This is a genomic window from Thiocapsa roseopersicina (assembly GCF_900106925.1).
Taxonomy (GTDB): domain Bacteria; phylum Pseudomonadota; class Gammaproteobacteria; order Chromatiales; family Chromatiaceae; genus Thiocapsa; species Thiocapsa roseopersicina.
In genome coordinates, this window is sequence record NZ_FNNZ01000024.1 from 1 (window position 1) to 56,413 (window position 56,413).

The following is a 56,413-nucleotide window of genomic DNA, read 5'->3' on the forward strand; positions in this document are numbered from 1 at the left end:
GCCCACACCCCGGCCGCGCGAGACCGGGGGAGCGCTTCGCCGACCCCTATCACGCAACTTGATCGCGAAACCATCAAAATCGCTGACCGCACTCACCCGCCGCAGATCCGCCGCGACGACGTGCAGCGCCGGGTGGTGATCGAGGCCAATGTCGTCGGGCGCGACATGGGTGGCCTGGTCGCCGAGATCGACCGGCGCATCGCCGAGGAGATCGACCTGCCGGCCGGCTACAGCGTCGTCTTCGGCGGCCAGTTCGAGAATCAGCAGCGCGCTCAGCAGCGGTTGATGATCGTGGTGCCGCTGTCGCTCGGGCTGATCTTCCTGTTGCTCTACTTTGCCTTCCACTCCGTCGGCCAGGCGCTGCTGATCATGCTCAACGTGCCGCTCGCGCTGATCGGCGGCGTCTTCGCGCTGTGGGTCTCCGGCATCTATCTCTCGGTGCCGGGCTCCATCGGTTTCATCGCCGTGTTCGGCATCGCCGTGCTCAACGGCGTGGTCATGGTCAATGCCATCAACCAGAACCGGGTCGGCGGCCAGGATCCGCGCACCGCCGTCCTGGACGGCGCCCGATCCCGGCTGCGCCCGGTGCTGATGACGGCGCTGACCACGGTGCTCGGACTGGCGCCGTTGCTCTACGCCACCGGGGTGGGCTCGGAGGTGCAGCGCCCGCTCGCGACCGTGGTGGTCGGCGGGCTCGCCTCTTCGACCCTGCTGACGTTGATCGTGGTGCCCACCATGTACGCCTTCTTTTCCCGCCGCGCCGATCTCGCCGTCGGCCGGCCTTCCGTCAACCAAGCCGAGAAGACCCAACCATAAGCCTCAAACCGACTGTGGCCGATGCTCGGCGGGGACTTGTCGGCGGCGTTGACACCTGCCGATGTCTGGCCTGCACTGGTTGTCGTCCTTGTGCCACTCGGCGCTGCCACCGTATTCGAACGCCGGATCGAAGCCCGCGTAGAACGGGTGGTGGTGCGCGCACGCCTGGCGTGGTGGCCGGTGCCGCTCCTGGCGTTGGTGGGGTTTCTGATCGCAGGCGCAGTGGCGCAGCCGGAATGGGGGAGCTGCACGATTCCGACCGACCCATCCGGAGCCGACCCATCCCGACCGACGAGGATCGCAAGCAGGGCGCGGAGCCCTGATGCGCGGATCGATGCGGTGAGCGTCGCCTGCGACGATCACCGCAGTCCTTAAGGCCGAGGCAAAAGCCCCGACGTCTTAGCGCCGGATCCGCTCGATGCGGAACAGGGTGGTCGTGCCGCTCACCTCGTTGGCGACGACCAACAAGGGCACCCCGCGGATCGGACTCTTCGACGCCTCGATCACCGTTAGCCCCTCGGCACCCAGATCGCCCGCCTGCGGCGTGCCCGGCTCGGCACCGAAGTCACGGTTGTTGAGATACTGAACGAAGCTCGGTGCATAGGGATTGGTCACATCGTAGACCATGACGCCGCCGATGCGCTCCAGGCCGATGAAGGCATAGGTGCGGCCCCAGAGCTTGGCGACGGTCACGCCCTCGGGCTCGGGGCCCTTGTTGTCGCTGCGGTTGTCGAGCTTGTTCTCCTCGTGGTCCGAGTTGAAGAATTCCGGATAGGCATCCGCAGTGATGCGCTCGAAGTCCGCACCGCTGTCGTAGACCTGCTTCAGATCCGCGCTCCAGATCGAGAAGGAACGACCTCCGAACGCGTAGATCTCATCGTGCAGCCCCGTATTCGGATCGACACCGCGTGTGGTCGTGACCGTCAATCGGCCGAGAGTCTCGTCCTCCTGCAGGAGAACCGCATCCGGAAAAACCGACGGATCAAGAGCGAGATCCTTGACTCGCGCCTCCTCGCTGAAGCCGTCATAGTCGCGCGCGTCGCCCTCGTTGGCGCTGACGATATAGGTCTGCCCGCGGTACTCGTAGCTCGCGATCGCGTCCGGGAGATACATCCCCTTGACCGGCCAGTTGAGGATGTTGATCCCGCCGTCGCGGTCGCTGGCGTCCAGCTCGTTCCCCGCCAGGCTGTGATCTTTGAAGCCGAGACCATGCAGCGCGGTAAAGTCACCGGCCTTGATGTCCAGGACGGCGACGGCGTTGTTCTCCTGCAGCGACACCCAGGCGATCTTCGAGTCCTTGTCGACCGTGATGTACTCGGGCTCGAAGTCCTGCGCCACGCTCGCGTTCGGACCGAACACCCGTACGCTCGGATCCAGCGTCGCGTCGTTGAATTTTCGGAAATCGGCCGTGCGCACGTCGGCCTGAGCGAGCTTTCGAATGTTTCGCGGCAGATCGATGATGCTGACCGAGCCCTCCGGATCGACGGTGTAATCGTCGTTGGGCTCGCCCTCGTTGGCCACCAGCACCCGCTTTCCGTCCGGCGTGAAGGTCACCATGTCAGGCAGCGCACCGACCTCCACGCTCGCGAGAATCCGACCGTCGACATGCATGAAGACCGCCCGACCCGGCTTGGTGCGATCGCTGTTCTCGACAACCGCGACGACCAGACCCTGGTGTACCGCAACGCTGTTGACGACCGCGCCAAAGTCGGTCAGGTCGATACTGAACAAGAAACGTGGGTTCCTTGGCCTGTGCACCCCGAGCACGTCGATCAGACCGCTTGCCGCGTTGACCACGAACAGACGCTGACTGCGGGGATCGTGGGCCACGATCTCGGCCGCAGACTCGCCGAACACACCGGTTGCGTAGGTGCCGAGCGGCGCGATGGCGATCGTGGATTGAGATCCGTGGGGACCCGCTAGGGCCTGAGTGCCGATGCCGAGCGCCAAGGCGCAGCCGGCGGAGAGTCGGGAGACGGTCGTAAACGACATGAGACGGAGATCCTCGTCGGGTGAAAATCGCCCATTATCGGGATCAGGTATGACCGTTCAGCGACAGCCCGATGACGATTCAGCGATACGCGCTGCATGCTGCGAGCCGGACGCCAATCACCGCAGGAGCACTCAGAGATAAAGCAGCGACGCCACCAGGAAGAACACCAGGACGGCGATGATGTCGTTGCCTGTGGTGATGAAGATCCCCGTGGCCATCGCCGGATCGATACGGAAATGATGCAGGATCAATGGCACGGCCGCGCCCATGGTCACGGCGAGCAGGGTCACGAGGGTCAGTGCAACGCCTGCCGTTAGCGCGAGACGCAGCGGGTCCGCGACACCCACCAGGGGGCCCGCGACAAAGACGATCGCGGCGAGGATCAGGGCCGCGATCGACCCGTTCAGCAGGGCCGCGAGCATCTCCTTGACGAGCCGCCAAGGCAGATCGCCGATCCAGAGGGTGCCGGCCGCGAGGCCCTGAATGGCAACGGTGGCCGCTTGGATACCGGCGTTCCCGGCCATCGACATCACAATCGGGATGAAGCTCGCCAGGATGGCCGCGGCGGCAATCTGCGCCTCGTAGGCGTTGATGACGCTGCCCGAGACGAGCGCACCGACCAGCCCCGCGAGCAGCCACGGCAAGCGGTTCTTCACGATGCCGAGCACCGGGTCGTCGGCTCGCGCATCGGGCGAGACGCCGCTGAGCAGACGCACGTCCTCCTCGGCCTCGTCGCGGACCACGCGTTGCAGCTCGTCGGCGGTGATGCGCCCGAGCAGCCGACCTTCGGCATCCACGACCGGCACCGTGATGAGGTCGTTCTCCGTGGTCACGCGCACGACCTCTTCCTGATCCATATCCGAGCTGACCGCGACGAGATCGGTGCGCATGACCTGCTCCACCGGGATGTCGCTCGGGCGCAGCAGCAGATCGCGCAACTTCAGATAGCCCAGGAGCTTGCGGTCCGCATCCACGACATAGACCGCCGAGAGTTTCTTGATCCAATCGGCACGACGACGCACCTCGGCGACGACCTGCCCGACGCTCCAGTCCGGCGGCACCGCGACCAGCTTGCGGGTCATGATGCTGCCGGCCGAATCCTCCTGATACGCCTTGAGCTCGCGGATGGCGTCGGCCTCGCGCAGGTACGGAATGAGCCGCTCCTGGACCTCGTCGGGAAGCTCGGTCAGGACCTGCACCACGTCCTCGGCGTCCCGACCGTCGAGGATCTCTGCGAGGCGCTCGATCGTGGCGTCTTCGAGCAGGGCGCCGCGAAAATCGTTGTTGAGCCCGGCGATCACCTTTGCGGCGGGTCCGGCCGGCAAGACCAAAAACAGTTTGCGCGCGCGCTTCAGTGGAAGCTGCACGAGCAGCTCGACGATGTCGCGCGGATGCCAGGTTCGCAGCAGGCGGCGAATCTCCTCGCGCTCACCCGCCTTGATCATGCGCCCGATCGCCTTGACCACCGGACGGTTAACGTCGAGTGTCTCGCCGGGTCGACCGCGGGTCCAACGCAGCCGCGGCGTTTCGGTGGTCTCTGTCATGGCTGAGGCAGTCCCGGAGAAAAGGGTTGCGGATCGACGTTTCGAGGGCTCGAAACCGGCCGGAGTGTGGCAACACCGGCGGATCAAATCAAATCCGACCGGGTTATCATGGGGTATCCAGGGCCTCGCCTCGGTCGGGCCACGCGATTGTCATGGCGGGACCGGTCCGACTCACGAGCGGCGGAACGAGGGTTTTCAATGTCCGAGCTGCAAATCGAGTGTCTTACGGGAGCGGATCTCGTCGCCGATCTGCCGGCGCTCGCGCGCCTGCGCATCCGCGTCTTTCGCGACTATCCCTATCTCTACGAGGGCGATGCGGAGTACGAAGAGCGCTATCTGCGGACCTACGCCGACGCGCCCGACGGGGTCATGGTTCTGGTGCGCGACGGCGATCGAGTGGTGGGTGCGTCGAGTGCGTTGCCGCTCGCGGCCGAGACCCCGAACGTGATCGAGCCCTTCAAGTCGCATGGCTATGCGCCCGAACGGATCTTCTACTACGGCGAATCGGTCCTGCTGCCGGAGTACCGAGGGCTGGGGCTCGGGCGGCGCTTCTTCGAGGAGCGCGAGGCGCATGCACGTGCGCTCGGCCGATTCGACGTCGCCTGTTTCTGCGCCGTGGAGCGGCCGGACGACCACCCGCGACGCCCGCCGGATTATTACCCGCTCGACGGCTTGTGGATGAAACAGGGCTTCGCGAGACAGCCACAGTTGCGCACGACCTTCTCCTGGCGGGATCTCGACGAGGCCGAGGAAACGCCGAAACCGATGGTGTTCTGGCTCAAGCACCTCGACTGAGACACAAGAAAGGCCCCATGTCCCAAACCACCGCACCGCGTCGGGATTGGATCCCCCAAGGCATCGCCCTGCTCCTGATCGCCCTGGTCGGGACCCTGCCTTTTTGGCTGACCGACCTGGACATCCGAGCCGCCGCGCTCTTTTATCATCCGGAGGCGGACGACCCTTGGTTCGAGGCCCAAGCGCCGCTTTGGTCCTTCCTCTATGTCGCCTCGCCGCTCCTGACCGGCTTCGTCATGCTCGGCGGCCTGCTCGTTCTGGGTGCCGGGGCGATCTGGCAGTCGTTCAGACGGCTGCGCTGTTACGCGATCCTGCTGATCGCCGCGACTATCCTGGGACCCGGACTCATCGTCAACGGCGTCTTCAAGGACAATTGGGGACGCCCGAGACCGCATCAGATCGAGCAGCTCGGCGGAACACGCGACTACGTCCCGCCGCTCGCCATCTCCGAGCACGGCGACGGCAAATCCTTCCCGTGCGGACACAGCTCGATCGGCTACATGCTCGGCGTCTTCTTCATCATCTGGCGCAGACGCAGGCCGCTGCTCGCCTGGACCGCGCTGGCGGGCTCGCTTGCCTTCGGCACCCTGCTCGGGATAGGACGCATGGCGGCGGGCGACCACTTCCTCTCGGACGTCATCTGGTCCGGAGTTATCGCCTACGGGATTGCCTGGGGGCTCTACTATTTCGTCCTGCGCATCCCGCGGCGCGAGGCCGCCGAGGCGGCGTCACCGCCCTCCCCGATGCCCGAGCTGCGACGTCCGAAGCTCACTGCGGCAATCTATGCGCTCGTCGCAGCCCTGATGATCGGGGCCGTCCTGATGGCGACGCCGCTGAAGAACGTGCAGATCCAATGGGTCCGCCCGGGCGACTTCGATCCGCCGCCCAAGGTCTTGCGCTTGGTCGCCGATCAGGCTTACGTGATCCTCTTCTGGCCGGGCGGCGCGCACCGCACGGCCGAGATGCGCTTGGAGGCGCGCGGTTTCGGGCTGCCCTGGAGCAAGGTCGAGCCGGAGTTGACCAGTGACCACCAAGTGCTGACCTATCGGGTCAGCCATGAGGGGGTCTTCACCGAGAAGGACACCAAGGTCGTGATGGGGATCGTCGCGAACGATTGGGATCGAGTCGAGGTCCGGATCGACTCGGGCGACATCCGGGTCCATCCATCGCAGGACCCGCTACCCGAGCTCGACCTGCAAACGGGCGACGGCGAGGTGATCCGTGTCGACCCCTGATCCGCAACGCGTCCGGACCGATCGACAACCGCCTGCGAGGACCGCAGTCTTGACCACAACCGGGGCGAAGCCGTGCCGCAATCCGAACCCTTGATCCGCTTTATCCGCACGACCACCGCGGACATCCCGGCGGACGTGACCCTCACGCTCAACCTGGAGCAACGCACCCGCTGCCGGCTGCGCGTGCTGCTCGACGACGGCCGGGAGGCTGGACTCTTCCTGCCCCGCGGCACCATCCTGCATCACGGGGACGGACTGATCGCCGAGGACGGACTGGTCGCACGCATCATCGCGGCACCGGAGCACCTCTCGCGTGTCGAGAGCGCGGATCCGCTGCTGCTCGCGCGCGCCTGTTATCACCTCGGCAACCGGCACGTGCCCCTGCAGATCGAGTCCGGGCGCCTCAGCTACCGACAGGATCAGGTCCTCGACGAGATGGTGCGTGGTCTCGGACTCGAGGTTAGGCTCGTGGACGCCGCCTTCGAGCCGGAGTCCGGTGCCTACGGCGGTCAGGGCGCCGATCATTCGGGTCATGCACACGAGCACTGACGGGGCGCTGCCACTATTGCGCCTGATGCACCTGGTCAGCCCCGGGCTTCCGGTCGGCGGCTTCACCTACTCGCAGGGCATCGAGTGGGCGGTCGAGACCGGTTGGATCCGAGATGCCGACGACTTGGAACGCTGGATGGCCGATCAGATCGGGAGCAGTCTTCGGTATCTGGACATCCCGCTCTTGGTGCGGATGCAGGCGGCGGCGCTCGATCGCGATCAAGCGGCGCTGGCCGGCTGGGTCGATCGCCTCTTGGCCGGACGGGAAACCGCCGAGCTGCGGCGCGAGGAGTCCGATCGTGGACGCGCGCTCGCCGATCTGCTGGTGGCCTGGGGGCTGGAGGATGCGCTCGGGTGGAAACCGCAACTCGCCCGGAGCCAGGCCGCCGGCTTCGCCTTCGCCGCGGCGTCCTGGCGGATCGAGCCGTCGGAGGCGGCGACGGGCTATGCCTGGAGCTGGCTCGAGAATCTCGTTCTGGCCGGGATCAAGCTCGTGCCCTTGGGCCAGACCCGCGGTCAACAAACGCTGGCACGCCTGGCGACCCTCATCCCGAGCACGGTGGCCGTGGCCCTGGGGGTCGCGGACGAGGAGATCGGCGCCTCCACCCCGGCCCTGGCGATCGCAAGCTCCGCCCACGAGACCCAATACACCCGCTTGTTTCGTTCCTGAAGGAGACACCATGGTCGATGCATCACCCCTGCGCGTCGGGGTCGGCGGTCCCGTCGGCTCCGGCAAGACGGCGCTGCTGGATGCGCTCTGCAAGGCGCTGCGAGACCGCTATCAGTTGGCGGTGGTCACCAACGACATCTACACCCGCGAAGACGCGGAGTTCCTGATCCGCTCCGAAGCCTTGCCCGCCGAGCGCATCGTCGGCGTAGAGACCGGCGGCTGTCCGCATACGGCCATCCGCGAGGACGCCTCGATGAACCTGGCCGCGGTGGAGGATCTACAGATCCGTTTCCCGGATCTCGATCTCGTCTTCATCGAGAGCGGCGGCGACAACCTCGCGGCCACCTTCAGCCCGGAGCTAGCCGACCTGACGATCTATGTCATCGACGTGGCCGAAGGCGAGAAGATCCCGCGCAAAGGCGGACCCGGCATCACCCGCTCGGACCTCCTGGTCATCAACAAGATCGATCTGGCGCCCTACGTGGGGGCTTCGCTGGAGGTCATGGAGCGCGACTCCAAACGCATGCGCGGGGAGCGGCCGTTCGTCTTCACGAATCTGCGCACCGGCGAGGGACTGGAGAGGATCCTCGACTTCATCGAGCATCAGGGGATGCTCGGGGCTTAAACCGCGTCCAGAGCGACATGCGCGATTTTCATTCTGCATTTGGCTTCGGGGATGCCCTCGATCTCGGTGAGAGGCGGTTTAAAATTTAATATTTTTAATACCTTAAACCGCGCCGGCTCCGACGACTGTCGGAGCCGGCGCGGCCAAGCCATTCCAACCCATGGCGCATATCGCGCCGGGCGCGGTTTAAGCGTCGGAGGATCCTCCCGCCCAGCGCCGTGCCGCATCATCGTCCGTCGAGCGTGCATCGACCCACCGCTCGCCCTGCGCGGTCTGCTCCTTCTTCCAGAAGGGTGCGCGGGTCTTGAGGTAGTCGATCAGAAACTCGCAGGCACGGAATGCCTCGCCCCGGTGTCGACTGCTGACACCAACAAAGACGATCGGATCCTGCGGCCTCAGCTCCCCCACGCGATGCAGGATGCTGATGTCCTCCAGATCCCAGCGTTGCGCGGCCTCCTCGGCGATGGCGCCGAGTGCCTTCTCGGTCATCCCCGGATAGTGCTCCAGGGTCATGGCGGCCACCTCGGCGCCTTCGTTGATGTCGCGCATCAGTCCGATGAAGGTGACCACGGCACCGACCTGCGGCTTGTCGCGGGAGAGAATTTTTTGCTCCTCCGCAATGTCGAACAGGTCGCGTTGAACTCGAATGCGTTGCATGTTCGGTTTCTCCGACGCTGGTGTCCGGGGTTCGACCCCGGTCTGCCCGGTCCACTCGGCAGAGGAATAAGGGGATCCTATACTTTCGAGTGCGAGCGTTTCGCCTTGGCTCCCGCCGGCTTTCTCTCGGATCCGGGCATCGAACCGCCCGCCGAAGGAGAACCGCTCGGGCTTGAATCATGCCCGATGTCGTGCTCCGGGTCCCTGTTTCGTTCGATCATCCACCAAGAGGAAACGACGATGAACTGGAAAGAACAACTCGACAAAGCGGTTGCTGCGGTCAGAGAGGCCGCCACCAGCGAGAACGCACGGGATATCGCGGGCAAGGCGAAAACGGCCGCGTTGGGTCTGGTCGAAAAGGTCAAAACCGGCGCGGTCGACGCCGCCGATGCCTTTGTCGAGGCCAATCGCGATCCCTCGGCGCTGACGGTGCGCTTCCTGAACGCTGACCTGACCATCGTCTCGCCTGCCGATGGCATCTCGGTCACTCGGCCGGATGCCGCGACCCTCGTGATCGAGGATGGCTCGGGCAATGGCCTCGTCGTCAACGCGGGGGCCGATCCCGCCTTTGTTGTCGACACGATCGGCACGGTCGCCAAGCTGGGCGACAACACCTTCGACCTGGGTCAGGAAGACGGCGTCAACGTCGTCGTGACCAAGTTCTGATCGGTGCGAATCGCGAGGCGCCGAAGCGCCTCGCGATGATCACTCGACGATGCCTCCGCTCATCTCGCAAATCGTCGGGTGGCCACAGCGCGTCATCCACTGGCTCTGTAGCGGTCGAGCCGACTACACCGACTTCCAGCGGCGCAAAGCCACCCCGGCCCACCGGGCGCGGCGCACCCTTTGTCTGTTCGTCTGGAGCGGTGCCGCCGTCCTGATGCTGCTCTGCCCAAGCCCCGGCTGTATCGCGACCCTCATCCTGATCGCCACCTTCGTGAGCTTTTCGCTTCTGGACGGACAGCCTTAAAACGCGCTCACCCGATCGGTGCAACGCCCATCAGGAGTTTGTGCAGCCAAAACATGAACAGCAGGTAGAGTCCGATACCGCCGACGATCGCGATGGCGTCGTTCACCTGGTTGGGCGGTGCCCCGTAGACGGTCGGGGTCGTGCGATGCTTCAGCGAGATCCGGTCGGCAACCGCCCAGGCAAGGAAGGTTCCGAACAGCAGGATGTCGGCAGCCGTGCCGTTGGCGAGCAGGTGCGCCGTTGCCCAGATCTTCACCGCAAGCAACATCGGATGCTTGGTCGCGGACTGGATCCGACCCGGCAGATAGGCGGCAAGCAGCAGCGGAAAGACCGGCAGCATCAAGAGCAGGCTGATATGCCGCAGCCAGACAGGCGGCTCGTAGATGACGACGGGCGACAGACGGGCGGCCCCGAATCCCGAGACGATCAAATAAAATCCGACCAGGGCGACGAGCCCATACACCGCTTTCCACGGGATCTCGCCAAATCGCACGACCAGATCGGTACGCCATTGGCTCTTGATGATGGAGACCGAGTGAATACCGAGAAACAGGATCAAACCGAGGACGAGTACTGCCATCCGAGGATTCCTCCAAGAGCATTGAAAAATCGGCTTCCCTTAAAGCGCGTCCGGAGCAACATCCGGTGTTTCCGAATGGATTCCACCTCGCACCGACTCAAGACGTCCGTGGCCGACGCGGTTTAGTTCGCGCAAGAATCGTGTCCAAGGCATTCGCGAACGCCTGCCGATCACGCGACCCGAACGCGGGCGGGCCGCCGGTGTTGATGCCGCTGCCGCGCAGGGTGTCCATGAAGTCGCGCATCGTCAGGCGCTCGCGGATGTTGTCCTTGGTGTAGAGCTCGCCGCGGGGGTTCAGGGCTTGGCCGCCCCCCTCGATTACCTCCGCCGCGAGCGGGATATCCGCGGTGATTACCAGATCGCCGGGGGCGAGTCGCTTCAGAATCTCGTTGTCGGCGACGTCGAACCCGGCGGAGACCCGAACGGAACGCACCAACGGCGAAGGCGGCGTGCTCACCGGCGCGTTCGCCACCAACGTGATCCGGACGCCGAGCCGTTCCGAAGCGCGAAAAAGGATCTCCTTCACGGCGTTCGGACAGGCGTCGGCGTCGACCCAGATCTCCACCCGCCGCGAACCCGTCAGCTCGCCTCGGCCGTCACAGGCGAAACATCGGCATCGGCGATCACGGCATCCTTCTCGCTCTCGACCGCAGCGGCGGACATCGGCTCGTGCACAAGAATAATCCCGGCGAGCGGAGGCAGGGCGATCGGGATGGAATAAGGTCGTCCCATCCAGCTCACCGGCTCGGCCTCGACCCCGCCCTGATTGCCGACATTGCTGCCGCCGTAGAGCGCGGCGTCCGAGTTCAGTGCCTCGCGATAAAAACCGGGCTCGGGTACGCCGATCCGATAGTTGGTGCGCGGTACGGGAGTGAAGTTGAATGCGGCGGCGACGATCTGCTCGCCGGAGAGGTCCTTGCGCAGATAACTGAGCACGGATTGTGAGCTGTCGTGACAATCGATCCACTCGAACCCGGAGCTGTCGAAGTCGACCTCATGCAGCGCGGGCTGCTCCCGATAGAGGCGGTTGAGGTCCGAGACGATCTGCTTGATCCCTTCGTGCTGCGGACGCTCGAGCAGATCCCAATCCATCGCCGCGTCGAAGTCCCATTCGGAGCCGTGCGCGAACTCGCAGCCCTGGAACAACAGCTTCTTGCCCGGATAGCTGAACATCAAGGTGTAGAGCAGGCGCAGACTCGCAAACTTCTGCCAGGCATCGCCCGGCATCTTATCCAGCATCGACTTCTTTCCGTGCACCACCTCGTCATGCGAGAAGGGGAGCACGAAATTCTCCGTGAAGGCGTATAGAAGGCCGAACGTCAGCAGATCGTGATGATAATGACGATAGATGGGATCCTTTTGCATGTAGGACAGGGTGTCGTGCATCCAGCCCATATTCCATTTCATGCTGAAGCCGAGCCCCCCGAGATAGGTCGGACGCGAGACCGCCGGCCACGCGGTCGACTCTTCGGCGATCATCAGGGTGCCGGGATGCTGCTCGTGAGTGACGGTATTGAGTTGGCGAATGAAATCCACGGCTTCGAGGTTTTCGTTGCCGCCGTATTTGTTCGGGATCCATTCACCGGCATTGCGCGAATAGTCCAGATACAGCATGGAAGCGACTGCATCCACGCGCAGCCCGTCGAGATGGAACTCGTCGAGCCAATAGAGCGCGCTCGACAAGAGGAAGTTCTTCACCTCGTTGCGGCCGAAATTGAAGATCAAGGTCCCCCAATCCTTGTGCTCGCCCATTCGCGGATCGGCATGCTCGTAAAGAGCCGTACCGTCGAATCGCGCCAGTGCATAGGCGTCCTTGGGGAAATGAGCGGGCACCCAATCCAACAGCACGCCGATGCCGCGGCCATGCAGATAGTCGACGAAGAAGCGAAAATCGTCCGGCGATCCGAAACGCGCACTCGGCGCGAAATAACCGGTGCATTGATAACCCCAAGAGGCGTCCAAGGGATGCTCGGTGATGGGAAGAAGCTCGATATGGGTAAAACCCAGCTCGGTCACATAGTCCGCGAGCTGCTCGGCGAGGACCCGGTAATTCAGAAACTCACCGTCCGCACCACGTTGCCAGGATCCCAGATGGACCTCGTAAACCGAAAAGGGGGAATGCTGCCAATCCGATTCGGCGCGCGCCGCCAGCCAGGCCTGATCGGCCCAACGGAAGCGACTCTCCGGACAGATGAACCCGGCCGTTTGCGGCCGTTCCTGAAACGCCTGCGCGTAAGGGTCGATCTTGACGTGGATATTGGTCGCGCGATCGCGGATCTCGTATTTGTAGAAGCCGCCTTGCCCGATTCCGGGAATGAAAAGCTCCCAAACACCGGTGCCGCCGCGCACCCGCATCGGGTGGGCGCGCCCGTCCCACTGGTTGAAATCTCCGACGACGCTCACGCGCTCGGCACTCGGCGCCCAGACCGCGAACTGCACGCCCGACACACCGTCGACATCGGTCAGGTGCGAGCCCAAAAACCGATAGGCGTGCCAGTGGCGGCCCTCTCCGAAGAGGTGGAGATCGAAGTCCGCGAGCTGGGGCGGAAAGCAGTAGGCGTCGTGATGGACGTGATGGTCACCGGCGGCATCGATCCAGTCGATGCGATAGCGCTCGGGAACCTTCGACGCCGGACCCTCCCAAAGGAAAAAATCCGTTCCTTCGATCCGGGCGAACGGCTCGGATGCCTCGACCAAGGCGACCGACTCGGCGCCCGGCAGGAACACGCGGACCACTGCCCGGTCGCCCTCGAGGTGCCGACCGAGAATCTCGAACGGGTCGTGATGACGCGCCTCGATGATGCGCTGCAAGGGTTCCGGAACCTTGGGGGCGTGCTGTGTCGCGGTTGCCATTCTGAAGTATTTCCTTCGCTGTCGGCTCTCGATGTCGCCTGCCATCGGCGCTGTTACGGAAACCGTTCGATATCGCGGTGCCGCGCCACGAGTCTGCGGGGTGGCGGCAGACGGGCGCGACAGGTTCGGGGGTCTCGTCGGGATCGACGGCCCGCGGTGCGGCGCGGGAAGAACGCGACCACAGGGCAGTGCGCCGACGCTTCGGACCGTCTTGATGTTAACATACGGGGGACTACTCTAATGCCCTCGCCTAGACGACAACAGGAGGACTTATGCCCCAAACAAATCCCCGGTTCGTCAGCCGCCTGACCCGCAATACCCTGGCGCTGATCCTGGCCGGGGGACGGGGCTCGCGCCTGATGCACCTGACGGCGTGGAGATCCAAGCCGGCCGTTCCTTTCGGCGGAAAATTTCGGATCGTGGATTTCCCGCTTTCGAACTGCATTAATTCCGGGATTCGCCGCATCGGCGTCTTGACGCAATATAAGGCGCATTCACTAATTCTGCATATCCAGAAGGGCTGGGGATTCCTGCGCGGAGAATTCGGCGAGTTCGTGGAATTATGGCCCGCCCAGCAGCGCGTCGCCGAGACCGCTTGGTATGCGGGGACAGCCGACGCGGTATTCCAGAACCTCGACATCATTCGCGATCACAACCCGGATTATATCTTGGTGCTTGCCGGCGACCATATTTACAAGATGGATTACGGCGCCATGATCGCCTACCACGTCGAATCCGGCGCCGATATGACGGTCGGATGTCTGGAGATGGAGACCGAGCGCGCCACCGAGTTCGGGGTCATGTCGGTCGACAGCGAGGGGCGCGTTCTGCGATTCGCCGAAAAGCCGAAGGAGCCGGAAGCCATCCCGGGATCGCCCGGGAAGAGCCTCGTCTCGATGGGAATCTATGTATTCAATCGTGGCTTCCTGTTCGAGCAGCTGATCAAGGATGCCGATACACCGCGATCCTCGCACGACTTCGGGAAGGACATTATTCCCTCCGTCATCAAACACTATCGCGTCATGGCCCATACCTTCCGTGACCCGCGCAGCGGCGAGCAGGCCTATTGGCGAGACGTCGGTACACTCGACGCCTTTTGGGAGGCCAACCTTGAGCTGATCGGCGTCACGCCGCCCTTGAGCCTCTACGATAAAAGCTGGCCGATCTGGACCTATCAGGAACAATTGCCGCCGGCGAAGTTCGTGTTCGACGACGAGGATCGACGCGGCATGGCGGTCGACTCCATGGTCTCGGGCGGCTGTATCATCTCCGGGTCCACGGTGCGGCATTCGTTGTTGTTCTCCAACGTGCGCGTCAACTCCTATGCCTATGTGAAGGATTCGGTGATCCTCCCGGATGTGGTGATCGGCCGAAACTGCACGATCCGCAATGCGGTGATCGATCGCTATTGCCAGATCGACGAGGGAACCGTGATCGGCCTCGATCAGGAAGCGGATCGCAAAGCGGGTTTCTACGTGAGCGAGGGCGGCGTCACACTCGTCACACCCGAGATGCTGGGCCAAGACGCCAACCACGTCCGTTGAGGGCCTCGTCCGCATGCAGATCATCCTGAACGGTGCCGCCACCGAGGTGGCCGACGCACTCACCATGGCGGAGCTGATCGAGCAGCTCAAGCTCGGCGGCCGCCGCCTGGCCGTCGAGGTCAATGCCGAGCTGGTCCCGCGCAGCCGCTTCTCCGAGCACCGGCTCGCGCCGCAGGATCAGGTCGAGATCATCCACGCCGTCGGCGGCGGATGACCCGGCTTGGGCGTCCTGCCCCGAATCCTTTATCCTGAATCTTTCTTTCGTTTTGGCCACGACACCCATGCCCATCGAGACCGCCGCAACCGATCGTTTCACCCTCGCCGGACGCGAGTACAGCTCCCGACTCCTCGTCGGCACCGGAAAGTACAAGGACATGGCCGAGACCGCACGGGCCATCGAGGCGAGCGGCGCCGAGATCGTCACGGTCGCGGTGCGCCGCACCAACCTCGGCCAAACCCCGGGCGAGCCGAACATCCTCGATATCCTGCCGCCCGAGCGCTACACCATCCTGCCGAATACCGCAGGCTGCTACGATGTCGAGACCGCCGTGCGCACCTGCCGACTGGCGCGCGAGCTCTTGGACGGCCACAACCTGGTCAAGCTCGAGGTCCTCGGCGACGAGAAGACACTCTTCCCGGACGTGATCGCCACGCTCAAGGCGGCCGAGGAGCTGGTCAAGGATGGCTTCCAGGTCATGGTCTACACCAACGACGACCCGATCGTCGCCCGACAGCTCGAAGAGATCGGCTGCATCGCCGTCATGCCGTTGGCCGCCCCGATCGGCTCGGGGCTCGGCATCCGCAACCCGCTCAACATCCGCACCATCGTCGAGAACGCCCATGTCCCGATCCTGGTCGACGCGGGTGTCGGCACGGCATCGGATGCTGCCGTGGCGATGGAGCTGGGTTGCGACGGCGTGCTGATGAACACCGCGATCGCCGCGGCCCGCGACCCCATCCTGATGGCCAGCGCCATGCGCAAGGGGATCGAGGCCGGGCGCGAGGCGTACCTTGCCGGTCGCATGGCGCCGAAGCGGTTTGCCTCGGCGTCCTCGCCGATCGAAGGGCTGTTCTTCCAGCACTGAACCGCGTCCCGAACGGAATGGGAAGGTCGTTGCGGGGCGGGCGTCGAAGGCTATGAGCGAGGTTCGTGCCGGACGCGGGTCAGAATGATTAAATCCAACGATTAGAGCGCTTCGACTGCGAAAGCGGTCGTAGCGTGGACGGCCGACAGGCCAGTTGTAAGGACCTCATGACGGCCGAGACCACGACCAAATTCCTGCGTCCCATCCGGAGCTTCGTCCTGCGCGAAGGTCGTTTGACCTCCGCGCAGGAGCGGGCCTTTCGGGACCTCTGGCCGCTCTACGGGATGGATTGGACGCCCGACACGCCGATCGACCTCGCGGGGCTCTTCGGCAACGCGCACCCCGTCGTCCTGGAGATCGGGTTCGGCAACGGCGATTCGCTCGCCGAGATGGCCGAGCAGGATCCGCAGAACAATTGGCTCGGGATCGAGGTGCATCGCCCCGGTGTCGGGCACCTGCTGCTCGAGATCGAGCGGCGCGGGCTGACCAATCTCAAACTGATGCGGCACGACGCGGTCGAGGTGCTCGGCCGCGGCATTGCGCCCGGCAGCCTAGAGCGGGTTCAGCTCTTCTTTCCCGATCCCTGGCCGAAACGCCGTCATCACAAACGTCGCATCCTGACACCCGAGCTGATCGGGCTGCTCGCGCATGCGCTCCGCCCGGGCGGCGTCTTTCATGCGGCGACCGATTGGGAGCCCTATGCCGAGCAGATGCTCGAGATCCTGGAGACGTCTTCGGAAACCTTCGAGAATCTCGCCGGACCCGGCGGATTCTCGCCCCGCCCGGCGGCACGTCCGCTCACCCGCTTCGAGCAACGCGGCGAGCGCCTCGGCCATCGGGTCCGCGACCTGATGTTTCGCCGGCGCTGAGATCGGGGCGCCGATGTCCGGACTCAGACTCGACGGGATCCGCTCGCGGGCGCTCGGGCCGCTCGATCTCACTGTCGCTGCGGGCGAGCTGGTCTTCGTGTCGGGCCCGTCCGGCTCGGGCAAGAGTCTCCTGCTGCGCGCCGTCGCCGACTTGGATCCGCACGAGGGCGAGGTCTGGCTGGGCGAGGAGCCGCGCTCGCGCATCGCCCCCTCGATCTGGCGTCGGCGGGTCGGTCTTCTGCCTGCGGAGGCCTTTTGGTGGGCGGAGAGCGTCGGCGAGCATCTGCCGGTCATCCGGAGCACCCATGCGGATCGGGCCGCGTCGACGCACAGACGGCTTCTCTCGGCGCCGCTTCATCCGGCTATCCTGCGCTTGTCCAAACCCTTTCGCCGCGCACCCCGACGCGTCTCGAATCACCCTGCCCTGCCGGACCACTCAACCATCACCGACTGGCTCGGCCACCTCGGCTTCGCGCCCGACGTCCTCGGCTGGTCGGTGACGCGTCTCTCGACCGGGGAGCGTCAACGTCTGGCGCTGGTGCGCCTGCTCGCACAGACACCCGAGGCGCTGCTGCTCGACGAGGCGACCGCCAACCTGGATCCAAGCAGCGGCGCACGCGTGGAATCCGTCGTCGAGGCCTATCGCAAGACGCGGGGCGCGGCCGTCCTCTGGGTGAGTCACGATCCGGGGCAACGCCGCCGCATCGGCGGACGCTCGCTGGTCATCCGCAACGAGCGACTGGAGCCCGAAGCGTGACCCTCATCCATCTGAGCCCGTTCGATCTGGGACTGGCCTCCATCCTGGTCCTCCTACTCGCCGGCATGTCCTGGCGGCTGCGCCTCGGGATCGAGCGCCGTGTTCTGATCTCGGCCGCGCGCAGCACGGTCCAGCTCATGCTCGTCGGGCTGGTGCTGAAGGTGCTCTTCGCCCAGACCAGCTTGCCGCTGATCGGGCTGATGGCCCTGGTGATGCTCTCCGTCGCCGGTTACGAGGTGATGCAGCGACAGAAGCGCCGATACCGCGGCGTCTGGGGATACGGGATCGGCGCACTCTCGATGTTCCTGTCGGCCTTCACCGTGACCCTGCTCGCCCTGACGGTCATCATCGGGGTCGAACCCTGGTATCAGCCGCAGTATCTGATCCCGCTGCTCGGCATGCTGCTCGGCAACACCATGAGCGGGATCGCCATCGCGCTCGACAGCCTGACCCGCCAGGCCTGGGATTCACGCGGACGCATCGAGGCGCGCCTGCTCGCTGGCGGCACCTGGGACGACGCCATCGAGGAGGTGCGTCGCGACGCCCTGCGCTCCGGCCTCATCCCCATCATCAACGCCATGGCCACCGCCGGCCTGGTCAGCCTCCCCGGCATGATGACCGGCCAGATCCTCGCGGGCAGTCCGCCGATGGAGGCTGCCAAGTACCAGCTCCTCATCATGTTCCTCATTGCGGCCGGCACCGGACTCGGCTCCATGGCCGCGGTCTGGATCGGCTCGCGCCGTCTGTTCGACGACCGCCAGCGACTGCGTCTCGACCGGCTCGCCGCGGCGAATCGGTCGAGCTGAGAAGAGCCATTTCCTCGTCCTGTCGGTAATCCTGCTCCGGGCGAGCCCGCCGGCACGGGATTCACACCCGCCGTTCCCATTACTTACGCGCCGTCCAACTCGGTGCACAGACGCCGCTGCGGCGCACCTAGCGCACCATGTTGACGCGCTCGCGGTTGACTGCCGATTCGACCCATGCCCTGGAAAAGAAACACGACCGAACCGGCAGCAAAACCCACATGGTCACGTCTTCACCGGCTTGCGCAAGGATAGAAAGGCTGATGTCTCGGCGAACGGTGTCTCTCGGCATCGTTGCCCTTGGCGAATGAGGCAGTCTGCATCTCAGTCGGTGTACTTAACTTCCTCCGGCACGTTTCCTGCTGTCGGCCGCACCAATTTCGCACACAATCATCAGTCCACACAGAGGTTGTTTTCCATGGAAGCACTCAAGGGCGGCAGCGACGTCCTATTTATCCTGATCGGCGCCGTGATGGTGCTCGCCATGCACGCCGGCTTTGCGTTCCTGGAGCTGGGCACCGTCCGCGCCAAGAATCAGGTCAATGCCCTGGCGAAGATCATGAGCGACTTTGCCGTCTCGACCATCGCCTATTTCTTCATCGGTTATTGGATCGCCTACCAGGTCGATTTCTTCAGCGACGCCGCTTCGCTCCAAATCGAGCACGGCTTTGCCTTGGTCAAATTCTTCTTCCTCCTGACCTTTGCCGCTGCCATCCCGGCGATTGTCTCGGGCGGTATCGCCGAGCGGGCGCGGTTCCACCCGCAGTTGCTCGCCTCCTTCATCATCGTCGGCCTGCTCTATCCCTTCTTCGAGGGCATGGTCTGGAACAACAATTTCGGCGCTCAGGATTTCATCACCGGGGTCTTCGGTGCGCCCTTTCACGACTTCGCCGGCTCGGTCGTCGTCCACGCCGTCGGCGGCTGGATCGGGCTCGCTGCGGTCCTGCTGCTCGGCCCGCGCCAGGGACGCTACCGTGCCGACGGCGGCATCACCGCCCACCCGCCGTCCTCGATTCCCTTCCTCTCGCTCGGCGCCTGGACCCTCACCGTGGGGTGGTTCGGCTTCAACGTGATGTCCGCGCAGACCGTCGAGGCCGTCAGCGGCCTCGTGGCGGTGAACTCGCTCATGGCCATGGTCGGCGGCATCCTGGCGGCACTGGTCGTCGGCAGGAACGACCCCGGCTTCCTGCACAACGGACCGCTCGCCGGATTGGTCGCGGTCTGTGCGGGCTCCGACTTGATGCACCCGATCGGTGCGCTGGTGACCGGTGCTGTCGCCGGGGCCATCTTCGTCTACGCCTTCACCCTGACGCAGAACAAATGGCGGATCGACGACGTACTGGGCGTCTGGCCTCTGCACGGGCTATGTGGACTCTGGGGTGGCCTCGCGGCCGGGATCTTCGGACTCGAAGCGCTCGGCGGCGTCGGCGGAGTAGCATTCGGCAGCCAACTGGCCGGCACACTGAGCGGCGTCGCCATCGCCTTCGGCGGTGGCTTCCTGATCTACGGCGGAATCAAGGCGGTCATGGGGTTGCGGCTCAGCGAAGAGGATGAATACATCGGCGCGGATCTGAGCATCCACAAGATCACCGCGCAGCCCGACTACAACCGCGGGGAGGTGTAGACCGATTCTCGGGGGTGGAGGGAAAACGTCAGCCCAAACGCTATCCTTCGCGCACTCGCACCATCCCTGGAGTCTCCCCCATGCCCTCGCACCGCTGTTTGCCGACCCTCCTCCTGCCGCTGGTTCTGCTCGGCCATCCCACCGCCCACGCCGAGCCCCCGGCCGTCGGCCCAGACATGAACGCCTACTATCACGGCGCCGACCATGACCGTTGGCGCGAGATCTTCGAGAGCGACGGGCGGGAGGTCTACGATCGGCGTTTCGAGATCCTGGAGGCGTTGAAGATCCGACCCGGCATGCGGATCGCGGACGTGGGGGCCGGTTCGGGGCTCTACACGATGCTGTTTGCCGAGGCGGTCGGTCCGTCCGGACGGGTCTTCGCCGTGGATATCTCGGAGAGTTTCGTCACGGCGATCGCGGCGCGCGCGGCGGAGGCGGGTCTCGGCAACGTCCTGACGGTGCTCAGCGGACAGAAGAGCACCGAGCTGCCGCCCGCGAGCGTGGACCTGGTGTTCACCTCGGATACCTATCACCACTTCGAGTATCCGCGCGCCATGCTCGACTCCATCCGGGCGGCGCTGGTGCCGGGCGGAATCCTCGCGATCATCGACTTCAGGCGTGAGCCGGGCGTCAGCAATCGCTGGATCCTAGGGCACGTCAGGGCCGGTCGGGAGGAGGTAATCGGCGAGGTGGAGCAGGCCGGTTTCAAGCTGAGCGACGAGCCGATCAAGCTGCGCGGGAATTATTTCCTGCTCTTTCGAAAAGTTGACGCCTGACGTCCGGCGCCCGACCGTTTTCACACTCTCTGCAACTTCAGGTGCTTCAATAAGGATTAAACCGCGTCCCCGCTAAGGGCCGTGAATGCACCAAACGTCGAGCTCACTCGAAAGTGAGCATCTCGCTCTGGACGCGGTTTAGAGGCGAGCGGGTCACGCCGATATCGGCGCGGACCTTCACCCGATCGACCCACGGAGGTTTCCATGAAGACGACGATACGTAGATCCATCATGGCAGTGACGGTCGCGGCGACCCTCGCCGCACCCTTGACCCTCGCTCAGCAACCCCCGCCCCCGCGCGGCCCGATGACCTTCTCGGCGTTTGATCTCGACGGAGACGGGATCGTCACCGAGGTGGAGTTCGACACCGCGCGGGCTCAACGCATGGCGGAGCGGGCCGCTCAGGGAGCGCCGATGCGGGGGGCTGCCAACGCACCGGCCTTTTCGGACTTCGACCTGAACGGCGACGGGCGGCTGACGCCGGAGGAGCTCGCAAGGGTTCAGCAATCCCGAATGCAGGGACGACCCGGTGGGGGTATGGGACCAGGCGGCGGGATGGGACCAGGTAGCGGTATGGGACCAGGCGGCGGGATGGGACCAGGTAGCGGTATGGGACCAGGCGGAGGACCAGGGATGGGACCCGGCGCGGGCGTGGGTCGAAACATGCCCGCCTTCGCCGAATTCGACTTGAACGGCGACGGCGTTTTGATTGAGCAGGAATTCTACGAGGCGCGGGCCGACCGCATCAAAGAGCGCTCTCAGCAGGGCTATCCGATGCGAAACCTCGCCAACGCACCGTCATTCGAGGCGATCGATCTGAACGGCGACGGGCGCATCACGCCCGACGAATTCACGGCCGGTCAGGCGCAGCATCTACAACAGAATATGCGAGCGCCCTGAGTCGCCATCGGACCGGACGAACACCCTCAATGCCGGTCGGGGAAGAGTCCGGGCATCCAGCGCCCAAGCCCGGATGCGCTGCCGAAGTCGCTCGGGTTGAACCAAGCCCTCCATGAAGTCGACTTGGTCGATGTAGACCGCACCAGATCGGCCAAGGCGCTGACGATGCCGGACGGCAGACTCCGACGCAGGTCGGCTGACTTCGCTGCCAGCTCAATGGCAAGGTCTGTCAAAGCGGAGCACAGACCGCGTTATAACCCCGGAGGTTCATCGCCCGGACCACTCATCGAGGACGGCAACGATGTGCGGGATCGCTTCCGGTTCGGGATCGTTCGGGAACAGGCGTGCGAGCATCCCGCGATGCGAGGCTCGCACGAGAACCGGCGGCGGGACGCCGGGGATCCGCAGCGAAGCGAGGGGGACGACGCCGTCGCCCAGGCCCTCGCCGAGGCTCGACCACCAGTCTTCGAGCACCTCGGCGAGCTCGGTCGATTCGAGCTCGGCGGAGATGGCTTCGAGACTCGCGGCCATCGACTCGGGTGGCTCGGTGAGCAGACCGCCAATCAGCCGGATAGGAACGGACTCGGGCCACGGCCATGTGTTTAGATCCTCCAGAAAGGCGCTGCCGGGACGCAGATCGATCTTCGCCTCGCCGATGCCGTCGCGCAGTCCGGCGAAGAGCGAGAAGCGCCGTTCCGGTCCGGCGGCCAGATGGTCGCGCAGCTCCAGCCAGATGCGCAGCCGCGCCCATTCCGAGCCCTGATTGGGTGTACCGACCAGGATGACGCCGTGCACGGCCGCACCCTCGACTCGCGCTGGCGCGCCCACCGGGTTGCGCCAGCGGGTGACGAAGTCGCGGATGATGAGTCCGCCCATGCTGTGTCCGATCAAGACGACCGGCCGGTCGAAGGCGAGCTCGGGCCAATGCGCGGCGAGTAGATCGGTGCTGCGGTCGACCCCTTGGTCGTTGGGATATCGGAATTCCCAGACCTCGAATCCCGCCGAGCCGAGCACGGGGATGAGGTCGTCCCAGATGTCGCCGGGCTCGTCGAGCCCGTGGACCAGCAGGACCCGCGGCAAGGCGTGATCCGCACCGTCCGGGACGACCTGGATGCGCGGGATGAGACCATGCCAGCCGTCCACCGGCGCCATCGCCTGCGGAAACCAGGCATCGAGCCGGTCATGGACGAGCACGCGCAGGCGGCGCTCCTCGCGCGGATGACCTTCGGCCCACCAGGTCCAGGCCGCGACCGCAAGCAGGAGACCGATCGGGATCAGAAGCAGCGCCAAGCGACGGCGGAACCGCACGGATTTCACGTTCATGCCTTACCATCCTCCCATCGACATCACCGAACGAGACCCGTCGCAATGGACCAAGGCGTGAAGCGCTGCAATCAGATCTATGCCATCGACCGCTGGGGCGAGGGCTATTTCGGGATCAACCCCGCCGGTCATCTCTACGCGCGACCGAACCCGCAAGGCGCGACCGAGGTCGATCTGGCCCTCCTGGCCGAGCAGCTCGACGCGGAGGGCCTGTCCCTGCCGGTGCTGGTGCGCTTCAACGATATCCTTCGCCATCGCGTCGAGTCGCTCCACCAAGCCTTCGTGGACGCGAGCGCGGCGAGCGGCTACAGCGGTCGCTACCAGCCCGTCTATCCGATCAAGGTCAACCAGCAGGCCGGCGTGGTGCGCGAGATCCTGCGCTCCGGTCATGCGGGCCTGGAGGCCGGCAGCAAGCCCGAGCTGATGGCGGTTCTGGCACTCTCGCCGCCGGACGGGCTGGTGGTCTGCAACGGCTACAAGGACCGCGAGTATATCCGGCTCGCGCTGATCGGCAGACGGCTCGGGTTGCGCGTGCAGATCGTGATCGAGAAGCCCTCCGAGGTCGGGCTCATCCTCGAAGAGGCCGAGCGGCTCGGCGTAGAGCCCTTGCTCGGCGTACGGGCGCGACTCGCCGCCGCGGCGGCGGGGAACTGGCAGAGCAGCGGCGGGGAGAAGGCCAAGTTCGGACTCTCGGCCAATCAGATCCTGGACCTGGTCCGCACGCTCGAGTCCGCCGGACGGCTGCATTGGCTCAATCTGCTGCATGCGCACTTGGGCTCTCAGATCCCGAATCTTCAGGACATCCGCTCCGGTGTCGCCGAGCTGGTGCGCTTCTATGCCGAGCTGCGCCGACTGGGTGCGCCGATCACCATCCTGGACGTCGGCGGCGGGCTAGGTGTCGACTACGAGGGGACACGCACGCGCAACTACTGCTCGGTCAACTACAGCTTCGAGGGTTATGCAAGCGCGATCGTCGAGAGTGTCGCGGCCGAGTGTCGGCAACGCGGCCTGCCCGAGCCGGACCTACTGAGCGAATCCGGCCGCGCGCTCACCGCGCATCATGCGGCCTTGATCACCAACGTGATCGATCGGGAGGAGGCCGGCGGCCAAGGTGTTCTGCCCGAGACCGACGAGGGGGATCCGCTCCTCGATGCGCTGTCCGGACAGCTTCGGGCCGCGGACGAGGCACCGCCGCAGGAGGTCTATTCGGAGGCGCGTGAGCTGATGGCCACCGCACGCGAGCGCTTTGCCGCGGATCGACTCGACCTGACGGGACGCGCGCGGGCCGAGGAGCTCTTCTTCGCCATCTGTCGGCGCCTGGCCGGACGGCTGGATCCGGCCATCCGACGCCACCGCGAGCTGGCCGACGAGGTCAACGCACTGCTCGCCGACAAGCTCTTCTGCAACTTCTCCTTATTCCAGTCGATGCCGGACGTCTGGGCGCTCGATCAGATCTTTCCGATCGTGCCGATCCAGCGTCTTGACGAGCTGCCGGACGCCCGGGCGATGGTGCATGACCTGACCTGCGACTCCGACGGCTGTATCGACCACTATGTCGACGAGGGCGGCGTGGAGGCGAGTCTGCCGGTACATGCCGGCGCCGGGTCGGGGGCGCCCTATCTCATCGGCTTCTTCATGGTCGGCGCCTATCAGGAGATCCTCGGCGACATCCACAATCTCTTCGGCGATACGGATGCCGTGAATGTCGAGCTGGATGCGAGCGCACCGGGCGGCTATCGTCTGCTGGATGCCGAGCGCGGCGACTCCACCGACGAGCTGCTGAGCTATGTGCATTTCGAGCCACGCACCCTGCTCGCGCACTATCGACGCAAGCTGGACGCCGCCGGTCTGGACCGGCCTACCCGCGAGCAATTCTTCGTCGAGCTCAAGGCCGGGCTCTACGGCTACACCTATCTGGGCAGTTGAGCCATGCACGAGCTTTCCATCTGTCAGGCGCTGCTCGATCAGGTCGAGCGGATCGCCGTCGAGCACGGGGCCAGCGCCGTGGAGCGCATCCTGCTGCGGGTCGGCCCGCTCGCGGGTGTGGAGGGATCCTTGCTCCGGCACGCCTACCCGTTGGCCGCAGCGGGGACCATCGCGGAGAACGCGGAGCTGGTGATTGAAACTGCCCCCGTGCGCGTGGTCTGCAACGACTGCGGCGCGGAGACCGACGCCACCCCGAACCGACTGCTGTGCGGAGACTGCGGCAGCTACAAGACGCGCCTGGTGAGCGGGGATGAGCTGTTGTTGGCGAACCTGGAGCTCACTATCCCGGACTAAACCGCGTTTTTGCGTTCATCCGGAGCCTTTGGCGCGGAATTTGGCCTCGCATGAATCCTAAACGCCGGCGCGACGCGGTTTAGGAAAAAAAGAAAATTTTCTAAAACGCGTCAACACTGAGCTCTTGGATGGATACCGGGGCAAGCCCAGACCGATCAGCGTGCATAACATGCTTGACGCGTTTTAGAGGCGTACACTCGGACTCATGCGCTCGCCCGGAGCGGCGATGCGCGACGAATCCGGAGTCGACCTCGCGCGATGTCGAGATCCGAATGCCCCGGCCCCAACTGGACGGCAAGGCGGGGCCGCGTCTATGGAGCCATCACTCATGTGCGATACCTGCGGCTGCAATATCACCCCCGGCAACGAGCATCTGGTCCGGGCGGACGGCAAACACGCCAAGACCGCCGACGGCCGTGCCGCGGTGACCGTGCTCCAAGCCCTGCTCTCGGAGAACGATCACGAGGCGGCCCACAATCGGGAGCATTTCGATCGTCATCAGGTGCTGGCGTTGAATCTCATGTCATCGCCCGGTGCCGGCAAGACGAGCCTGTTGGAGCGGACCATCGACGCCCTTGGCGGTCAGGTGCGGATTGCCGTCATCGAGGGCGATCTCGAGACCGAGAACGACGCCGAGCGCATCCGCGCCAAGGGCGTCCCGGCCGTGCAGATCTCCACCGGCAGCGCCTGCCATCTGGACGCGCACATGGTGCACGACGCGCTGCACCGGCTTGATCTCAACGAGGTCGACATCCTCTTTATCGAGAATGTCGGCAACCTGGTCTGCCCAGCCAGCTTCGATCTCGGCCAGCACCGCAACGTCACCCTCCTGTCGGTGCCGGAGGGCGACGACAAGCCGGCGAAATACCCGGTCATGTTCCGCGCGGCGGACCTGGTGCTCTGCACCAAGTCGGATCTGCTCACGGTCCTGCCCGAATTCTCGGTCGAGCGTGCGGAGCACCATCTGCGCAAGTTGGCCAGCGTGGTGCCTTTCGAATCGGTCTCTACACGCGGCGAGGGCGACATCGAGCCTTGGCTGAATTGGTTGAGCGACGAGCTCGCAGCCCAGCGCTCGCGCCTCGAGCTCGGGCGGACCATTCGCCCCTCGGTTCAACCGGACGGCGCTCGACTGCATGGTCATGCGGCCGACGGACACACCCACGATCATCATGGCCATGGCCACACGCATCACCACGAGCACGGCCATACGCACCATCACCACACGCACGCCCAAAAGCAGGATTGAGCCTATTGCGACGCCTTGCCGTTGGGTGTAATTAGTGGCCGGGTCGCCGTCGACTGACCGCGACCCGAGAAGATTTCCGAATGCGCGACACGAGAGAAATCACACCAACCCCGGAGGAACCCCGATGCCGATCAAACCGATCAGGACCCTGTCCGTCGTTTCACTCGCCACACTGGCTGCGCTGACCGTCTATGCCCCTGTCAGCCAAGCCTTCAACTTCGGCAACATGATGAACCCGAGCCGCTGGATGGGCGGCGACCGTTACGACGACTACGACGAGGGCTATTACGGCGGCCCTTACGGCGGTCCGGGCTTCGGTTACCCCTACGGCGGTTACGCGCCCGGTTACGGCGCGCCGGGATATGGGGCACCCGGTTACGGTGCACCTGCCCCGGGCTACGCCGCACCCGGCTACCCGGTCGCACCCGCGGCAGCCCCCGGAGTCGCGCCTGCGCCGGCTCAGGCGCCTTCCACGGGTGCAGCACCCGTCGACAGCGCCGAGGTCCAGGCGCTCAAGCGGCGCGTCGAGGAGCTCGAGGCGGCGCAACAGCAGCAGCGTTCGGCCCCGCCGCCCGCACCGCCTGCGGGTGACTGGCCGTCCGCACCGGCCTTCCGCCCGATGAACCAGTACTGACGCATCGGCGACTCGACGCCTTGTCGGTCATCACCCCGCCGCTTGGCGGGGTTTTGCGTCTCGCGGCCGATGCGGCTTCGGTCCGTGATCGGCGTTTCGGGACGGCACATCAAGAGGGGATTCAGACGCATGTTCAAATCCAAGCGCGGCCTAGCCGGACTGCTGTTGGCCGGCGGGCTCCTGTCCCAAGCCGCCTTCGGCGGCGGCTATGCCGTCTACACCAGTGACTCCGAATTCGCAGACGTGCTCGACGGACTCAAGATGGCGATCCAAGAGCGCGGCATGTACATCAACAACGTGATGAACATGGGCGAGATGCTCGAGCGCACCGGCAAGGATCTCGGCACGGATACCCCGCTCTACGCGCAAGCCGAGTCCATCGAGTTCTGCAGTGCCGTCCTCTCGCGCGAGATGAGCACCGAGAACCCGGCCCATGTGGTGAATTGCCCCTTCATCATTGCCGTCTACACCCTGCCCGAGGAGACCGGGACGACCTATGTCGCCCACCGCGAGATCCCGGCCGATCAGGTCGCATCCAGCCCGGCGATGGCCAAGGTCGCGGACATGCTCAAGGGAATCTCGGAGGCCGCCGTCTCCTGGTAGGTGGTAGGATGGCGGCCGTCGGATCGACTGCCGGAACGCACGCCCTGGACATCCTTCTCCGTTATTTCCCACGCGCCCTCCATGTCCTGCGCACGGAGGGCGTCGCCGTCCTGCTGCGCAAGCTCAAGCGCCGCCTCGGCACCACGCCGCTGCGTGTGGCCGACCCGCCGCGTCTGCTCGCGCTCGCCGAGCCCTTCGCGCCGGTCGACCTGACGCCGCGCGGCGCGCCGCAGGTCTCGGTGGTGATCCCGGTCCACAACCAATTCAGCTACACACACCACTGTCTCGCTGCGCTGGCTCGGGTCGGCGCCGAACGGCCCTTCGAGGCGATCGTCGTCGACGACTGCTCGAGCGACGGGACCGCCGAGCGTCTCGCGTGCTACCCCGGTCTGCGCCTGATCCGCAACCCCGAGAATCTCGGGTTCGTCGGATCCTGCAATCGCGGGGCCGAGGCGGCGCAGGGTGCCTATCTGATCTTTCTGAACAACGACACCCAGGTCCAACCCGGTTGGCTGGATGCGCTGATCGACACCTTCGAGGACGCGCCCGACGCCGGGATCGTCGGCAGCCGTCTCATCTATCCGGACGGCCGGCAGCAAGAGGCCGGGGCCATCCTCTTTGCCGACGGCACGGCCTGGAACTACGGCCACCTCGACGCCCCGGACAAGCCGCAATACAGCTATCGGCGCGCCGTCGACTATTGCTCGGGCGCCGCACTCGCCATCGAAACCGCGCTCTTTAAGCGTCTCGGCGGCTTCGACAGCGCCTTCGCACCCGCCTATTACGAGGATGTCGATCTGGCTTTCCGGGTGCGTGCAGCCGGGCGCGCGGTCTACTACCAGCCGCTGTCCCGCGTCGTGCACTTCGAGGGGATCAGTGCGGGGCGCGACGAGCAGACCGAAACGGGTTTGAAGCGCTATCAGCGCATCAACGCCGAGACCTTCCGAACGCGTTGGGCCGATGTCCTGGCCGGCTTCGGCGAGCGCGGCGAGGATCTGGAGCAGGCGAAAGAGCGCGGGGTGCGACGCCGGGCCCTGGTGGTCGACAACTACATGATCACCCCGGATCGCGAGTCCGGCTCGGTTCGGATGCGCAATCTGTTCCTGATCCTGCAAGGACTCGGCTTCAAGGTGACCTTCGCCGCAGCCAACCTGGAGGCACCCGAGCCCTATGTCGCCGACCTGCAGCGTATCGGCGTGGAGGTGCTCTACCGGCCTTACGTGCGACGGATCCGCGACCATCTCGCCAGCCACGGCGCCGATTACGACCTGGTGATCCTGAGCCGTGCCGATGCGGCGGCGGCCACACTCGACGCGGCCCGGACCCATTGCGCCAAGGCACGCATCGTCTTCGATACGGTCGATCTGCATTTCCTGCGCGAGCGGCGGCTCGCGCAGCTGCAAGGCGATCGCGCGATCCTTCGTGTCGCCGAGCGGCGCAAGGCGCAGGAGCTCGGACTCATGCGCCGCGCCGACCTGACCTTCGTGGTGAGCGAGACCGAGCGCGACATCCTGGCCGCCGAGGCGCCGGATGTCCGGATCCATGTCGTCTCCAACATCCATCGTGTCTTCGGCTCGGCCAAGCCCTACGATGCACGGAGCGGGATCCTCTTCATCGGCGCCTTCGCACACCCGCCGAACACCGACGCCGTCCTCTTTCTCTGCCGCGAGATCATGCCCTTGCTGCGCGAGCGAATCCCGAACATCCGGCTCAGCGTCATCGGCGCGGATCCGCCGCGCGAGGTTCTTTCCTGCGCCGGGCCGGATATCGAGATCCTTGGATACGTCCCGGATATCGAGCCCTTCTTCGCGGGGTGCCGTGTCTCGGTCGCGCCACTGCGCTACGGCGCCGGGGTGAAAGGCAAGATCAACCAGAGTCTCGCCCACGGGCTGCCCGTGGTTGCGACCCGCGTTGCCGCGGAGGGCATGCATCTGGTCGAAGGTGAATCGGTCCTGATCGCGGATGACGCCCCGGCCTTCGCCGAGGCGATCGCGCGGCTCGATCGGGATCCGCTGCTCTGGCAGCGTCTGTCCGACGGAGGTATCCGGGTGATGGAAACCCATTTCGGCTTCGCTGCGGCCGAGCAGGCGCTGCGCGAGGCTCTCGACCTGGTGGAATCCGGCACGTGAGCCCGGGCACATCGGTTCCCGTCGTCAGCGTCGTCGTCGTCAACTACAACGCCGGCGATCTGCTGAGCGAGTGTGTCGGGGCAGTGCTCGGATCGGATGTGTCGGTCGAGGTCATCGTGAGCGACAACGGGTCGGACGACGGGAGCCTCGAGCATCTGCGCGCGATGTTCAATGCGGACCCGCGGCTGCGTATCCTCGAGAATCGGGTCAATCTGGGCTTCGCCGCAGCCAACAATCGCGCCTTGCCGCTCATGCGGGCCGATCGTCTGCTATTCCTGAATCCGGACTGTCTAGTCGGCCCGGATACCCTGGGGCGGATGCTCGCCTTCATGGACAGCCGACCGGATGTCGGCATGGCCGGCTGCATCGTGCGCAACCCGGACGGGAGCGAGCAGGTGGCCAGCCGCCGGGCGATCCCGGACCCCTGGATCGCGCTCAAGCGCATCCTGCGGCTCGATCGGCTCCTGCCTGACCGGGGCGGACGCCGTCTGAACCTCCATCATGAGCCGTTGCCCGCCGAGCCGGTCGAGGTCGAGGCGATCTCCGGATCCTTCATGCTGGTGAGCCGGCGCGCGCTCGACGCGGTCGGGCCGCTCGACGAGGGTTATTTCCTGCACTGCGAGGATCTCGACTGGTTCGTGCGGTTTCGACAAGCCGGTTGGACGATCGCGCTCGTCCCGAATGTCAGCGTGATTCATCATAAGGGTGCATGCAGCCGACGCAGCCCACTCATGGTCGAGCGTCACAAGCATCGCGGGATGGAGCGCTTTTATCGCAAGTTCCAGGCGCGGGGGTATCCGGCGCTCTTCAATGGGTTGGTCATCTTCGGCATCCGAGCGCACTACTGGAGCCGCGTCCTCGTCGACACCCTGAGCCGGATGCTCGGCCGCCCGAGACAGGGGAAGGTGGACTGATCATGGATCGAGACACAAGCACCCCGCTCGGATCGATCCTGGTGACCGGGGCGACCGGCAAGGTAGGCCGACGGCTGGTCGCGGAGCTGCTGCGGACCGGTCACCGAGTGGCAATCGTGACGCGATCCTCGGATGTGGCGCAGACGCTCTGGCCGGGACCAGGGCCGGAGATCCGCGCCGCAGACTTGACCAACCCGTCGAGCCTCGGATCCGTCTGCGACGGCATCGACACCCTATTCCACCTCGCGAGCTATTCGCCGCGTCCCGACGAGCCGGACATTTACGAGGCACCCTCCCACTGGCCGGTGACCGCCGAGGGGACCGCCAATCTGATGGCCAGGGTCGCGCAGTCCGGGATTCGGCGCGTCGTCTATCTCAGCAGCATCAAGGCGATGGGAGACCGAGCCGGTGCGCTGGGCCGACCTGCGGACGAGTCGATCGGCCCGACGCCGGACAGCCTCTACGGTCGCGCAAAGCTCGCAGCCGAGCGGAGTGTACTAGAGCTTGGACGCGCGACCGGTCGACACGCCGCGGTTCTGCGTCTACCCATGGTCTACGGACTCGGGGACAGCGGCAACATCGCCCGCATGGTCAAAGCGGTGGCCGCGAGGCGCTTCCCGCCCTGGCCTCGGATCGAGAATCACCGCGCCGCGATCCATGTGGAGGACGCCGTCGCCGCCGCGATCCTGGTCGCCGGCCGGCCCGAGACGGCCGGCGAGGTCTACCTGGTCACCGACGGCCGAGACTATTCCACCCGTTGGCTCTACGAGCAGAGCCTCATCGCACTCGGTCGCCCCGTCCCGCGCTGGACGGTCCCGCTCCCGGTCCTGCGCCTCGCGGCCGGCATCGGCACCCTCGGCGAACGCCTGACCCGGCGGCGCATGCCGCTGACCCTGGACGGGCTCGGCAAGCTCACGGGGGATGCCTGGTTCTCTTCGGCTAAGCTGGAGCGCGCTCTGGGCTTCCGGCCTCGACTGACGCTGGAGAGCGAGATTCCTCGCTTGGTCGAGACCATGCGCCATCGCAACCTGTGAGAAATCAGTTGAGCGGCGAATCGACTTGTTGTCGTTCTCGATGACGACAACCTCAGCAAAAGGCGGGCCGTCGGGTCTGCTGAAGAGGACGACTGCAAGTCGTCTATCCCCGGGGTGTCGTCGCTTCGCGACGACCGTTGGCGTTGCTTGGTATAGGGGCGACTCCAGGCACCCACAGCGCCGACAGGTCTGCACAGTCGGGATGCCGATTCTCGGAAATCACCTTAAACCGCGTCCAGAGCGAGATGCTAACTTTCGATTGAGTTCGACGTTTGGTGCATCCACGATCCTTAGCGTGGACGCGGTTTAAAATTTTATCAATTTTAATATCTTAAACCGCGGCGTCTCCAGCAGCCGTCAAATCCGCCAGGGCCGATCCCATCCAGAAACATCGCATACCGCGCTCGGCGCGGTTTAATTCTGGACCGTTCCACGGGGCGTCATAGGATCCCGCCGAGAAGAGCGCGATTTCAGGCAGTATCGGTCGCCGTTTCGGGCATCACCTGCTCGAAGACCTGGGCCACGGCACGATCGGTGAGCGGATCGGAGCTCAGCACCCGCGCCGTCCCCTTGCGCAGGTGTCCGGCGAGGCTGGTCGTCGCCAAGGTCAAGGCGTTGTCGCCCTGCCGGTTGGTGAAGAGATAGACGCCTCGGTACTTGCTGACCCACCCGAGACGCAGGGTCTTGCGGGTTCCTCGGAAGCTCTGAAACTCTACCCAGTCGCCGACCTCGAGTGATTTGGCGAGCTCGAGATACTGATCCGACGGCGCCTCCTCACCGGTTACCGACCTGGGGTCATCGCTCCCCGCGGGCCCGTCCGCGAAGGACAGGGCCGTCGCGGCGGCGGACACCTCCTGCGGGGCCTCGGGCGGCGGCTCTCCGAGGGCCTCCTGGTCCGAGGCTTGGTCCGGAGGCAGCTCCTTGTGCAGCGCGCCCATGTGCAGACGGATGAGGCGATCGAAAAAGGGATCCCACGCCTCCTCAAGATGGACCGCTTCCAGCCCGCGACGTAACCGCTTGAGCAGATCCGGCAGCGCCGTCAGGAGCCGGTTGCGCTCCTCGGCCGTGTCTTTGGGCTGCACACTCCAGATGAGGTCGTCCATGGTGGCGAGCGCCTCTTGCCACTGCACGCCGGCGTCGCCGGTGCGAATAAAGACATCGTTGAGCACCCGGCGCCAGAACCGATCGAAGAACGCCGAGACCAGCACGGGCAAGGTGCCGGCGTCGCCGGTGCGCGCGGCCAGCTCCTGAGCGACCCGCGTCGCCGCGATCTCCTGGCGATCGCGCTGCTCGAGCTGATCGAAGACGCGCTGCGACTTGCTGTGCGCGTGCTCCTCTTCTTCGCGCAGAAACTCTTCGAGCTTGTAGGTCTGAACCGCGAAGACGTTCAGGTCCGCGTCGAACCCCTCGACGACCGCATCGACGATCTCGCGGACCTTGTCGACCAAGCGGGGCTCGTCCTTCTCGTTGCGACCGATCCCGGAGCTCGCGACCACGTCGAGCAACCGACGGACCGGATGCCTGCGATCCGAAAAGAAGGACTTGTCGACCAGCGCGACCTTGAGCACCGGAATCTGCAGCTTGGCCAACTCAGCACGCACGGTCGCGGAGAGCTCGGGGTCGTTGAAGATGGCATCGAACAGCCGCGCGACGATGTCGATGGTCATGGCATCGAGCGGTCGCGACCACATCATCATCGGCGCGGCGCGAATCTGTTGAAGCACATTGCCGCGCCGCGGATCGATGTTCGCGGAGCTCAGGCCCGGAATCTGCCGAAGATCCGTGAAGCCTCGCTGGAGCCCGTTCAATGCCTCGATCAGCTGGGCGAGGCCGAGCGAGGGGGTTTCCTGATTGCCCGTGATCGAGCCGCCCTTGAGTGCACCGGTGGTTGTCGTCGTCCGCGACACACGACCGCGACTCGCGGTCTGGATCGCTCGGGCCAACTGGCCGAAGACGTCGTCGTTCGCAAGGCGCGGAAGGCGCTCGAATTCCACCCGCGTTTCGGCCCGGGCACCCGGCTCGGCAAGTCTCTGCTCCTCTTGCTCGGTCAATCCCGGATCCTCGGAAGGCTCGAAACCGGCCCACCCCGACATCCCGCCGACACTGCCCCCGGGCTGATCGAGCGTCTCGCTGCGCGGAGCCGACAGGGGGCCCGCAAGCGGGATGGTCGGGAGCACGCCGGACTGAATGAGAAAACGGTTCAGTTCGGCATAGACGCCGGGAAGCTCGACCGAGGTCTGACGCTCGAACTCATGCAGGAGGATCAGCGCGAGCTGCTCGCGCACTTCCATGTCGTTCAGGGCCTGGAGCATGGCGCTGAAGAGGGTGCGCGGATACAGCGGATTGTCGTCCTGACTGATTCGCGGCACGCGCAGCAGCGCCGCGAGCCGGCGGTCGAGCGCCGTGAGCTGCTGCGAGCAGTTGCACGCTGCACGGGCCGAGAGTTTACCGATGGCCAGATCACGCTCGAAGTCGTCGGTATCCACGAGACGCAGCTCGTCGGTCTCGTGCATCACCGTCGCGGCCTCCTTCGACCGCAAAGCCGCAACGCTCGCGTCGAAACAGGCGACGTAGGCACTGCGGAAATGCTGCAGGAGCTGTTGCCCGCGGTTGTCGAGGAAACCCATCGCCGAGAAATAGAGCTGCTGTTGCTCCATGCTGGTGGCACGGTCGGCCATACCCAGAAAATCCTCGCTCGCGCCGCCGAGATGCTGCGCGAACACGGTCGCCAGACCGTGCGCAAGACGATCGCGACAACCCGTCAGCAGAGCGGCCGTATCCGTTGGCGTCAGCCCGCCGACGACGTCGGGCGCGTCGAGCGGATGAGCCGAGGAAATGGTGGAGATGTCGGCCATGGATGGAGGTCTCGAATGTTCAGCCGCACCGTCGCGGCATCGGAGGCGTCCTGTGCCGCCATCGACCCCCGGGGTACCGTGGACTCGGTACTATGACGGCGGCAAAGCCTCGAGCGCTGTGCGGGGTCGACCTGACGGCAAGTATAGGGCAGGTCCGTAAACGGTGCCGCCACCCGGGATCATGGCTTATTCCACGGTAACGGATTTTGCGAGATTGCGAGGCTGATCGACATCTGTCCCCTTCAGGACGGCGACGTGATAGGCAAGGAGCTGCAAGGGAATGGTGAAGATGATGGGATCGATCAGATCATCGGTCTCGGGAAGGCGGATGACGGTGACGCCCTCCTCTTCGACCATGGGGACATGCAGGTCGGCGAAGACATAGAGCTGGCCGCCGCGTGCGCGGACCTCTTCGAGATTGGATTTGAGCTTTTCCAGCAATGCGTTGTTGGGCGCGACGGCGACAACGGGCATCTGCTCGTCGATAAGGGCAAGGGGTCCGTGCTTGAGCTCGCCCGCCGGGTATGCCTCGGCGTGGATGTAGGAGATCTCCTTGAGCTTAAGCGCCCCTTCCATGGCGATCGGATATTGCTCGCCGCGTCCGAGGAAGAGTGTGTGCTGCTTGTCGACGAAGACCTCGGCAAGGGCGGCGATCCGGTCGTCGAGCTCCAGCACCGCCTCGACCTTGCCGGGGAGCGCTCGAAGCAACGCGACCACATGGGCCTCGGCGGTGTCGCTTAGCGCGTTTTCGTGGCCGAGCGCCACGGTCATCAGCAACAAGGCGACCAGCTGGGTGGTGAATGCCTTGGTGGAGGCGACGCCGATCTCGGGGCCGGCATGGGTCAAGAGCACCAGGTCGGACTCGCGTACCAGGGAGCTCTCGGGGACATTACAGATGGCCAGCGTCGCCGCGTAGCCGGAGGACTTCGCCAGACGCAGCGCCGCGAGCGTATCGGCCGTCTCGCCGGATTGGGAGAGGGTCACGAAGAGGGCGTCGGACGGCACCACCTGCTTGCGATAGCGGTATTCGCTGGCGACCTCGACGGTACAGGGCAGGCCGGCGAGGGCCTCGATCCAATAGCGTGCAACCAGCGCGGCATGGTAGCTGGTGCCGCAGGCGACCAAGGTGACCGCCTTGACCCGAGCGAAGACCTCCGGGGCCAGATTGCCGAAGCTCTCGGGCAGGACGCGCGTGCCGACCAAGCGACCTTCGAGCGTGTCTGCGATCGCACGCGGCTGCTCGAAGATTTCCTTGAGCATGAAATGGCGATACTCGCCGCGCTCGGCGGCATCGGCCGAGACCGCCGAGGTCTTCACCGGTCGCACGACGAGGTTCCCGTCGCGGTCCCAGATGCGAACGGATTCGCGGGTCAGCTCGGCGATGTCGCCCTCTTCGAGGAAGATGAAGCGATGGGTCACGGGCAACAGGGCAAAGACATCGGAGGCGATGAAATGCTCGCCGAATCCGACCCCGATGACCAGCGGGCTACCCTGGCGAGCCGCGACCAGATGCTCCGGATCCTGTGCATCGAGCACGCCGAGGGCATAGGCGCCGCGTAGGCGTGTCGTCGCCAGACGCACGGCGTCGAGCAGGGTATGGCCGGCCTCGAGCTGGTCGAAAACGGCGTGGACGACGACCTCGGTATCGGTTTCGGACGTGAAGCGGTGGCCCGCGGCGGTTTGCTCGCGACGCAGGTCTTCGTGATTCTCGATGATCCCGTTGTGCACGACCACGCAGCGGTCGCGGCAAACATGGGGATGGGCGTTGCGGGTCGCAGGCTCGCCGTGGGTCGCCCAGCGCGTGTGCGCGATGCCCAGCGTGCCGGGCAACGGCCGCTCGGCGACCGCCTCGGCCAGGCGTGCGACCTTACCGAGCGTGCGGGCGCGATTCAGACGGCAGGGTGCTTCGAGCACCGCAATGCCCGCGGAGTCGTAGCCCCGATATTCGAGACGCCTCAACCCTTCCAGCAGGATGGCCGAGACCGGACGTTGGGCGATCGCACCGACGATACCGCACATGACTTATCCCTCGTGTGTCTAACATCGAACCGCCGAGACGCCAAGATTCAAGCCGACCCGATCAGGCGACCGGCCGCTTCCGTGGCCGCGTCCATCCCGGAATCGTCCTCTGCGGGGCGCGCGTCAGCGTGAGCTGGTCCGCCGGGGTGTCGCGCGCAATCACGGAACCCGCACCGATGGTCGCGCCGGCGCCGACCCGCACGGGGGCGACCAGCGCGGTGTTGGAGCCGATAAAGGCACCGTCTTCGATCCGGGTGACCGACTTGTTCGCACCGTCGTAGTTGCAGGTGATGGTTCCCGCGCCGACGTTCACACCGGCGCCGATCTCGGCGTCGCCCAGATAGGTGAGGTGGTTGGCCTTGCTCCCGGCCCCGAGACTGGTCTTCTTGATCTCCACGAAGTTGCCCACGTGGGTGTGATCGGCAAGTCGGGTGTCGGGACGCAGTCGCGCGAAGGGACCGATCCGTGCGTGGGCCCCGACCGAGGCGCCCTCAATCACCGAGTTGGCCAGCACGTGGGTGTCCGGGCCGATACTGCAGTCCCTGAGGAGACAGTTGGGGCCGATACGCGCGCCGCTCGAAAGCCGAACCACGCCCTCGAACACGCAATTGATGTCGATGACGACATCCGGATCGGCATGCAGGACGCCGCGCAGATCGAACCGCGCCGGATCCGCCAAGGTCACGCCCGAGCGCATCAGGTCTTCCGCGGCATGGCGCTGATAGTCGCGCTCGAGGGCGGCGAGCTGAACCCGATCGTTGACGCCGGCGACCTCCGCGAGCCGTCCGGGCCGGGTGGATGCGACCTCCACACCCTCGGCCGCGGCGAGCGCGGTCACGTCGGTGAGATAGTACTCACCCTGAACATTGTCGTTGTCGATGCGGGCGAGCCAGCCGTCGAGCCTCGATCGGTCGGCGACCAGGATGCCTGTGTTGATCTCGGCGACGGCGCGCTGTTCCAACGTCGCGTCCTTTTCCTCGACGATTCCGATGATCTGGCCGCGGCGATCGCGCAGGATCCGTCCGTAACCGGCGGGATCCGGGACATCGGCGGTCAGGATACCGAGATCGGTATCGGCCGCGGCTTGGAGCAAACGCCTCAAGGTCTCGGAGGAGATAAGCGGAACGTCGCCGTAGAGGATCAAGACGCGGTCCATGTCCGCGACCTGCGGCATGGCCTGGATGACGGCGTGTCCGGTGCCCAGTTGCTCGGCCTGCTCGACCCAGAGGCATCCAGTATCGGCCAGCGAGGTGCGGACTTGATCGCCGCCGTGACCGTAGACGGTGACGATGCGCTCGGCACAGATCGCCTCGGCCGTGTCCAGGACATGGGCAAGTAAGGGCTTGCCGGCCAAGGGATGGAGCACCTTCGGAAGGGCGGAGCGCATCCGCTTGCCGAGCCCCGCCGCCAAGATCACGACTCCAAGCCTCATCGCTTCGCCCTCCTCGAGCGCCGGGTCAGTGCAGACCGCCACCGGGGAGCATTCCACCCCCGCCGAGGTCGGCCGTCAACTCCGCATGTGTCGGGTCGCGGACCTCCTCGATCCGGACATGCACGCGCAGGGTCTTGCCGGCGAGCGGATGGTTGCCGTCGACCGTGAGCTTGCCGCCCTCGATCCGGGTGACCTGGAACTGACGGGTCTCCCCGACCTCGTTCTCCATCTGTACCTCCGCGCCGACGAAGCGGAATTCGGGCGGCACGTTCTCGAAGGCGTCGGTAAAGGTCAGGTCGGGATCACGCGGACCGAAGCCCTGATCCGGGCCCAGGACGAGCTCTACCTCGTCGCCGGCACGCCGTCCGTCGACGGCCGCGTCCATGCCGCCGATGAGCTCGGTCTGACCGCCGTGAATGTAGCTGACGGGGATGTCGGTCTGCTCCAGGATATTGCCCTGGCCGTCCTCGATTCGGTAGGTCAGCGCGACAAGCATGCCGGCACTGATAAGCTGTTCTGCCATGATGGGGTTCGCCTCCGGGTCAGGATGGGCCGGCGGGGCTCCCCTTGCGGGTCGCCGGCGCGGCGTGGCGAACAAGGGAAGCAGGAAAAGAGCGAGGGATTGCCTCGTAAAACGAACAGCCCGCTCCTCTCGGAGCGGGCCGCAGGATTCGTAAACTCAAGGAGCGATCCGTACAGGTCAGCCCTTCATCTTGCGAAGCTTCTCGATCGCCCGCAGCTGCGCGATCGCCTCGGCCAGCTCGGCTTGCGCCTTGGCGTATTCGAACTGAGCCGTGTGGCCGGCGAGTGCCTCCTCGGCACGGCGCTTGGCATCGAGTGCAGCGGCCTCGTCGAGGTCGCGCGCACGGATCGCGGTGTCGGCCAAGACGGTCACGACATGCGGCTGGACCTCAAGCATGCCGCCGGAGACATAAAAGTGCTCCTGCTCGCCCTGCTCGTTCTCGACGCGCACGTCACCCGGCTTCAGACGGCTGATGAAGGCGGTATGCCGGGGCGCGATACCGACCTCGCCCAGCTCGGCGGTCGCGTACACCATGGTCGCCTGACCCGAATGAATCGCCCCTTCGGCGCTTACGATATCGACGTGAATTGTCATCGCCATAGTGCACCCCTATTAAACCGCGTCCTGTTGTCAAAAATGGCGCTCTCGCGGAGTCGGTCCGAAGCGGACTTCAATCGCGTTGTGCCGACGCGGTTTAAGAATAATAAATAAAATCCTAAAACGCGGCTGCGCCGACATCTGTGGAGAAGTGCGCCGCCCGACCAAAGTCACGTTCAGCGCACATCACGCAGGCCGCGTTTTAGCTACCCATCTTCTCGGCTTTGGCGACGGCTTCTTCGATCCCGCCGACCATATAGAAGGCCTGCTCGGGCAGGTGATCGTAGTCACCGTTCACGATGGCCTTGAAGTCCTTGATGGTGTCCTTCACGGACACGAACTTACCGGGCGAGCCGGTGAAGACCTCGGCCACGAAGAAGGGCTGCGAGAGGAAGCGTTGGATCTTACGTGCACGCGATACGGCGAGCTTGTCGTCGTCGGAGAGCTCGTCCATGCCGAGGATGGCGATGATGTCCTTGAGCTCCTTGTAGCGCTGCAGGGTACCCTGCACCGCACGCGCGGTCTGGTAGTGCTCCTGGCCGACCACGTTCGGATCGAGGATTCGGCTGGTAGAGTCCAGCGGATCCACGGCCGGGTAGATGCCCAGCTCGGCGATCTGACGGGACAACACCAGGGTCGCGTCCAAATGCGCAAAGGTGGTCGCCGGCGACGGGTCGGTCAAGTCGTCCGCAGGGACGTACACCGCCTGGAAGGAGGTGATGGAGCCGGTGCGCGTGGAGGTGATGCGTTCCTGCAGGGCGCCCATCTCGGAGGCCAGCGTCGGCTGGTAACCCACGGCGGAGGGCATGCGGCCCAAGAGCGCCGAGACCTCGGTTCCGGCCAGGGTGTAGCGGTAGATGTTGTCGACGAAGAGCAGGACGTCGCGGCCTTCTTCGCGGAAGAACTCGGCCATGGTCAGGCCGGTCAGCGCGACGCGCAGACGGTTGCCGGGCGGCTCGTTCATCTGGCCGTAGACCAGGGCCACCTTGTCGAGAACGTTCGACTCCTTCATCTCGTGATAGAAGTCGTTGCCCTCGCGGGTGCGCTCGCCGACGCCGGCGAACACCGAGAAGCCGGAATGCTCGGCCGCGATGTTGCGGATCAGCTCCATCAGGGTGACGGTCTTGCCCACGCCGGCGCCGCCGAAGAGGCCGACCTTGCCGCCCTTGGGGATGGGCATGATGAGGTCGATGACCTTGATGCCGGTCTCCAGGATCTCGGTGGAGGTCGCCTGATCTTCGAACGGCGGAGCGGCACGATGGATCGACCAGCGCTCCTCGGAGCCGACATCGCCCAGCTCGTCGATGGGGTTGCCCAGGACGTCCATGATGCGCCCGAGCGTCTTCTGCCCGACCGGTACCTGGATCGGTGCACCGGTGGCGATCGCCGGGATGCCGCGCTGCAGGCCATCGGTGGATCCCATGGCGATCGCGCGCACGACGCCGTCGCCGAGCTGCTGCTGAACCTCGAGGGTCAGGCCCGTCGACTCGATCTTGAGCGCTTCATAGACCTTGGGTATCTCGCCGCGCGGGAACTGAACGTCCACGACGGCTCCGATGATCTCCACCACGTTACCAGAGCTCATAGTCTTTTCCTCTTATGCCTTCCGGCCAATAGCGATTCTGTTTGTGTCCGAGCGCTCGATGTCCAAGCGTTGGGCCCGAGCGACTGCGACGTATCGGGCGATCACACGGCGGCGGCGCCGCTCACGATCTCGGAGATCTCCTGGGTGATCGCGGCCTGACGAGCCTTGTTGTAGACGAGCTGGAGCTCGCTGATCAGGTCGCCGGCATTGTCCGAGGCGGACTTCATCGCGACCATGCGCGAGGCTTGTTCGCAGGCGCCGTTCTCGACCACCGCTTGGTAAACAAGCGACTCGATATAACGGGTCAACAGGGCATCGAGCACGGTGCGCGCGTCGGGCTCGTAGATGTAGTCCCAGTGATAGGGCATCGCGGACTGCTCTTCACCGACGATGGGCACCAATTGCCGGATCATGGGACGCTGGGTCATGGTGTTGACGAATTCGTTGCTCGCGACGTAGATGGCGTCGAGCTCCTTGGCCTCGAAGGCGTCCAACATAACCTTCACGGGGCCGATCAGATCCTCGATGTGAGGCTTGTCGCCGAGATTCGTGACCTGTGCCTTGACGTCCCCGCCGAAGCGTTTAAAAAAGCCCAGTGCCTTGGATCCGATGGTACAGAATGCCGGCTCGGTCCCGACCGCGCGCTTCTCTTTGATATCGACCACGAGACGCCGAAAGAGATTGCTGTTGAGACCGCCGCAGAGCCCTTTGTCTGACGAGACCACGATGTAGCCGACACGCTTGTGAGGGCGCTCGACCGCCATAAACGAATGACGGTATTCGGGCGTCGCCCGGGCCAAATGGCTGATGACCTGGAGCATTTTCTCGGAATAGGGCTTGGACGCCGCCATCCGATCCTGCGCCTTGCGCATCTTGGAAGCCGCCACCATCTGCATGGCGCCGGTGATCTTTTGCGTGCTCTTGATGCTCGCGATCTTAGTGCGAATTTCTTTGGCGGCTGCCATCTGTTAGCTCCCGGCCTTCAGCCCCGGCCTCCGGCGGAGGCGGCAGGTTGGTGAAGGTTCGATACTTGTCAAAATGCACCACGCCAGCCGACACGGTCCGGAAGGACCGTGTCGGCTGGTGGTTGGCGGCTGCCCTACCAGGTGTTGTTGGCTTTGAATGCCTTGATGGCCTCGTGCATCGCGGTCTGGATCTCCGCGGTGTAATCGCCGGTCGTATCGATCTGCTCGATCAAGGCCGCCTGGGCGGACTTCATGTAGCTCTGCATCGCCTGCTCGAAGTCGACGATCTTCTTGACGTCCACGTCGTCGAGATAGCCTTCGTTGGCCGCGAAGAGCGACACCGCCATCTGACCGACGCTCATCGGCGAGTACTGGAACTGCTTCATCAGCTCGGTGACGCGCTCGCCACGCTGCAATTGCTTGCGGGTGGCCTCGTCGAGGTCGGACGCGAACTGCGAGAAGGCCGCGAGCTCGCGATACTGAGCGAGCGCAAGACGGATACCGCCGCCGAGCTTCTTGATGATCTTCGTCTGGGCGGCGCCGCCGACACGCGATACCGACAAACCGGCATTGATGGCGGGGCGAATACCGGCGTTGAAGAGATCGGTCTCGAGGAAGATCTGACCGTCGGTGATCGAGATCACGTTGGTCGGAACGAAGGCCGACACGTCGCCGGCTTGGGTCTCGATGATCGGCAGCGCGGTCAAGGATCCGGTCTTGCCCTTCACGGCACCGCCGGTGGCCTGCTCCACGTAGTTCGCGTTGACGCGCGCGGCGCGCTCGAGCAAACGGGAGTGGAGATAGAAGACGTCACCGGGATAGGCTTCGCGACCCGGGGGCCGACGCAGCAACAGCGAGACTTGGCGATAGGCCCACGCCTGCTTGGTCAAATCATCGTAGACGATCAGGGCGTCCTCGCCCTTGTCGCGGAAGTACTCGCCCATCGTGCAACCCGCGTAGGGCGCGATGAACTGCATGGCTGCGGATTCCGCTGCAGCGGCGGCGACGATGATGGTGTGGTCCATCGCGCCGTGCTCTTCAAGCTTGCGCACCAGCGAGGCGATCGAAGAGTTCTTCTGCCCGATGGCAACGTAGATGCACTTAACGCCGGTACCTTTCTGATTGATGATGGCGTCGACGGCGACGGCGGTCTTGCCGGTCTGGCGGTCGCCGATGATCAGCTCGCGCTGACCGCGACCCACCGGAACCATGGCGTCGATCGCCTTCAGACCGGTCTGAACCGGCTCGTCGACCGACTGACGGGCGATAACGCCGGGGGCGACCTTTTCGATCGGGGAGGTGCCCGATGCCTGAATCGGACCCTTGCCGTCGATCGGGTTGCCCAGCGCATCGACGACGCGCCCGAGCAGTCCTTCGCCGACCGGGACCTCGAGGACGCGTCCGGTGCAGCGCACCCAATCGCCTTCGGACAGATGGGTGTACTCACCCAAGACCACCGCGCCGACCGAGTCGCGCTCGAGGTTCAGCGCAAGCCCGAAGGCGTCGCCGGGGAACTCCAGCATCTCGTAGTACTTGGCGTCCGAGAGACCGTGCACGCGCACGATACCGTCGGTCAAGCTGACGATGGTGCCTTCGGTCCGCGCCTCGGTCTGAAGATCGAGCTTCTCGATCTTTTGTTTGATGAGATCGCTGATCTCGGAAGGATTCAGTTGCATGGCGGTGTCCCGTTCAGAATTGCAATGCGTGAGCCAGTTGCTTGAGCTTGCCGCGGACCGAGTCGTCGATGACGAGGTCCCCGGCGCGAATCTCGATCCCGCCGATCAGGGCGCTGTCGGTCTCGACGGTGACCTCGACCTGCCCGCCGAAGCGCTTCGCGAGCGCGGCGGAAACCGCCGCCTGCTCGGACTCGCTCACGTCGAATGCGCTGCGAATCAGCACGTGGCGCACGCCTTGGTCGGCGGTGCGGCTCGCCTCGAAAAGCCTTGCGATCTCGGGCAGTGCCGCAAGCCTGGCGTTCTCGGTCAGCAACCCCAGGAGATTGGATGCCTCGGGCAGGAGACCATCGCCGCAGACCTCGAGGATGATGTCGCGGATGCGCTCGCGGGGCACGTTCGGGTTGGCGATCTGCTCGGCCATCTGGGGATCGCCCACGACGACCGAGAGCATCTCGAGCGCTTGGGACCAGGCGTCCAACTGACCGACCTCTTTCGCGCGCTCGAACACGGCCTCTGCGTAAGGCCGCGCGATGGTGGTGATGTCTCCGGCCATGGGTGGTCCTTAAAGCTGCTTGGCGAACGATTCGACGAGGCCCTGATGCGCCTTGATGTCGATCTCCTTACGGAGGATCTTCTCGGCGGCGGCGACGGCAAGTGTCGCGACACGCTCGCGAAGCTCTTCGCGGGCACGGTTGGTCTCCCGGTCGATCTCGGCTTGGGCGGCCGCAACCACACGGCCGCTTTCGCTGCGCGCGTCGGCCTTGGCCTCCTCGACGATCTCGGTTGCCCGCTTCTGAGCCTGCGCGACGATATCGGCGGCGGCGGCCTTGGCGTCCTTGATGAGGACGAGGGCGCGCTGCTCGCCGAGCGCCTTCTCTTGATGACCGCGCTCGGCCGCGGCGAGGCCCTCGGCGATCTTCGCCTTGCGCTCCGCCAGCGCCGTGACGATCGGCGGCCAGATAAACTTCATACAGAACCCGACGAACACCGCGAAGGCGATCATCTGGGCGAACAGGGTCAGATTGATATTCATAGCGTTGCCTCGTGCCTATGCCTCATACCGCGTCCGGGAACATGGCCAGCAGCCTCGACCCCGGCGGAAGTGGGATGGGTGTCAGGCAGCGAACATCACGAACAGACCCATGGCGATCGCGATGACGGGCAGCGCGTCGACCAGACCCATGACGATGAAGAACTGGGTGCGGAGCATCGGGATCAGCTCGGGCTGACGGGCTGCGCCTTCGAGAAAGCGCCCGCCCAAGATACCGATACCCACGCCGGCGCCGACCGCACCGAGACCCAGCATCAAGCCAGCACCGATGAACTTGATGACGTCGGCGAACAGGTTAGCGACTTCGAGTTCCATGATTCTCTCCAGTAATTGACGGTGTTAGAGCAGAAAAAACGGGTTAGTGATGCTCCTGGTGGGCCATGTCGAGATAGACGATGGTCAACACCATGAAGATGAATGCCTGCAGCGTGATGATGAGGATATGGAACACGGCCCAGACGAACTGCAGCATGCCGCCGGTGATGTTCAACACCATGCTGCCGCCGTAGAGGAGCGCGATCAGGATGAAGATCATCTCGCCTGCATACATGTTGCCGAACAGACGCAGTGCCAGCGAAAGCGGTTTCGAGAGCAAACTGATGCCTTCGAGCAGGAGGTTGGCGGGCATACCCCACTTGCCGAACGGCTGCATCGTCAGCTCGGCGGCGAAACCGCCGATGCCCTTCATCTTGACGCTGTAATAGAGCACGAGACCGAAGACCACCAAGGCCATCCCGAAGGTGGCGTTCGGATCCGTCGTCGGCACGACGCGCAGGAAGACATGATGCGGGTCTGCACCGAACACCGACATGAGCTGCCCGAAGAGATAAGGAAGCAGATCGACCGGTATCAGGTCCATCAGGTTCATCAGGAAGACCCAGGCGAAGATCGTCAGGGCCAGAGGCCCGACCAGCGGATTCTTTGCAGTGAACGAGCCGCGGACGTTCTCTTCGACGAAGTCGACGATCCATTCCACGAAATTCTGCGCCGTGCCCGGTACGCCGGCGGTCATCTGCTCGGCCACGCGCCGGAAGAACCAGATGAAGAGGTATCCGAGGAGGATCGAGAAGAACATGGTGTCGACGTTGATCGCCCAGAATCCCATCTCGGCAGCCTCGGCACTGGAGTGCGCGAAACCGAAACCATGCTCGGGATGAACGCCGAGCGTCAGGTTGGTGAGATGGTGCTGGATATAAGCCTGGGAGGTGAGCGTTTCGGAAGCAGCCATCGATCGTCTCTCACTTCGTGGTTCGTTCGGGCGTTTGAGCCGCAATCAGGGTCGGGATGACCTGGACCGCGAGATATGCGCCAAGCAACACCGGGAGGTTAAGGTCGTCCAGGGTCACGAAGGCGATCGTGAACAAGCCTAGAATCAATACGATCTTCAGGATCTCGGCACCGTAAATGCGCATGACCAAGCGCGCGGGCTCCCTGGCGCGATAACCGCGAAAGACCAGGGCCGCGAACAAGGCATTGGCCACCAGGCAAGAGCCGGCCCCGACAAGGACCGAGACGGCAACCGAGACGCCGAACGGGAGGGCGAATACCACCGAGGCCAAGCCAAGGAGACTCTGGAGTTTCAGGACCCTTTTGGCCTGGAGCGTGTCCGGCTGATGCATCAGATCGTCATGGTTTGGTTGAGCACACCGCTCACCGGCGCGCAGTATAAGGGGTCGCGTATATAGGGTCAACGCGCTGTCGGCGTTCCGGCAGCGACCGAAAACGATCCTCATGATTGGGGAAAACAATAGACCCGGCGACCGACTCGGGTCTGCGGGAGACTCGGTGGAGCCGATCACTTGATGTGGGCCAGGATACCGTCGAGCTCGTCGAGGCTGTTGTAGGCGATCACCAGCTTGCCGGCACCTCGATTGCCCTGCTGGATCTTGACCCGTGCGCCGAGCTTGTCGGTCAGGTCGGTCTGAAGCCTCCGGATGTTCGGATCGAGATCGGGCTTGTGCTCCGAGGCGCCGAGCCCCTCGCCGGACTGCTGGATCCGGCGCACCAGGCGCTCGGTCTCGCGCACCGAGAGTCCGCCCCTGACAACCTGAGCCGCTGTCGTGCTCTGGTCGTGCCCCCGCAGGCCGAGCAGTGCGCGGGCATGCCCCATCTCCAGCAGGCCCTTCTCGAGAAAGTCGCGGACGTCCGGGTTGAGATCCAGCAGTCGCAACAGGTTGGTCACCATCGAGCGCGACTTGCCCAGCGCATCGGCGATCTGCTGATGGGTCAGGCTGAATTCCTTGAGCAGACGCTCGAGCGCTCCGGCCTCTTCCAGCGGATTCAGATCCGCGCGCTGGATGTTCTCGATCAGTCCGATCGCCAGCGCCGCCTGCTCGTCGACCTCACGCACCACGACCGGGATCTCGGCGAGGCCGGCCTGTTGACAGGCCCGCCAACGCCGCTCCCCCGCGATGATCTCGTAGGTCTCGCCGGCCAAGGGGCGAACAACGATCGGCTGGATGACGCCTTGGGCGAGGATCGAATCGGAGAGCTCGCGCAAGGCATCCGGGTCGAAGTCGTGGCGGGGTTGGTAGCGTCCGGGTCGGATGCACTCCACGGGCAGGCGGGTGATCCGCTCGCTCCCCTGCTCGCCGAGCATGGGGGCGGACGACGCGTCCTCCGGGCTCGACACCGCGACCATCGGCGCACGGGCGGCGCCGAGCAGGGCATCGAGCCCGCGCCCCAGCCCTTTCTTCTTCGGCGGTGATTTCTGCTCGCTATCCATGTTCACCCACCTCAGGCCGCGGACTTGCGCGTCTCGCGACGACGCAGAAGCTCGCTGGCGAGCGCAAGATAGGCCACCGCGCCCTTGGACGCGGGGTCGTAGAGCAGGGCCGGCAAACCGTGACTCGGTGCCTCGGCCAGACGCACGTTGCGCGGGATGATGGTGCGATAGACCTGATCCTTGAAATGGGTGACGAGCTGGGTGGAGACCTGATTGGCGAGGTTGTTGCGCGGGTCGTGCATGGTGCGCAGGATCCCCTCCACCCGCAGCTCCGGGTTGCGGTTGGCGCGGATCTGCTCGATGGTATCCATCAGGGCGGAGAGACCCTCCAGCGCGTAATACTCGCACTGGATCGGGATCAGGACGCCTCCGGCCGCGACCAGCGCGTTGACCGTGAGCATGTTGAGCGACGGCGGACAATCGACGATGACCAGCTCGTAGTCGGCGACCGCATCGGCCAGCACCTTCGCAAAGCGCCGCTCGCGATCGGGCGAGCCGAGCAGCCCGACCTCCGCCGCGGTCAGATCGCCGTTGGCCGGCAGCAGATCGAAGCCCGGCGAGGGGTCATCGACGCGACACAGACAATCGGCGAGCGCGACGTCGCCGAGCAGCAGATCGCAGGTCGAGTTGGCCAGGTTGTGCTTGTCGACCCCGCAGCCCATGGTGGCGTTGCCTTGCGGGTCGAGGTCGACCAGCAGGACGCGCCGCTTGAGCGAGGCCAGCGAGGCCGCCAGATTGACCGCGGTCGTGGTCTTGCCGACGCCGCCCTTCTGGTTGGCAATGGCGATGATGTTGACCATAGGGGACTCAGTCACTCCGGAGCTCGATGAGGTGGCGCTCGACGTCGAGGAAGGGGATTCGCAGCGGATGGACGTGCACGGACCCGTCCGACAGGTCTTGCATGCGCGCGACGTCGTCGAGGTCGCGCCCCTTCATCAGGAGCAATCGGCCCGGACGCGCCAGCAGATCCCGGTGAGCGGCACCGAGCAGATCGGCAGCCGCGACGGCACGACTCACTATGGTACTGAAGTTTCGCCCCGGCCGGTATGTCTCCATCCGGGCATGGACCGTCTCGACGTTGTCGAGCCGCAGCTCCAAGACCGCTTGGCGGACGAATCGCAGCTTCTTCTGATTGCTGTCGAGCAGCCAAAAGCGCCGTTGCGGCTCGACGATCGCCAGCGGCAAGCCAGGCAGACCGGCGCCCGTGCCGAGGTCCAGGATGCTCTCGCCGAACAGAAATGGCCGAACGGCGAGGCTGTCGAGCAGATGCTTGGAGACCACCTCGACAGGGTCGCGCACCGCGGTCAGGTTGTAGGCCCGGTTCCATCGCGCCAAGAGTGCGATGAGATGCAGCAGGCGCTCATGCGCAGTGCCGTCCAGTGCGAGATCCAGCTGCGTTGCGCCTCGTGACAGCCGCTCGGACAGGTCCGAGACCGATGCACCTTCGACGGCGGCGAGGGTTTCGGTCGTCATCAGGCGCAGCGTCGCTTGAGGTGGATCAGCAGCAGCGACACCGCCGCCGGGGTCACGCCCGGGATGCGTGCGGCCTGACCGAGTGTGTGCGGTCGCACCCGATTGAGCTTCTCGCGCACCTCGGTCGAGAGGCCCCGCACCTGATCGAAGTCGAAATCCTCGGGCAGCGCTCGTGCGTCCTGATCACGATGGCGGTCGATCTCGTCGCGTTGGCGCTCGATGTAACCCTGATAGCGTGCTTGGATCTCAAGCTGCTCGGTGACGTCGGCAGGCAGAGGCTCGGGCGGATCGCCGGCGAGGGTCGCGACCCCGGCATAGCCGACGTTCGGGCGGGCGAGCAGCTCGGAGGCGCGCACCTCGCGCCGCAGCGGCTCGCCGAGGATGCGCTCGGCGAGCGCCTGATCGACCCGCTCGGGACGCACGAAGGTCTCGCGCAGGCGCTGGCGCTCGCGCTCGATCGCCTCGCGCTTGTCCTCGAAGCGACGCCACTGCGCATCGCCGACCAGGCCGAGCCGTCGGCCCGACTCGGTCAGGCGCAGGTCGGCGTTGTCCTCGCGCAGCATCAGCCGATATTCGGCGCGACTGGTGAACATCCGGTAGGGCTCGGCCGTCCCGCGCGTGATGAGGTCGTCGACCATGACGCCGAGATAGGCCTCGTCGCGCCGCGGCAGCCAAGGGTCGCGACCCTGAACCGCAAGGGCTGCGTTGACCCCGGCCAGCAGGCCCTGCGCCGCGGCCTCTTCGTAACCGGTCGTCCCGTTGATCTGGCCGGCGAAGTAGAGACCCTGAATATAGCGGGTCTCCAGCGAGGGCTTCAGATCGCGCGGATCGAAGAAGTCGTACTCGATCGCATAGCCCGGGCGGGTGATGTGGGCCTGCTCGAATCCGACGATCGAGCGCACCAACGCCTGTTGGATGTCGAAAGGCAGGCTGGTGGAGATGCCGTTCGGATAGACCTCATGGGTCTCGAGCCCCTCGGGCTCGACGAAGATCTGATGCGACGTCTTCTCGGCGAAGCGCACCACCTTGTCCTCGATCGAGGGACAATAGCGCGGTCCGACGCCGGCGATGACGCCGGTGTAGAGCGGCGAGCGCGAGAGGCCCGAATGGATGATCTCGTGGGTCCGCGCGTTAGTGTGGGTGATGTAACAGCTCACCTGGCGCGGATGATCCCCTGCGCTGCCCATGTAGGAGAAGACCGGCACCGGCACGTCGCCGGGCTGCTCGGCCAGGCGTGCGAAATCGATGCTCCGCCCGTCGATGCGCGGCGGCGTGCCCGTCTTGAGACGCTCGACGCGAAACGGCAGCTCGCGCAGGCGCCGCGAGAGGGCATTCGACGGTGGATCGCCGGCCCGTCCGCCCTCATAGTTCGAGAGTCCGATATGGATGCGACCGCCCAGGAAGGTCCCGACCGTGAGCACGACCGCATGTGCCCGAAAGCGCAACCCCATCTGAGTCTCGACGCCGACCACCCGGCCGTGCTCGATCAGCAGGTCTTCGACCGACTGCTGGAAGAGTGTGAGTCCGGGCTGGTTCTCGACCGCCGAGCGCACCGCGGCCTTGTAGAGGATGCGATCGGCCTGGGCGCGTGTCGCCCGCACCGCCGGACCCTTGCTGGCGTTGAGGATGCGAAACTGGATTCCGCCGCGATCCGCCGCACGAGCCATCAACCCGCCCAGGGCGTCAATCTCCTTGACCAAATGGCCCTTGCCGATACCCCCGATGGCCGGGTTACAGCTCATCTGGCCGACCGTTTCGATATTCTGGGTCAGAAGGAGCGTGCGCAGACCGCAGCGGGCCGCCGCGAGCGCCGCTTCGGTGCCCGCGTGACCGCCGCCCACCACCACCACGTCGTAAGGATCGCCGACCATCATGAAGGGAAACCCAAGTCTATGAGACCACGCAGTTTAACCCAGAAGCCCGCACGGATTCCCCTATGGCGATACATCTGACCCGGCGCGTTCCGCACGAGTCGGCCAGTCTCGGGGAACGCGTGCTCGAGGCCGCACGGGCCGTGATCCTCGGCAAGGACCACGAGCTTCGGCTGGCTTTGGCCTGTCTGTTGGCGCGCGGTCATCTCCTGATCGAGGATGTGCCCGGCGTGGGCAAGACCACCCTGGCGCACCTGCTCGCACGCCTGCTCGGCCTGGAGTACGCCCGAATCCAGTTCACGAGCGATCTGCTGCCCGCGGACGTGATCGGGGTGTCGGTCTACGATCGGGCCGCCGAGTCGTTTCGCTTCCATCCCGGACCCGTCTTCTCCCAGCTGGTGCTCGCAGACGAGATCAACCGGGCCACTCCCAAGGCGCAGAGTGCGCTCCTGGAGGCGATGGAGGAGCGCCAGGTGACGGTCGAGGGCGAGACCCGACCCCTGCCCGAGCCCTTCTTCGTGATTGCGACCCAGAACCCGCTCTTTCAGGTCGGGACCTTTCCGCTGCCCGAGTCCCAGTTGGATCGGTTCCTGATGCGGATTCGACTCGGCTATCCTGCGGCCGAGCAGGAGAAGGCCCTGCTGGCGGGAGAGGATCGGCGCACCATGGTCGCGCGTCAACAGCCAGTCCTGATCGGCGGGCAGTTGATGGCGTTGCAACAGAAGGTCGTCGAGGTCCACGCCGCTCCCGCCATCATCGAGTATGTCCATGCCATCCTTGCGCTCACGCGCAGCAGCGAGCGGTTCCTGCACGGGCTCTCCCCGCGCGCGGGGCTCGGGATGCTGCGCGCGGCCAAGGCCTGGGCGCTGCTTTCCGACCGCGATTACGTGATTCCGGAGGACATCCAGGCCGTCCTGCCCTCCTGCGTCGTGCATCGATTGGCGGCCTCGGAGTATGGGGGGCGGCTCGACGAGGAGGCTGTGGTGAGTGCGATCCTCGATCGTGTCGCGCTCGCTTAAGCTGCGTTCGGCGGCACCTACAACCGCGGGAGTACAGGCGACCGCTGGGGCGCTACCCATCACCGTCGCGGTTGACGCCGCTTAAGCGAGGATTTTTTGGGTGAGGATCACGCATGTTCGACTGGACGCGCTTTAAGGCTAGACGGCTCGGTAGCTTGTTTCGCCGGGTGGCGCGTGGGGGCGACGGGGTTGCGCGGGTCGGGCGTCGTCAGATCTATATCCTGCCGACGGGAAACGGGCTGCGTTTCGGTGCGGTGCTCTTCGTCATGCTGCTCGGCTCGCTCAATTATCAGAACAACCTGGGGCTGCTCTTTACCTTTTTTCTCGCCTCCGTCGCGCTCGTGGCCATGCACCACACCTGGTTCAATCTGCTCGGGCTTTCGGTTCAGGCTCGCGGCGGCCCGCCGGTCTTCGTCGGGGACGATGCCGCTTTCGAGGTCGTCGTCGGCACCGACGGGAAGCGGGCGCGCTACGACATCGGGATTCCGGCGGGCGAGATGCGACATCAGGCGATCGCGATCCCGGGCGGTGACTGCGGCACGATCCGCATCGCTCGCCCGACACTGCGACGCGGCCTGTCGGTGCTCGACGAGGTGACGGTCGAGACGCGCTACCCGCTGCACCTCTTTCGCGCCTGGTGCTATGTGCAGACCGATGCGACGACCTTGGTCTATCCGCAGCCGGCTCAGGTCGCGCCAGAGCCCGGATCCGCGGCGGGCGACACCGAGCCGCGCCCCCGGCAAGGACCCGAGGGGATGGAGGATTATCTGGGACCGCGACCATACCGCGACGGCGATTCACCCGGACAGATTGATTGGAAGGCGTACGCGCGCGAGCGTGGGCTCGTCGTGAAGCAATTCGGAGGGGATCAAGGGCAGGAGGTCTGGATCGATTGGGCCGGACTGACCGCGACGGATCCGGAAACCAGGATCAGTCTGCTGACGCGCCAGGTCCTCGACGCGGCCGAAGCCCGGGTCCGCTTCGGCTTGCGACTGCCCGGTCTCGAAGAGGCCCCGGGGCGAGGCGACGGCCATCTCCAACGCTGCCTGACACATCTGGCGCTTTACGATCATGTCCAAGCGAACGATCCCCTCCAACGAGCGGCCTGAGCGGACCCAGATCCTCTGGGTCACGCTGGTCCTGATCGCGGCCTATGTCCCGCTCGCGGGGCATCTCGCGCTGCAGATCAGCGCCTTTGTCGGGCTGCTCTTCGCGATCCGTCTTGCGTCGCTGCGCTGGCCGGCGGTCCTTCCGGGCACCTGGCCGTTGGCGGCCTTGACCCTGATCGGCGTCGCCAACGCGGCGGTCACCTATCAGGGCTGGTCGGGCCAGAACGCGGGCACGGCGCTCTTCGTCTCCATGCTGGTGCTCAAGCTCATGGAGCTGCGGCGCAAGTCGGACATCCGCCTGGTCGCGACCCTGATCGGGTTTCTGGTGGTCGTCGAGTTCCTGTTCGACCAATCGCCTTGGTTGGTGCTCTATCTGGCTGCCGTGGTCTTGGGCGGCATCGCCCTGCTGGTGGATCTGAACGGCGGGCTCGGGGAGGCGCGACGGCGCAGTGCCGTCGCGGTCGCCGTCAGGCTCTCGCTCCAGGCCCTTCCGCTGACACTCATCCTCTTCCTGCTGTTTCCGCGTCTGAGTGCCCCGCTGTGGAGTCTGGGCCTGGACCCGAGCAAGGCCACGACCGGGATCTCGGACAGCCTCGAGCCGGGCGCGATCAGCGAGCTCGTGCTCAACGGGGAGCTGGCGTTTCGCGCCCGTTTCGACGGCACGCCGCCCGCTGCCGATCAGCTCTATTGGCGCGGCCCCGTCCTCTGGGAGACCGACGGGCGCCGCTGGTCGGTCGGGAAGGACATCGCGAGCATCGACCCGGCCGGCACACTCTTGGAGGCGGCGCGCCCGATCGACTACGAGGTGACCCTGGAGCCGACCGATCAGCGCTGGCTCTTCGCGCTGGACATGCCGAACAGCATCCCGGACGGGGCCTTTGTCAGTCCGGATCATCAACTGATCGCGCGCCAGGTCGTCAGCGCAGTCAAGCGCTACCGGGTGACCTCCGCGCTCGACTATCGCACCGCCGCCCCGGATCCGGCACGCCTTGCCGCCGGACTGCAGGTCCCGGACAACGTGACGCCGCGGATGCGCCGGCTGGTCGAGGAGTGGCGCAGCCGATCGGAGAACGATTGGGCGCTGGTGCAAGCCGGGCTGCAGTTCTTCAACCGCGAATCCTTCCATTACACCCTGATGCCGCCGCGCCTCGGCGCGAACCCGACCGACGAGTTCCTCTTCGAGACCCAACGTGGATTCTGCGAGCACTACGCCAGTAGCTTTGCCGTCTTGATGCGCATGGCCGGCATCCCATCGCGAATCGTCCTCGGCTATCTCGGGGGCGAGCTCAACCGCGTCGGCGGCTATCACATGGTCTGGCAGTCCGACGCTCATGCCTGGGTCGAGGTGCTGATCGAGGGGCGCGGCTGGGTGCGGGTCGATCCAACCGCGGCGGTCGATCCCTCTCGCGTCGACAACAGCGGGGCCTCGCGCATGCTGGGCGCGGGCCCTTCGGTGCGCTTCACCCTGGAACAAGCCGACGCCATCGCCCGTTTCGCGCGCAACATGCGCCTCTTCGCCGACAGCCTGGATGCGGCCTGGCAGGATTGGGTCCTGGGCTTCTCGGTCGAGGATCAACTAGCCCTGCTGCAACGGCTTCGGCTGGGCGAGCTGCGCGAGTACGGGCTGGTCGCACTGATGCTCGCCGCACTCGGCCTCACCCTCGGGATCCTGGTGCTCGCCTCGATTCGCGAGCGTAAACCGCTCGACCCGCTTCAAGCCGAATACGCCCGCTTCTGCAAACGCCTCACCGGGATCGGGATCGATCGCCTGCCGAACGAGGGCCCCGTGGACTATGCCGGACGCGTCGTCGCGCAACGTCCGGACCTCGCACCCATGGTCGAGCGCTTCATGGATCTATATATCCCTGCGCGGTACGGACCGGGGGATCCGCGCGAGACCCTGACCGCACTCGCCGATCTGCTGCGCGACTTTCGGCCCCGATCACCGCGTGCCCGTCGGGGTTGAAGGAGTCCGAGATCGCGACTCGCGACTCGCGACGGCACGAGGTTTCCCCGAACGCACTAAGGAGCCGTTCAATAACAAGCGACCCATCTTAGCCCCTCTCCCCTCGCGGGAGAGGGGTTGGGGAGAGGGGGAGAAAGAACCAGAATGGCTCAGTCGTTTCTGAACCGTTACTAAGTTCTCCGCGCGCAATGCCGGCGATCTTCAACGCGATCTCTTCCGGCGAGAGAACGAAATCGATGCACCCGCTGGCGATGGCGCTCTCGGGCATGTCCGGCTGCAGGGCGGTTTCGAGCGCCTGCGCGATGGTGATCCCTCCAACGTCCTTGATGCCGCAAAGTGCCGCCGCACCATCGCCATCGTAGCCGGAGACGATCACGGCGATCAGCTGGCCGTTCCAATCCTCGGTCAGTGAACGCCGAAAGACCGTAATCGCGTCGAGCCAGCCTCTCGGCTTCGAGATCGGCTCGAGACGGAACTCGTGACCGAGAATGTAAGCCGCGAGGCGCGTTGGTTCGAGTGCGCAGATCGGTCCGTCGCGATGCACATCCGACAGGCAGTGTCGCATCCGGATGATCCAATGCGCCCTTCGCCGGATCCACTCCGCTAGAAAAACCGCTCGCCGCAAAACGCCGTAAACGGGGTTTCTCGTTTGACCGATCGAGAGCCGCCGGTCACCGGATGCCCGAGACCCGAAGGCCATCGAGCTGCGGACCCGCCGCAGAGTCATCGCGGGATCCGCACAGGCCCGACGACGGTCGACGTCTTCAACCTTGGCAGAGAGAGCAACGAAAATATGAGCCAGCATTCGCATCTCACCCTGTGGCGTCGTGACTTCGGCGTCGTCCCGGCCGCCGAGCGCCGTCTCGCCCGTTTTGCCCTGCAGTGGCTCGACAGCTTCCCGGCCGCACGCGTCGCCTTGAGGAACGACGACGCCCTCGAGTCGATGTGGCGGTTGACCCTTCCGCTGCTTGATCCCGAGGCCGTGGCGGGCTGGCTGCCGCCGGTTGACGAAGGGTCGCCGGACGAAGATGCCGACATCCGAGGCGGGTCGAACCTGCTCAACGTGCTCAAGAAGCAGTACCGCCGCGAGTGGCCGAGCGACGAGGATCCGCCGCTGGATCACCGCCAGCAGGATCGGGCCAAAGGCTTCTTGAAGTCGCTGCCGCGCGCTGTCTTGACGCGTCTGGCCAAGGCCGACGGGCGGACGCCGGTCTCGACGACCATCGCCTTGCTCGGCGAGGTTCTCGGGCTCGACGAGGCCAGTCTCTGCGTGCTCGATTTCCTGGAGCAGCGCGAGCAGTCCGAGGCGCTGCGCAGTGTCTTGCGCGCGGGCAGCCGAAGCGGCGGGCGGACCAATCTGGAGCGCTTGGCCGGGGTTCTGGGGCTCGATCGGAGTGCCGTGCGCGAGGCCTTGGCCAAGCGCGCCCCGCTGCGCAGCCTCGGGTTGGTCGACCGGGAGACCCGTCACCAGGCCGATCTGGAGGACTACCTAGCCCCGCAAAGCCTCCTGCGCGACGTGCTCGATGCCGCGCCGCAGGACAGCGAGGCGCTGCTTGCGCTCCTGATCGAGCCGGCGCCCGTCGGTGCCTGGCGACTGGATGCCTTCCCGCATCTGGTCGCCGAGAGCGTTCGCCTGAGCGCGACCCTGGGCCGCGCCGCGGCCACCGGGGCGGTCGGCGTGAACGCGCTCTTCTACGGCGCGCCCGGCACCGGCAAGACCGAGCTGGCGCGTGCCCTGG

At 65.2% G+C, this 56,413-nt stretch carries 54 protein-coding genes (1 of these 54 cut by a window edge); 29 read left to right on the forward strand and 25 right to left on the reverse strand.

Going from position 1 to position 56,413, the window contains the following annotated elements:
• On the forward strand, window positions 1-816 hold an 816-nt coding region (locus tag BLV04_RS19480), incomplete at its 5' end, for an efflux RND transporter permease subunit (protein ID WP_139191971.1).
• Window positions 817-1,215: 399 nt separating this feature from the next.
• On the opposite strand, the gene BLV04_RS19490 is transcribed toward BLV04_RS19480, so the two are convergent.
• Window positions 1,216-2,808, reverse strand: coding sequence for a choice-of-anchor I family protein (locus BLV04_RS19490; RefSeq protein ID WP_093036310.1), 1,593 nt, complete (start codon window positions 2,806-2,808; stop codon window positions 1,216-1,218).
• Window positions 2,809-2,940: 132 nt separating this feature from the next.
• Complete coding sequence (gene mgtE / locus BLV04_RS19495) at window positions 2,941-4,353, reverse strand: magnesium transporter (protein ID WP_093036313.1); 1,413 nt, start codon at window positions 4,351-4,353, stop codon at window positions 2,941-2,943.
• A gap of 198 nt (window positions 4,354-4,551) precedes the next feature.
• Here mgtE and BLV04_RS19500 point away from each other — a divergent pair, with 198 nt between their 5' ends.
• From BLV04_RS19500 to ureG, 5 genes are all read left to right on the forward strand, one after another.
• Window positions 4,552-5,148, forward strand: coding sequence for a GNAT family N-acetyltransferase (locus BLV04_RS19500; protein ID WP_093036317.1), 597 nt, complete (start codon window positions 4,552-4,554; stop codon window positions 5,146-5,148).
• Between the two features lie 17 nt (window positions 5,149-5,165).
• Window positions 5,166-6,383 (forward strand): phosphatase PAP2 family protein, encoded by a 1,218-nt coding sequence (locus BLV04_RS19505; protein WP_093036320.1) that lies wholly within the window; start codon window positions 5,166-5,168, stop codon window positions 6,381-6,383.
• A gap of 90 nt (window positions 6,384-6,473) precedes the next feature.
• On the forward strand, window positions 6,474-6,932 hold the full coding sequence (ureE, locus tag BLV04_RS19510; protein WP_175534716.1) for an urease accessory protein UreE: 459 nt from the start codon (window positions 6,474-6,476) through the stop codon (window positions 6,930-6,932).
• Window positions 6,916-7,602, forward strand: a complete 687-nt coding sequence (locus BLV04_RS19515) for an urease accessory protein UreF (RefSeq protein WP_093036329.1) — start codon at window positions 6,916-6,918, stop codon at window positions 7,600-7,602. The genes ureE and BLV04_RS19515 overlap by 17 nt, the downstream gene beginning before the upstream one ends.
• 10 nt (window positions 7,603-7,612) lie before the next feature.
• A complete protein-coding gene (ureG, locus tag BLV04_RS19520; protein WP_093036333.1) occupies window positions 7,613-8,227 on the forward strand; it encodes an urease accessory protein UreG in 615 nt (204 codons plus the stop codon).
• A 186-nt stretch (window positions 8,228-8,413) separates the two neighbouring features.
• Here the strand turns inward: ureG and moaE are convergent, their stop codons facing one another.
• Window positions 8,414-8,884, reverse strand: a complete 471-nt coding sequence (gene moaE, locus BLV04_RS19525) for a molybdopterin synthase catalytic subunit MoaE (RefSeq protein WP_093036336.1) — start codon at window positions 8,882-8,884, stop codon at window positions 8,414-8,416.
• A gap of 240 nt (window positions 8,885-9,124) precedes the next feature.
• On the opposite strand from moaE, the gene BLV04_RS19530 reads away from it, so the two are divergent.
• Together BLV04_RS19530 and BLV04_RS19535 are read left to right on the forward strand one after the other, a co-directional pair.
• Window positions 9,125-9,550, forward strand: coding sequence for a hypothetical protein (locus BLV04_RS19530; protein WP_093036520.1), 426 nt, complete (start codon window positions 9,125-9,127; stop codon window positions 9,548-9,550).
• A gap of 49 nt (window positions 9,551-9,599) precedes the next feature.
• Window positions 9,600-9,854, forward strand: coding sequence for a hypothetical protein (locus BLV04_RS19535; protein ID WP_093036339.1), 255 nt, complete (start codon window positions 9,600-9,602; stop codon window positions 9,852-9,854).
• A gap of 7 nt (window positions 9,855-9,861) precedes the next feature.
• Here the strand turns inward: BLV04_RS19535 and BLV04_RS19540 are convergent, their stop codons facing one another.
• The 3 genes from BLV04_RS19540 to glgB all read right to left on the reverse strand — a co-directional run bounded on the left by BLV04_RS19540 (window position 9,862) and on the right by glgB (window position 13,287).
• Window positions 9,862-10,434, reverse strand: a complete 573-nt coding sequence (locus BLV04_RS19540; RefSeq protein WP_093036342.1) for an NnrU family protein — start codon at window positions 10,432-10,434, stop codon at window positions 9,862-9,864.
• 97 nt (window positions 10,435-10,531) lie between these two features.
• A complete protein-coding gene (locus BLV04_RS19545) occupies window positions 10,532-10,999 on the reverse strand; it encodes a YaiI/YqxD family protein (protein WP_093036344.1) in 468 nt (155 codons plus the stop codon).
• 14 nt (window positions 11,000-11,013) lie between these two features.
• Window positions 11,014-13,287 (reverse strand): 1,4-alpha-glucan branching protein GlgB, encoded by a 2,274-nt coding sequence (gene glgB, locus BLV04_RS19550; protein ID WP_093036347.1) that lies wholly within the window; start codon window positions 13,285-13,287, stop codon window positions 11,014-11,016.
• Between the two features lie 272 nt (window positions 13,288-13,559).
• Between glgB and glgC the strand changes: the two genes are divergently transcribed.
• From glgC to BLV04_RS19595, 9 genes are all read left to right on the forward strand, one after another.
• Window positions 13,560-14,831, forward strand: a complete 1,272-nt coding sequence (gene glgC, locus BLV04_RS19555; protein ID WP_093036350.1) for a glucose-1-phosphate adenylyltransferase — start codon at window positions 13,560-13,562, stop codon at window positions 14,829-14,831.
• A gap of 13 nt (window positions 14,832-14,844) precedes the next feature.
• Window positions 14,845-15,045, forward strand: coding sequence for a sulfur carrier protein ThiS (thiS, locus tag BLV04_RS19560; protein WP_093036353.1), 201 nt, complete (start codon window positions 14,845-14,847; stop codon window positions 15,043-15,045).
• A 67-nt stretch (window positions 15,046-15,112) separates the two neighbouring features.
• A complete protein-coding gene (locus tag BLV04_RS19565; protein ID WP_093036356.1) occupies window positions 15,113-15,916 on the forward strand; it encodes a thiazole synthase in 804 nt (267 codons plus the stop codon).
• A gap of 167 nt (window positions 15,917-16,083) precedes the next feature.
• Window positions 16,084-16,785: a tRNA (guanosine(46)-N7)-methyltransferase TrmB gene (gene trmB / locus BLV04_RS19570; RefSeq protein ID WP_093036359.1), complete on the forward strand. Its 702-nt coding sequence runs from the start codon at window positions 16,084-16,086 to the stop codon at window positions 16,783-16,785.
• Window positions 16,786-16,798: 13 nt separating this feature from the next.
• Window positions 16,799-17,542 carry an ABC transporter ATP-binding protein gene (locus BLV04_RS19575; protein WP_093036362.1) on the forward strand — a complete coding sequence of 248 codons (744 nt, stop codon included), beginning with the start codon at window positions 16,799-16,801 and terminating at the stop codon, window positions 17,540-17,542.
• Window positions 17,539-18,348, forward strand: coding sequence for an ABC transporter permease (locus BLV04_RS19580; protein WP_093036365.1), 810 nt, complete (start codon window positions 17,539-17,541; stop codon window positions 18,346-18,348). Before BLV04_RS19575 ends, BLV04_RS19580 begins: the two co-directional genes overlap by 4 nt.
• Before the next feature lie 415 nt (window positions 18,349-18,763).
• Window positions 18,764-19,969 (forward strand): ammonium transporter, encoded by a 1,206-nt coding sequence (locus tag BLV04_RS19585; RefSeq protein WP_093036367.1) that lies wholly within the window; start codon window positions 18,764-18,766, stop codon window positions 19,967-19,969.
• Window positions 19,970-20,049: 80 nt separating this feature from the next.
• Entirely contained in the window at window positions 20,050-20,745 is a 696-nt protein-coding gene (locus BLV04_RS19590; protein WP_175534714.1) for a class I SAM-dependent methyltransferase, read from the forward strand.
• Window positions 20,746-20,949: 204 nt separating this feature from the next.
• The gene (locus BLV04_RS19595) at window positions 20,950-21,645 is read left to right on the forward strand and encodes an EF-hand domain-containing protein (RefSeq protein WP_093036370.1); all 696 of its coding nucleotides are present in this window, start codon (window positions 20,950-20,952) and stop codon (window positions 21,643-21,645) included.
• A gap of 267 nt (window positions 21,646-21,912) precedes the next feature.
• Here BLV04_RS19595 and BLV04_RS19600 read toward each other — a convergent pair whose 3' ends face one another.
• Window positions 21,913-22,968 (reverse strand): esterase/lipase family protein, encoded by a 1,056-nt coding sequence (locus BLV04_RS19600; protein WP_093036373.1) that lies wholly within the window; start codon window positions 22,966-22,968, stop codon window positions 21,913-21,915.
• Between the two features lie 45 nt (window positions 22,969-23,013).
• Here BLV04_RS19600 and speA point away from each other — a divergent pair, with 45 nt between their 5' ends.
• The 8 genes from speA (at window position 23,014) to BLV04_RS19640 (ending at window position 31,808) form a co-directional block, all read left to right on the forward strand.
• Window positions 23,014-24,894, forward strand: a complete 1,881-nt coding sequence (speA, locus tag BLV04_RS19605) for a biosynthetic arginine decarboxylase (RefSeq protein WP_093036376.1) — start codon at window positions 23,014-23,016, stop codon at window positions 24,892-24,894.
• A 3-nt stretch (window positions 24,895-24,897) separates the two neighbouring features.
• Window positions 24,898-25,248, forward strand: a complete 351-nt coding sequence (locus BLV04_RS19610; RefSeq protein ID WP_093036379.1) for a hydrogenase maturation nickel metallochaperone HypA/HybF — start codon at window positions 24,898-24,900, stop codon at window positions 25,246-25,248.
• Window positions 25,249-25,576: 328 nt separating this feature from the next.
• Window positions 25,577-26,494, forward strand: coding sequence for a hydrogenase nickel incorporation protein HypB (hypB, locus tag BLV04_RS19615; protein ID WP_093036382.1), 918 nt, complete (start codon window positions 25,577-25,579; stop codon window positions 26,492-26,494).
• Between the two features lie 124 nt (window positions 26,495-26,618).
• Window positions 26,619-27,128, forward strand: a complete 510-nt coding sequence (locus BLV04_RS19620) for a hypothetical protein (protein ID WP_093036385.1) — start codon at window positions 26,619-26,621, stop codon at window positions 27,126-27,128.
• A gap of 129 nt (window positions 27,129-27,257) precedes the next feature.
• Complete coding sequence (locus BLV04_RS19625) at window positions 27,258-27,731, forward strand: DUF302 domain-containing protein (protein WP_093036388.1); 474 nt, start codon at window positions 27,258-27,260, stop codon at window positions 27,729-27,731.
• Window positions 27,732-27,739: 8 nt separating this feature from the next.
• Complete coding sequence (locus BLV04_RS19630; protein WP_093036391.1) at window positions 27,740-29,860, forward strand: glycosyltransferase; 2,121 nt, start codon at window positions 27,740-27,742, stop codon at window positions 29,858-29,860.
• Complete coding sequence (locus BLV04_RS19635) at window positions 29,857-30,774, forward strand: glycosyltransferase family 2 protein (protein ID WP_093036394.1); 918 nt, start codon at window positions 29,857-29,859, stop codon at window positions 30,772-30,774. Before BLV04_RS19630 ends, BLV04_RS19635 begins: the two co-directional genes overlap by 4 nt.
• A 2-nt stretch (window positions 30,775-30,776) precedes the next feature.
• Complete coding sequence (locus BLV04_RS19640) at window positions 30,777-31,808, forward strand: NAD-dependent epimerase/dehydratase family protein (protein WP_093036397.1); 1,032 nt, start codon at window positions 30,777-30,779, stop codon at window positions 31,806-31,808.
• Window positions 31,809-32,278: 470 nt separating this feature from the next.
• Here the strand turns inward: BLV04_RS19640 and BLV04_RS19645 are convergent, their stop codons facing one another.
• The 17 genes from BLV04_RS19645 to mnmG all read right to left on the reverse strand — a co-directional run bounded on the left by BLV04_RS19645 (window position 32,279) and on the right by mnmG (window position 50,583).
• Entirely contained in the window at window positions 32,279-34,663 is a 2,385-nt protein-coding gene (locus tag BLV04_RS19645; protein WP_093036400.1) for a DUF1631 domain-containing protein, read from the reverse strand.
• Window positions 34,664-34,849: 186 nt separating this feature from the next.
• Window positions 34,850-36,682 carry a glutamine--fructose-6-phosphate transaminase (isomerizing) gene (glmS, locus tag BLV04_RS19650; RefSeq protein WP_093036404.1) on the reverse strand — a complete coding sequence of 611 codons (1,833 nt, stop codon included), beginning with the start codon at window positions 36,680-36,682 and terminating at the stop codon, window positions 34,850-34,852.
• Window positions 36,683-36,743: 61 nt separating this feature from the next.
• On the reverse strand, window positions 36,744-38,114 hold the full coding sequence (gene glmU, locus BLV04_RS19655; protein ID WP_093036407.1) for a bifunctional UDP-N-acetylglucosamine diphosphorylase/glucosamine-1-phosphate N-acetyltransferase GlmU: 1,371 nt from the start codon (window positions 38,112-38,114) through the stop codon (window positions 36,744-36,746).
• A 25-nt stretch (window positions 38,115-38,139) separates the two neighbouring features.
• Entirely contained in the window at window positions 38,140-38,637 is a 498-nt protein-coding gene (locus BLV04_RS19660) for an FKBP-type peptidyl-prolyl cis-trans isomerase (RefSeq protein ID WP_093036410.1), read from the reverse strand.
• Window positions 38,638-38,814: 177 nt separating this feature from the next.
• A complete protein-coding gene (locus BLV04_RS19665; RefSeq protein ID WP_093036413.1) occupies window positions 38,815-39,237 on the reverse strand; it encodes a F0F1 ATP synthase subunit epsilon in 423 nt (140 codons plus the stop codon).
• Between the two features lie 199 nt (window positions 39,238-39,436).
• On the reverse strand, window positions 39,437-40,819 hold the full coding sequence (gene atpD, locus BLV04_RS19670; RefSeq protein ID WP_093036416.1) for a F0F1 ATP synthase subunit beta: 1,383 nt from the start codon (window positions 40,817-40,819) through the stop codon (window positions 39,437-39,439).
• A 101-nt stretch (window positions 40,820-40,920) separates the two neighbouring features.
• A complete protein-coding gene (gene atpG, locus BLV04_RS19675) occupies window positions 40,921-41,784 on the reverse strand; it encodes a F0F1 ATP synthase subunit gamma (RefSeq protein WP_093036419.1) in 864 nt (287 codons plus the stop codon).
• 134 nt (window positions 41,785-41,918) lie between these two features.
• The gene (gene atpA, locus BLV04_RS19680; RefSeq protein WP_093036422.1) at window positions 41,919-43,460 is read right to left on the reverse strand and encodes a F0F1 ATP synthase subunit alpha; all 1,542 of its coding nucleotides are present in this window, start codon (window positions 43,458-43,460) and stop codon (window positions 41,919-41,921) included.
• 13 nt (window positions 43,461-43,473) lie between these two features.
• Entirely contained in the window at window positions 43,474-44,013 is a 540-nt protein-coding gene (locus BLV04_RS19685) for a F0F1 ATP synthase subunit delta (RefSeq protein WP_093036425.1), read from the reverse strand.
• 9 nt (window positions 44,014-44,022) lie between these two features.
• A complete protein-coding gene (locus BLV04_RS19690; RefSeq protein WP_093036428.1) occupies window positions 44,023-44,493 on the reverse strand; it encodes a F0F1 ATP synthase subunit B in 471 nt (156 codons plus the stop codon).
• Between the two features lie 81 nt (window positions 44,494-44,574).
• Complete coding sequence (gene atpE / locus BLV04_RS19695) at window positions 44,575-44,826, reverse strand: F0F1 ATP synthase subunit C (protein ID WP_007193473.1); 252 nt, start codon at window positions 44,824-44,826, stop codon at window positions 44,575-44,577.
• 43 nt (window positions 44,827-44,869) lie between these two features.
• On the reverse strand, window positions 44,870-45,739 hold the full coding sequence (atpB, locus tag BLV04_RS19700) for a F0F1 ATP synthase subunit A (protein ID WP_093036431.1): 870 nt from the start codon (window positions 45,737-45,739) through the stop codon (window positions 44,870-44,872).
• Between the two features lie 10 nt (window positions 45,740-45,749).
• Window positions 45,750-46,130: an ATP synthase subunit I gene (locus BLV04_RS19705; RefSeq protein WP_093036434.1), complete on the reverse strand. Its 381-nt coding sequence runs from the start codon at window positions 46,128-46,130 to the stop codon at window positions 45,750-45,752.
• A 176-nt stretch (window positions 46,131-46,306) separates the two neighbouring features.
• Window positions 46,307-47,236, reverse strand: a complete 930-nt coding sequence (locus BLV04_RS19710; protein ID WP_093036437.1) for a ParB/RepB/Spo0J family partition protein — start codon at window positions 47,234-47,236, stop codon at window positions 46,307-46,309.
• Window positions 47,237-47,247: 11 nt separating this feature from the next.
• The gene (locus BLV04_RS19715) at window positions 47,248-48,036 is read right to left on the reverse strand and encodes a ParA family protein (protein WP_093036441.1); all 789 of its coding nucleotides are present in this window, start codon (window positions 48,034-48,036) and stop codon (window positions 47,248-47,250) included.
• Window positions 48,037-48,043: 7 nt separating this feature from the next.
• On the reverse strand, window positions 48,044-48,709 hold the full coding sequence (rsmG, locus tag BLV04_RS19720) for a 16S rRNA (guanine(527)-N(7))-methyltransferase RsmG (protein ID WP_093036444.1): 666 nt from the start codon (window positions 48,707-48,709) through the stop codon (window positions 48,044-48,046).
• A complete protein-coding gene (mnmG, locus tag BLV04_RS19725) occupies window positions 48,709-50,583 on the reverse strand; it encodes a tRNA uridine-5-carboxymethylaminomethyl(34) synthesis enzyme MnmG (protein WP_093036447.1) in 1,875 nt (624 codons plus the stop codon). Before mnmG ends, rsmG begins: the two co-directional genes overlap by 1 nt.
• A gap of 62 nt (window positions 50,584-50,645) precedes the next feature.
• Between mnmG and BLV04_RS19730 the strand changes: the two genes are divergently transcribed.
• From BLV04_RS19730 to BLV04_RS19740, 3 genes are all read left to right on the forward strand, one after another.
• Window positions 50,646-51,599: an AAA family ATPase gene (locus tag BLV04_RS19730; RefSeq protein WP_093036450.1), complete on the forward strand. Its 954-nt coding sequence runs from the start codon at window positions 50,646-50,648 to the stop codon at window positions 51,597-51,599.
• A gap of 113 nt (window positions 51,600-51,712) precedes the next feature.
• Complete coding sequence (locus BLV04_RS19735) at window positions 51,713-52,708, forward strand: DUF58 domain-containing protein (protein WP_093036453.1); 996 nt, start codon at window positions 51,713-51,715, stop codon at window positions 52,706-52,708.
• The gene (locus BLV04_RS19740) at window positions 52,671-54,674 is read left to right on the forward strand and encodes a transglutaminase TgpA family protein (protein ID WP_093036456.1); all 2,004 of its coding nucleotides are present in this window, start codon (window positions 52,671-52,673) and stop codon (window positions 54,672-54,674) included. The genes BLV04_RS19735 and BLV04_RS19740 overlap by 38 nt, the downstream gene beginning before the upstream one ends.
• A gap of 88 nt (window positions 54,675-54,762) precedes the next feature.
• Here BLV04_RS19740 and BLV04_RS19745 read toward each other — a convergent pair whose 3' ends face one another.
• Window positions 54,763-55,239 (reverse strand): chemotaxis protein CheB, encoded by a 477-nt coding sequence (locus tag BLV04_RS19745; protein WP_093036459.1) that lies wholly within the window; start codon window positions 55,237-55,239, stop codon window positions 54,763-54,765.
• Window positions 55,240-55,467: 228 nt separating this feature from the next.
• Between BLV04_RS19745 and BLV04_RS19750 the strand changes: the two genes are divergently transcribed.
• Window positions 55,468-56,413, forward strand: partial view of an AAA family ATPase gene (locus BLV04_RS19750; protein ID WP_093036463.1) — the 5' end (the start) only. 1,283 nt of this gene lie beyond the right edge of the window; only the first 946 of its 2,229 coding nucleotides appear in the window; its start codon is at window positions 55,468-55,470; the stop codon falls past the right edge of the window.

Excerpts from the sequence above, each read along its gene's own strand:
- BLV04_RS19490 (WP_093036310.1), bottom strand. The coding sequence starts at position 2,808 with ATGTCGTTTACGACCGTCTCCCGACTCTCCGCCGGCTGCGCCTTGGCG.
- mgtE (WP_093036313.1), bottom strand. The coding sequence starts at position 4,353 with ATGACAGAGACCACCGAAACGCCGCGGCTGCGTTGGACCCGCGGTCGA.
- BLV04_RS19500 (WP_093036317.1), top strand. The coding sequence starts at position 4,552 with ATGTCCGAGCTGCAAATCGAGTGTCTTACGGGAGCGGATCTCGTCGCC.
- BLV04_RS19505 (WP_093036320.1), top strand. The coding sequence starts at position 5,166 with ATGTCCCAAACCACCGCACCGCGTCGGGATTGGATCCCCCAAGGCATC.
- BLV04_RS19515 (WP_093036329.1), top strand. The coding sequence starts at position 6,916 with ATGCACACGAGCACTGACGGGGCGCTGCCACTATTGCGCCTGATGCAC.
- ureG (WP_093036333.1), top strand. The coding sequence starts at position 7,613 with ATGGTCGATGCATCACCCCTGCGCGTCGGGGTCGGCGGTCCCGTCGGC.
- moaE (WP_093036336.1), bottom strand. The coding sequence starts at position 8,884 with ATGCAACGCATTCGAGTTCAACGCGACCTGTTCGACATTGCGGAGGAG.
- BLV04_RS19530 (WP_093036520.1), top strand. The coding sequence starts at position 9,125 with ATGAACTGGAAAGAACAACTCGACAAAGCGGTTGCTGCGGTCAGAGAG.
- BLV04_RS19535 (WP_093036339.1), top strand. The coding sequence starts at position 9,600 with ATGCCTCCGCTCATCTCGCAAATCGTCGGGTGGCCACAGCGCGTCATC.
- BLV04_RS19540 (WP_093036342.1), bottom strand. The coding sequence starts at position 10,434 with ATGGCAGTACTCGTCCTCGGTTTGATCCTGTTTCTCGGTATTCACTCG.
- glgB (WP_093036347.1), bottom strand. The coding sequence starts at position 13,287 with ATGGCAACCGCGACACAGCACGCCCCCAAGGTTCCGGAACCCTTGCAG.
- glgC (WP_093036350.1), top strand. The coding sequence starts at position 13,560 with ATGCCCCAAACAAATCCCCGGTTCGTCAGCCGCCTGACCCGCAATACC.
- thiS (WP_093036353.1), top strand. The coding sequence starts at position 14,845 with ATGCAGATCATCCTGAACGGTGCCGCCACCGAGGTGGCCGACGCACTC.
- BLV04_RS19565 (WP_093036356.1), top strand. The coding sequence starts at position 15,113 with ATGCCCATCGAGACCGCCGCAACCGATCGTTTCACCCTCGCCGGACGC.
- trmB (WP_093036359.1), top strand. The coding sequence starts at position 16,084 with ATGACGGCCGAGACCACGACCAAATTCCTGCGTCCCATCCGGAGCTTC.
- BLV04_RS19575 (WP_093036362.1), top strand. The coding sequence starts at position 16,799 with ATGTCCGGACTCAGACTCGACGGGATCCGCTCGCGGGCGCTCGGGCCG.
- BLV04_RS19585 (WP_093036367.1), top strand. The coding sequence starts at position 18,764 with ATGGAAGCACTCAAGGGCGGCAGCGACGTCCTATTTATCCTGATCGGC.
- BLV04_RS19590 (WP_175534714.1), top strand. The coding sequence starts at position 20,050 with ATGCCCTCGCACCGCTGTTTGCCGACCCTCCTCCTGCCGCTGGTTCTG.
- BLV04_RS19595 (WP_093036370.1), top strand. The coding sequence starts at position 20,950 with ATGAAGACGACGATACGTAGATCCATCATGGCAGTGACGGTCGCGGCG.
- BLV04_RS19600 (WP_093036373.1), bottom strand. The coding sequence starts at position 22,968 with ATGAACGTGAAATCCGTGCGGTTCCGCCGTCGCTTGGCGCTGCTTCTG.
- speA (WP_093036376.1), top strand. The coding sequence starts at position 23,014 with ATGGACCAAGGCGTGAAGCGCTGCAATCAGATCTATGCCATCGACCGC.
- BLV04_RS19610 (WP_093036379.1), top strand. The coding sequence starts at position 24,898 with ATGCACGAGCTTTCCATCTGTCAGGCGCTGCTCGATCAGGTCGAGCGG.
- hypB (WP_093036382.1), top strand. The coding sequence starts at position 25,577 with ATGTGCGATACCTGCGGCTGCAATATCACCCCCGGCAACGAGCATCTG.
- BLV04_RS19620 (WP_093036385.1), top strand. The coding sequence starts at position 26,619 with ATGCCGATCAAACCGATCAGGACCCTGTCCGTCGTTTCACTCGCCACA.
- BLV04_RS19625 (WP_093036388.1), top strand. The coding sequence starts at position 27,258 with ATGTTCAAATCCAAGCGCGGCCTAGCCGGACTGCTGTTGGCCGGCGGG.
- BLV04_RS19630 (WP_093036391.1), top strand. The coding sequence starts at position 27,740 with ATGGCGGCCGTCGGATCGACTGCCGGAACGCACGCCCTGGACATCCTT.
- BLV04_RS19640 (WP_093036397.1), top strand. The coding sequence starts at position 30,777 with ATGGATCGAGACACAAGCACCCCGCTCGGATCGATCCTGGTGACCGGG.
- BLV04_RS19645 (WP_093036400.1), bottom strand. The coding sequence starts at position 34,663 with ATGGCCGACATCTCCACCATTTCCTCGGCTCATCCGCTCGACGCGCCC.
- glmS (WP_093036404.1), bottom strand. The coding sequence starts at position 36,682 with ATGTGCGGTATCGTCGGTGCGATCGCCCAACGTCCGGTCTCGGCCATC.
- glmU (WP_093036407.1), bottom strand. The coding sequence starts at position 38,114 with ATGAGGCTTGGAGTCGTGATCTTGGCGGCGGGGCTCGGCAAGCGGATG.
- BLV04_RS19660 (WP_093036410.1), bottom strand. The coding sequence starts at position 38,637 with ATGGCAGAACAGCTTATCAGTGCCGGCATGCTTGTCGCGCTGACCTAC.
- BLV04_RS19665 (WP_093036413.1), bottom strand. The coding sequence starts at position 39,237 with ATGGCGATGACAATTCACGTCGATATCGTAAGCGCCGAAGGGGCGATT.
- atpD (WP_093036416.1), bottom strand. The coding sequence starts at position 40,819 with ATGAGCTCTGGTAACGTGGTGGAGATCATCGGAGCCGTCGTGGACGTT.
- atpG (WP_093036419.1), bottom strand. The coding sequence starts at position 41,784 with ATGGCAGCCGCCAAAGAAATTCGCACTAAGATCGCGAGCATCAAGAGC.
- atpA (WP_093036422.1), bottom strand. The coding sequence starts at position 43,460 with ATGCAACTGAATCCTTCCGAGATCAGCGATCTCATCAAACAAAAGATC.
- BLV04_RS19685 (WP_093036425.1), bottom strand. The coding sequence starts at position 44,013 with ATGGCCGGAGACATCACCACCATCGCGCGGCCTTACGCAGAGGCCGTG.
- BLV04_RS19690 (WP_093036428.1), bottom strand. The coding sequence starts at position 44,493 with ATGAATATCAATCTGACCCTGTTCGCCCAGATGATCGCCTTCGCGGTG.
- atpE (WP_007193473.1), bottom strand. The coding sequence starts at position 44,826 with ATGGAACTCGAAGTCGCTAACCTGTTCGCCGACGTCATCAAGTTCATC.
- atpB (WP_093036431.1), bottom strand. The coding sequence starts at position 45,739 with ATGGCTGCTTCCGAAACGCTCACCTCCCAGGCTTATATCCAGCACCAT.
- BLV04_RS19705 (WP_093036434.1), bottom strand. The coding sequence starts at position 46,130 with ATGCATCAGCCGGACACGCTCCAGGCCAAAAGGGTCCTGAAACTCCAG.
- BLV04_RS19710 (WP_093036437.1), bottom strand. The coding sequence starts at position 47,236 with ATGGATAGCGAGCAGAAATCACCGCCGAAGAAGAAAGGGCTGGGGCGC.
- BLV04_RS19715 (WP_093036441.1), bottom strand. The coding sequence starts at position 48,036 with ATGGTCAACATCATCGCCATTGCCAACCAGAAGGGCGGCGTCGGCAAG.
- rsmG (WP_093036444.1), bottom strand. The coding sequence starts at position 48,709 with ATGACGACCGAAACCCTCGCCGCCGTCGAAGGTGCATCGGTCTCGGAC.
- mnmG (WP_093036447.1), bottom strand. The coding sequence starts at position 50,583 with ATGATGGTCGGCGATCCTTACGACGTGGTGGTGGTGGGCGGCGGTCAC.
- BLV04_RS19730 (WP_093036450.1), top strand. The coding sequence starts at position 50,646 with ATGGCGATACATCTGACCCGGCGCGTTCCGCACGAGTCGGCCAGTCTC.
- BLV04_RS19735 (WP_093036453.1), top strand. The coding sequence starts at position 51,713 with ATGTTCGACTGGACGCGCTTTAAGGCTAGACGGCTCGGTAGCTTGTTT.
- BLV04_RS19740 (WP_093036456.1), top strand. The coding sequence starts at position 52,671 with ATGTCCAAGCGAACGATCCCCTCCAACGAGCGGCCTGAGCGGACCCAG.
- BLV04_RS19745 (WP_093036459.1), bottom strand. The coding sequence starts at position 55,239 with ATGCGACACTGCCTGTCGGATGTGCATCGCGACGGACCGATCTGCGCA.